Origin of the sequence: Alysiella crassa DSM 2578 (genome assembly GCF_000745955.1) — a bacterium.
In the GTDB taxonomy this organism is placed as follows: Bacteria; Pseudomonadota; Gammaproteobacteria; order Burkholderiales; family Neisseriaceae; genus Simonsiella; species Simonsiella crassa.
The window spans coordinates 1-57,671 of record NZ_JQKH01000004.1 but is presented as its reverse complement, the minus strand read 5'-3'; the positions used below and the strand labels follow the sequence as shown (position 1 = coordinate 57,671).

Annotated in this window: 55 protein-coding genes and 1 pseudogene (1 of these 56 running past the window's edge); 23 read left to right on the top strand and 33 right to left on the bottom strand. The window is 45.9% G+C overall.

The annotated features are described in order from the left end of the window. A protein-coding gene (potE, locus tag Q338_RS00815) for a putrescine-ornithine antiporter (protein ID WP_034291036.1) crosses the window boundary here: on the top strand, positions 1-223 show its end. The gene continues 1,094 nt to the left of window position 1, outside the view; the window shows 223 of its 1,317 coding nt (coding positions 1,095-1,317); its start codon lies beyond the left edge, outside the window; it ends in the stop codon at positions 221-223. A 132-nt stretch (positions 224-355) separates the two neighbouring features. Here the strand turns inward: potE and Q338_RS00810 are convergent, their stop codons facing one another. Genes Q338_RS00810 through Q338_RS00800 form a run of 3 tightly spaced genes read right to left on the bottom strand, consistent with a single transcriptional unit; the run spans position 356 to position 3,102 of the window. Beyond that, entirely contained in the window at positions 356-1,393 is a 1,038-nt protein-coding gene (locus Q338_RS00810; RefSeq protein WP_034291033.1) for a glycosyltransferase family 4 protein, read from the bottom strand. Further along, positions 1,393-2,175 carry a glycosyltransferase family 2 protein gene (locus Q338_RS00805; protein WP_034291031.1) on the bottom strand — a complete coding sequence of 261 codons (783 nt, stop codon included), beginning with the start codon at positions 2,173-2,175 and terminating at the stop codon, positions 1,393-1,395. Before Q338_RS00805 ends, Q338_RS00810 begins: the two co-directional genes overlap by 1 nt. Before the next feature lie 45 nt (positions 2,176-2,220). Then, entirely contained in the window at positions 2,221-3,102 is an 882-nt protein-coding gene (locus Q338_RS00800; RefSeq protein WP_034291029.1) for a DUF808 domain-containing protein, read from the bottom strand. Positions 3,103-3,380: 278 nt separating this feature from the next. Here Q338_RS00800 and gtfA point away from each other — a divergent pair, with 278 nt between their 5' ends. Continuing rightward, positions 3,381-4,835, top strand: coding sequence for a sucrose phosphorylase (gene gtfA / locus Q338_RS00795; RefSeq protein ID WP_034291027.1), 1,455 nt, complete (start codon positions 3,381-3,383; stop codon positions 4,833-4,835). A gap of 57 nt (positions 4,836-4,892) precedes the next feature. On the opposite strand, the gene Q338_RS00790 is transcribed toward gtfA, so the two are convergent. The 4 genes from Q338_RS00790 to Q338_RS00775 all read right to left on the bottom strand — a co-directional run bounded on the left by Q338_RS00790 (position 4,893) and on the right by Q338_RS00775 (position 9,326). Beyond that, positions 4,893-5,477 carry a dual specificity protein phosphatase family protein gene (locus tag Q338_RS00790; protein ID WP_034291025.1) on the bottom strand — a complete coding sequence of 195 codons (585 nt, stop codon included), beginning with the start codon at positions 5,475-5,477 and terminating at the stop codon, positions 4,893-4,895. 2 nt (positions 5,478-5,479) lie between these two features. Continuing rightward, complete coding sequence (gene panC, locus Q338_RS00785; RefSeq protein ID WP_034291091.1) at positions 5,480-6,316, bottom strand: pantoate--beta-alanine ligase; 837 nt, start codon at positions 6,314-6,316, stop codon at positions 5,480-5,482. A gap of 101 nt (positions 6,317-6,417) precedes the next feature. Continuing rightward, positions 6,418-7,143: an SDR family oxidoreductase gene (locus Q338_RS00780; protein WP_034291023.1), complete on the bottom strand. Its 726-nt coding sequence runs from the start codon at positions 7,141-7,143 to the stop codon at positions 6,418-6,420. 272 nt (positions 7,144-7,415) lie between these two features. After that, entirely contained in the window at positions 7,416-9,326 is a 1,911-nt protein-coding gene (locus tag Q338_RS00775) for an ATP-binding cassette domain-containing protein (protein ID WP_034291021.1), read from the bottom strand. A 116-nt stretch (positions 9,327-9,442) separates the two neighbouring features. Between Q338_RS00775 and mutY the strand changes: the two genes are divergently transcribed. The 10 genes from mutY to Q338_RS00725 all read left to right on the top strand — a co-directional run bounded on the left by mutY (position 9,443) and on the right by Q338_RS00725 (position 20,552). Then, positions 9,443-10,471, top strand: a complete 1,029-nt coding sequence (gene mutY, locus Q338_RS00770; protein ID WP_034291019.1) for an A/G-specific adenine glycosylase — start codon at positions 9,443-9,445, stop codon at positions 10,469-10,471. A 142-nt stretch (positions 10,472-10,613) separates the two neighbouring features. After that, positions 10,614-11,342, top strand: coding sequence for a pyridoxine 5'-phosphate synthase (gene pdxJ / locus Q338_RS00765; protein WP_034291017.1), 729 nt, complete (start codon positions 10,614-10,616; stop codon positions 11,340-11,342). A gap of 28 nt (positions 11,343-11,370) precedes the next feature. Further along, entirely contained in the window at positions 11,371-11,769 is a 399-nt protein-coding gene (gene acpS, locus Q338_RS00760) for a holo-ACP synthase (RefSeq protein ID WP_034291015.1), read from the top strand. Positions 11,770-11,878: 109 nt separating this feature from the next. Beyond that, a complete protein-coding gene (locus Q338_RS00755) occupies positions 11,879-13,138 on the top strand; it encodes an RsmB/NOP family class I SAM-dependent RNA methyltransferase (protein WP_034291012.1) in 1,260 nt (419 codons plus the stop codon). A 125-nt stretch (positions 13,139-13,263) separates the two neighbouring features. Next, on the top strand, positions 13,264-14,295 hold the full coding sequence (locus tag Q338_RS00750; protein WP_034291010.1) for a DUF695 domain-containing protein: 1,032 nt from the start codon (positions 13,264-13,266) through the stop codon (positions 14,293-14,295). 192 nt (positions 14,296-14,487) lie between these two features. Then, a complete protein-coding gene (dapC, locus tag Q338_RS00745) occupies positions 14,488-15,708 on the top strand; it encodes a succinyldiaminopimelate transaminase (RefSeq protein ID WP_051968375.1) in 1,221 nt (406 codons plus the stop codon). Positions 15,709-15,887: 179 nt separating this feature from the next. Then, entirely contained in the window at positions 15,888-16,373 is a 486-nt protein-coding gene (locus tag Q338_RS00740; protein WP_377896447.1) for a L,D-transpeptidase family protein, read from the top strand. A gap of 107 nt (positions 16,374-16,480) precedes the next feature. Continuing rightward, positions 16,481-17,170 carry a hypothetical protein gene (locus Q338_RS00735; protein ID WP_051968374.1) on the top strand — a complete coding sequence of 230 codons (690 nt, stop codon included), beginning with the start codon at positions 16,481-16,483 and terminating at the stop codon, positions 17,168-17,170. A 102-nt stretch (positions 17,171-17,272) separates the two neighbouring features. Then, on the top strand, positions 17,273-19,237 hold the full coding sequence (locus Q338_RS00730; protein WP_034291007.1) for a hypothetical protein: 1,965 nt from the start codon (positions 17,273-17,275) through the stop codon (positions 19,235-19,237). Between the two features lie 133 nt (positions 19,238-19,370). Further along, entirely contained in the window at positions 19,371-20,552 is a 1,182-nt protein-coding gene (locus Q338_RS00725; protein WP_034291005.1) for an acetylornithine/succinyldiaminopimelate transaminase, read from the top strand. A gap of 38 nt (positions 20,553-20,590) precedes the next feature. On the opposite strand, the gene Q338_RS00720 is transcribed toward Q338_RS00725, so the two are convergent. Next, positions 20,591-20,779 carry a hypothetical protein gene (locus tag Q338_RS00720; protein ID WP_034291002.1) on the bottom strand — a complete coding sequence of 63 codons (189 nt, stop codon included), beginning with the start codon at positions 20,777-20,779 and terminating at the stop codon, positions 20,591-20,593. Between Q338_RS00720 and Q338_RS00715 the strand changes: the two genes are divergently transcribed. Further along, positions 20,778-21,803, top strand: coding sequence for a hypothetical protein (locus Q338_RS00715; RefSeq protein WP_034291000.1), 1,026 nt, complete (start codon positions 20,778-20,780; stop codon positions 21,801-21,803). The genes Q338_RS00720 and Q338_RS00715 overlap by 2 nt on opposite strands. Before the next feature lie 163 nt (positions 21,804-21,966). Here the strand turns inward: Q338_RS00715 and Q338_RS00710 are convergent, their stop codons facing one another. The 11 genes from Q338_RS00710 to Q338_RS00665 all read right to left on the bottom strand — a co-directional run bounded on the left by Q338_RS00710 (position 21,967) and on the right by Q338_RS00665 (position 30,697). Further along, complete coding sequence (locus Q338_RS00710; RefSeq protein WP_034290998.1) at positions 21,967-23,370, bottom strand: amino acid permease; 1,404 nt, start codon at positions 23,368-23,370, stop codon at positions 21,967-21,969. 175 nt (positions 23,371-23,545) lie between these two features. Beyond that, a complete protein-coding gene (locus tag Q338_RS14245) occupies positions 23,546-23,710 on the bottom strand; it encodes a hypothetical protein (RefSeq protein ID WP_156961011.1) in 165 nt (54 codons plus the stop codon). 23 nt (positions 23,711-23,733) lie between these two features. Then, positions 23,734-24,156, bottom strand: a complete 423-nt coding sequence (locus Q338_RS00705) for a F0F1 ATP synthase subunit epsilon (protein WP_034290996.1) — start codon at positions 24,154-24,156, stop codon at positions 23,734-23,736. A 10-nt stretch (positions 24,157-24,166) separates the two neighbouring features. Further along, positions 24,167-25,564, bottom strand: coding sequence for a F0F1 ATP synthase subunit beta (gene atpD, locus Q338_RS00700; protein ID WP_034290994.1), 1,398 nt, complete (start codon positions 25,562-25,564; stop codon positions 24,167-24,169). Positions 25,565-25,601: 37 nt separating this feature from the next. Continuing rightward, positions 25,602-26,483, bottom strand: a complete 882-nt coding sequence (gene atpG / locus Q338_RS00695; RefSeq protein WP_034290993.1) for a F0F1 ATP synthase subunit gamma — start codon at positions 26,481-26,483, stop codon at positions 25,602-25,604. 29 nt (positions 26,484-26,512) lie between these two features. Beyond that, positions 26,513-28,060 (bottom strand): F0F1 ATP synthase subunit alpha, encoded by a 1,548-nt coding sequence (atpA, locus tag Q338_RS00690; RefSeq protein WP_034290991.1) that lies wholly within the window; start codon positions 28,058-28,060, stop codon positions 26,513-26,515. Between the two features lie 10 nt (positions 28,061-28,070). Then, positions 28,071-28,619 (bottom strand): F0F1 ATP synthase subunit delta, encoded by a 549-nt coding sequence (locus Q338_RS00685; RefSeq protein WP_034290989.1) that lies wholly within the window; start codon positions 28,617-28,619, stop codon positions 28,071-28,073. Positions 28,620-28,623: 4 nt separating this feature from the next. After that, on the bottom strand, positions 28,624-29,094 hold the full coding sequence (locus Q338_RS00680; RefSeq protein ID WP_034290987.1) for a F0F1 ATP synthase subunit B: 471 nt from the start codon (positions 29,092-29,094) through the stop codon (positions 28,624-28,626). A 51-nt stretch (positions 29,095-29,145) separates the two neighbouring features. Next, a complete protein-coding gene (gene atpE / locus Q338_RS00675) occupies positions 29,146-29,379 on the bottom strand; it encodes a F0F1 ATP synthase subunit C (RefSeq protein ID WP_004284425.1) in 234 nt (77 codons plus the stop codon). A 108-nt stretch (positions 29,380-29,487) separates the two neighbouring features. Next, positions 29,488-30,357: a F0F1 ATP synthase subunit A gene (gene atpB, locus Q338_RS00670; RefSeq protein WP_377896418.1), complete on the bottom strand. Its 870-nt coding sequence runs from the start codon at positions 30,355-30,357 to the stop codon at positions 29,488-29,490. After that, a complete protein-coding gene (locus Q338_RS00665) occupies positions 30,344-30,697 on the bottom strand; it encodes an ATP synthase subunit I (RefSeq protein WP_034290985.1) in 354 nt (117 codons plus the stop codon). The genes atpB and Q338_RS00665 overlap by 14 nt, the downstream gene beginning before the upstream one ends. Before the next feature lie 382 nt (positions 30,698-31,079). Here Q338_RS00665 and Q338_RS00660 point away from each other — a divergent pair, with 382 nt between their 5' ends. Beyond that, the gene (locus Q338_RS00660; protein WP_034290983.1) at positions 31,080-31,808 is read left to right on the top strand and encodes a YebC/PmpR family DNA-binding transcriptional regulator; all 729 of its coding nucleotides are present in this window, start codon (positions 31,080-31,082) and stop codon (positions 31,806-31,808) included. A 71-nt stretch (positions 31,809-31,879) separates the two neighbouring features. On the opposite strand, the gene Q338_RS00655 is transcribed toward Q338_RS00660, so the two are convergent. Beyond that, a complete protein-coding gene (locus Q338_RS00655) occupies positions 31,880-33,154 on the bottom strand; it encodes a malic enzyme-like NAD(P)-binding protein (protein WP_034290981.1) in 1,275 nt (424 codons plus the stop codon). A gap of 317 nt (positions 33,155-33,471) precedes the next feature. Between Q338_RS00655 and Q338_RS00650 the strand changes: the two genes are divergently transcribed. Continuing rightward, positions 33,472-34,575: a cytochrome-c peroxidase gene (locus Q338_RS00650; protein ID WP_034290979.1), complete on the top strand. Its 1,104-nt coding sequence runs from the start codon at positions 33,472-33,474 to the stop codon at positions 34,573-34,575. A gap of 78 nt (positions 34,576-34,653) precedes the next feature. Here Q338_RS00650 and hemN read toward each other — a convergent pair whose 3' ends face one another. Further along, positions 34,654-36,054: an oxygen-independent coproporphyrinogen III oxidase gene (hemN, locus tag Q338_RS00645; protein WP_034290976.1), complete on the bottom strand. Its 1,401-nt coding sequence runs from the start codon at positions 36,052-36,054 to the stop codon at positions 34,654-34,656. A gap of 162 nt (positions 36,055-36,216) precedes the next feature. Between hemN and fnr the strand changes: the two genes are divergently transcribed. Both fnr and Q338_RS00635 read left to right on the top strand, forming a co-directional pair. Further along, entirely contained in the window at positions 36,217-36,951 is a 735-nt protein-coding gene (gene fnr, locus Q338_RS00640) for a fumarate/nitrate reduction transcriptional regulator Fnr (RefSeq protein WP_034290974.1), read from the top strand. Positions 36,952-37,075: 124 nt separating this feature from the next. Then, the gene (locus Q338_RS00635) at positions 37,076-37,906 is read left to right on the top strand and encodes a basic amino acid ABC transporter substrate-binding protein (RefSeq protein ID WP_084693436.1); all 831 of its coding nucleotides are present in this window, start codon (positions 37,076-37,078) and stop codon (positions 37,904-37,906) included. Positions 37,907-37,981: 75 nt separating this feature from the next. On the opposite strand, the gene surE is transcribed toward Q338_RS00635, so the two are convergent. Next, positions 37,982-38,737 carry a 5'/3'-nucleotidase SurE gene (gene surE / locus Q338_RS00630; RefSeq protein WP_034290970.1) on the bottom strand — a complete coding sequence of 252 codons (756 nt, stop codon included), beginning with the start codon at positions 38,735-38,737 and terminating at the stop codon, positions 37,982-37,984. Positions 38,738-39,088: 351 nt separating this feature from the next. Between surE and Q338_RS00625 the strand changes: the two genes are divergently transcribed. Beyond that, the gene (locus Q338_RS00625; RefSeq protein ID WP_034290968.1) at positions 39,089-40,648 is read left to right on the top strand and encodes a TerC family protein; all 1,560 of its coding nucleotides are present in this window, start codon (positions 39,089-39,091) and stop codon (positions 40,646-40,648) included. A gap of 226 nt (positions 40,649-40,874) precedes the next feature. Here the strand turns inward: Q338_RS00625 and Q338_RS00620 are convergent, their stop codons facing one another. The 4 genes from Q338_RS00620 to recR form a co-directional block, all read right to left on the bottom strand. Continuing rightward, positions 40,875-41,912 carry a histone deacetylase family protein gene (locus tag Q338_RS00620; RefSeq protein WP_051968373.1) on the bottom strand — a complete coding sequence of 346 codons (1,038 nt, stop codon included), beginning with the start codon at positions 41,910-41,912 and terminating at the stop codon, positions 40,875-40,877. Positions 41,913-42,271: 359 nt separating this feature from the next. After that, positions 42,272-43,018 carry an amino acid ABC transporter ATP-binding protein gene (locus tag Q338_RS00610; protein ID WP_034290963.1) on the bottom strand — a complete coding sequence of 249 codons (747 nt, stop codon included), beginning with the start codon at positions 43,016-43,018 and terminating at the stop codon, positions 42,272-42,274. 13 nt (positions 43,019-43,031) lie between these two features. Next, on the bottom strand, positions 43,032-43,715 hold the full coding sequence (locus Q338_RS00605) for an amino acid ABC transporter permease (RefSeq protein WP_034290960.1): 684 nt from the start codon (positions 43,713-43,715) through the stop codon (positions 43,032-43,034). Positions 43,716-43,970: 255 nt separating this feature from the next. After that, positions 43,971-44,576, bottom strand: coding sequence for a recombination mediator RecR (gene recR / locus Q338_RS00600; protein ID WP_034290957.1), 606 nt, complete (start codon positions 44,574-44,576; stop codon positions 43,971-43,973). 157 nt (positions 44,577-44,733) lie between these two features. Between recR and Q338_RS00595 the strand changes: the two genes are divergently transcribed. Both Q338_RS00595 and recD read left to right on the top strand, forming a co-directional pair. Continuing rightward, positions 44,734-45,297 carry a YceI family protein gene (locus Q338_RS00595; protein ID WP_034290954.1) on the top strand — a complete coding sequence of 188 codons (564 nt, stop codon included), beginning with the start codon at positions 44,734-44,736 and terminating at the stop codon, positions 45,295-45,297. Between the two features lie 270 nt (positions 45,298-45,567). Then, complete coding sequence (gene recD, locus Q338_RS00590) at positions 45,568-47,253, top strand: exodeoxyribonuclease V subunit alpha (RefSeq protein ID WP_034290951.1); 1,686 nt, start codon at positions 45,568-45,570, stop codon at positions 47,251-47,253. A 58-nt stretch (positions 47,254-47,311) separates the two neighbouring features. On the opposite strand, the gene ispG is transcribed toward recD, so the two are convergent. From ispG to ndk, 6 genes are all read right to left on the bottom strand, one after another. Beyond that, entirely contained in the window at positions 47,312-48,577 is a 1,266-nt protein-coding gene (gene ispG / locus Q338_RS00585; protein ID WP_034290948.1) for a flavodoxin-dependent (E)-4-hydroxy-3-methylbut-2-enyl-diphosphate synthase, read from the bottom strand. A gap of 126 nt (positions 48,578-48,703) precedes the next feature. Next, positions 48,704-49,609, bottom strand: coding sequence for a helix-turn-helix domain-containing protein (locus Q338_RS00580; protein WP_084693432.1), 906 nt, complete (start codon positions 49,607-49,609; stop codon positions 48,704-48,706). Positions 49,610-49,629: 20 nt separating this feature from the next. Next, positions 49,630-50,478, bottom strand: coding sequence for a type IV pilus biogenesis/stability protein PilW (gene pilW / locus Q338_RS00575; protein WP_034290945.1), 849 nt, complete (start codon positions 50,476-50,478; stop codon positions 49,630-49,632). Then, complete coding sequence (gene rlmN / locus Q338_RS00570) at positions 50,478-51,569, bottom strand: 23S rRNA (adenine(2503)-C(2))-methyltransferase RlmN (protein ID WP_034290942.1); 1,092 nt, start codon at positions 51,567-51,569, stop codon at positions 50,478-50,480. Before rlmN ends, pilW begins: the two co-directional genes overlap by 1 nt. A 93-nt stretch (positions 51,570-51,662) precedes the next feature. Further along, positions 51,663-52,460 (bottom strand): transporter substrate-binding domain-containing protein, encoded by a 798-nt coding sequence (locus tag Q338_RS00565; RefSeq protein WP_034290940.1) that lies wholly within the window; start codon positions 52,458-52,460, stop codon positions 51,663-51,665. Position 52,461: 1 nt separating this feature from the next. Continuing rightward, positions 52,462-52,896 carry a nucleoside-diphosphate kinase gene (ndk, locus tag Q338_RS00560; RefSeq protein WP_034290937.1) on the bottom strand — a complete coding sequence of 145 codons (435 nt, stop codon included), beginning with the start codon at positions 52,894-52,896 and terminating at the stop codon, positions 52,462-52,464. 357 nt (positions 52,897-53,253) lie between these two features. Here ndk and ccoG point away from each other — a divergent pair, with 357 nt between their 5' ends. From ccoG to Q338_RS00545, 3 genes are all read left to right on the top strand, one after another. Then, entirely contained in the window at positions 53,254-54,678 is a 1,425-nt protein-coding gene (ccoG, locus tag Q338_RS00555; RefSeq protein WP_034290934.1) for a cytochrome c oxidase accessory protein CcoG, read from the top strand. Positions 54,679-54,864: 186 nt separating this feature from the next. Beyond that, positions 54,865-56,334, top strand: a complete 1,470-nt coding sequence (gene der, locus Q338_RS00550; protein ID WP_034290932.1) for a ribosome biogenesis GTPase Der — start codon at positions 54,865-54,867, stop codon at positions 56,332-56,334. A gap of 79 nt (positions 56,335-56,413) precedes the next feature. Then, complete coding sequence (locus Q338_RS00545) at positions 56,414-57,352, top strand: SecDF P1 head subdomain-containing protein (protein ID WP_034290931.1); 939 nt, start codon at positions 56,414-56,416, stop codon at positions 57,350-57,352. A gap of 14 nt (positions 57,353-57,366) precedes the next feature. Here the strand turns inward: Q338_RS00545 and Q338_RS14715 are convergent. Further along, a pseudogene (locus Q338_RS14715) lies at positions 57,367-57,671 on the bottom strand (hypothetical protein); the annotation flags it as partial.

Here is a 57,671-nt window from a genome sequence, read left to right as displayed (position 1 = left end):
GTCTATGTCGGCGATTATTGTCTTGCAAAAAGCGGCAAATGTGCCACGCAAGGAAATGGTGTTTACCAGCATCATTGCCTTCATTGGTAATTTGTACAGTTTTTACGCGCTGTATGGTTCGGGGCAAGAAGCGATGTTCTGGGGCGGTATGGCGGTGTTTGCGGGTTGGGTGTTGTACGGCAAAGTGGTTTCTACCAAATATGATTTGAAACAGCCGTTTTGATTGAGTTAAATAATATTCAGGCAGCCTGAAAGCGCAAAATGTGGTTTTCAGACTGCCTTATTTTATATCAAATCAAATAGTTATGTAGCAAACCTCAGAATCAAACTACGCTTGCGTGGCTTTTATGATTTTTTAGGTAGCCCGAACCGCATTCTGATAATGCACCATATATTTTGCTGCCATATTTTCAGGCGAAAAATTTGCCAATTGTTGTTTCGCCGCTGCCGCGCAACGCAGCCTGAACACAGAATTGTGATACATTTTTTCAATTTGCTCGGCTAATTGCACAGTTTGCCCAGTTTCAAATAATAAACCATTGTTTTCATGTTGAATAATATCAGGAATGCCGCCTACTCGGCTGGCAATAATCGGCACATTATACACCATCGCATCCAATAAAGCCGACCCCAAACCCTCTGTCCGCGATGGAAACACAAACAAATCCATCACCGCCAAATAACTGCCCACATCAGTTTGAAAACCCAGCCAATGCACATTGTCCAAATCCGCCGATTGTGCTTTCAACATCGCCTCGTCCGCGCCTTGCCCCAAAAATAGGAACACACAATCGGGATATTGTTGGCGAAATTGTCGCGCCACTTGCAGCAAATCCAATTGCCCCTTATGGCTGTCCACCAACGCACCAATATGCCCAATCACAAAACGATTAGCAAATTGTTTTTGTAATTTTTCAATGGTTGGTGGATTTTCAGGCAGCCTTGAATAAGCATCGGTAATCACATCTACATTCTGCGAAAATGACTGTAATCGTGTTTGAATGGCTTGTGAGATGGCAATAATAGCGTGTGCATTACCAAAAGTCTGCTTACCCAGAAAATTGTTTTTCAAAGGAAAATCTACACGGCGCGTGATGAGATACGGCGTTTTCCAAACCAAATGGTGCAACCACGCCCAATGCACAGCTTTAGCTTCGTGCGCATGAATCACATCGGCTTGCCCAATAGCAAAATGCCCTTGCCATTGTTTATTTGCATCAACAAATTGAATATGCTCACGATTTTTCAACATTTCACGCATGGGCGAATCGGCTCGGCAGAGCAAAACTTGTTGAATATCAGGATATTGTTGAGATAAGGCTTGTATGAGGGTAACTGTCTGCCGTTCCCCTCCACGAAAACCACGCGCCAAATTCGCATGAACAATTTTCATCACATACGCTCACTTTTTTGGTTTAATAACCATAATTGTGTATATTTAACAAAAGTATAAATTGCACCCATCACCGCGATAATCAAACCTGCTTTGCCATCTAAAACTCCTTTTTTCAACACATAAATTCGCAAAAATGAAAAACAGGCTTTCCAACATGCACTAATGGGCGAGGCTTGGCGTTTGCCTTGATACTGCTGCGCCCACGCACTAGTGTAATGCATCAATTTATTAAGGTGTTGATTTAAATCAGTATATGTTTCATGATAAACATGGTCGGCTAATGGGATAATCTTCGTTTCAGGCTGAGTTTGTACAGATTCATGAACCAAATCAAAATTGTAAGCACAATGTGCCACAGGATACAAACGCACTACGCGGTCTGGATACCAACCACAATGCCGAATAGCATGTCCATAAGCAATGGTTAAACGGTTGATAGAAAATACAGTTCTTCCATCTGCGGGCGTTTCAGGCAGCCTGAATAAAATATCTTGGCAAGTTTGCTCACTCAAACGTTCGTCTGCATCCAGCCACAACACCCAAGGCGTGTGGATAAATTCATGAGCGCGATTGCGCTGTACACCAAAGCCCTGCCAATCACTAAAAATATGGCAATTTGCGCCATATTGTTGCGCGATTTTTAATGTATTATCCGTGCTACCCGAATCAATCACAATAATTTCACAATGAAGTGGTGCAATACTGTCCAGACACGCCGCCAATTGGTGTGCCTCATTTTTGGTAATTAGGGCAACTGTGAGCAAAGGATTTGTATTCATGGTTTTGCTTATCCGACAAAGGTTTTCAGGCAGCCTGAATATTGATTACGCCGCTTTTTTACGTTTTTCCCACCAACTCAAAATCGGCAACACCACCGCGCACACAATCGCCCCCACAACCACGCCCACGCTCAAATCTGCCAACATCGCCATTATGCCCGTATCCCAATGTTTCTCATGCAAAAAGTGATGAATCGCTGGCGTATTGTGCGTGAAAATGCTGCCACCCACCAAAAACATCGCCAATGTACCAACCACACTCAATGCCCGCATAAACCATGGCATAAACCACAAAATCGCTTGCCCCATCGTTTTTGCCACGCCTTGCCCTTTGGTGATCAGATACGCGCCAAAATCGTCCGCTTTCACAATAAACGCCACCAAACCATACACCGCCACCGTAATCCCAACACCAACCGCCGACAATGCCATGATTTTAATCATCAAAGAGCTGTCTTTCACCACACCTAGCGCGATAATAATAATTTCAGCCGACAAAATAAAATCGGTGCGAATCGCGCCTTTGATTTTATCGGCTTCGTCTTCGCCATTGCTTTCCTTGTGGCTGGTGTCGTGCGTATCATCATGTTTATGCAGGAATTTGTGTAATAATTTTTCCACGCCTTCAAAACACAAAAACGCGCCACCTATCATCAACAAGGGAATAATCAAAGCAGGTGCAAACACCGCCAACACCAAAGCAATCGGAATCAAAATAACCTTATTAATCAAAGAACCTTTTGCCACAGCCCACACAATTGGCAATTCGCGTTCCGCACGCACGCCTGTAACCTGATTGGCATTCAACGCCAAATCATCGCCCACCACGCCTGCGGTTTTTTTCGCCGCCATTTTGGTCATCACAGCCACATCGTCCATCACGCTGGCGATGTCGTCTAAAAGGGTAAAAAGTGAGGCAAAAGCCATTTGATGATTTCCTTGAAAATAAAATAAACTCTCTATTCTACGCTATTTTGACTGATTTTAGGGGAGTAGATGTGCAGGCAGCCTGAAAGATTGGGTAAATTTACATTCAGACTATGACCGCCATAAATTGACATCGGTGTCATATAAAAATAATTTCATAATCAATTATTTAACACAAAGTATCCAATGCTTGTATTACTGTGTTTTTAAATTGTGTTAATATTTTGTAGAAATGACACAGTTATCTTCACAAACTTTCTTGTTTAAGGAAAACCACCATGCAAGTCAAAAATCAAGCCATGCTCATTACCTATTCCGACAGCTTGGGCAACAATTTAAAAGATTTAAAACACGTTTTGGAAAAACATTTACAAGGCGTGATTGGCGGCGTACACATTTTGCCGTTTTTCCCATCATCGGGCGACCGTGGCTTTGCACCCATGGACTACACCAAAGTGGACCCAGCCTTTGGCGATTGGAACGACATTCAGGCTTTGGCAAAAGATTATTACCTGATGTTTGATTTTATGGTGAACCACATTTCCGCCCAATCGCCTTATTTTAAAGACTTTTTGGCAAAAAAAGACGCATCCGAATACCGCGATTTGTTCATTCGCTACAAAGATTTCTGGAAAGATTTTGGCGGCGAACCCACCGAAGAACAAGTGGATTTAATCTACAAACGCAAACCCCGCGCCCCCTATCGCATGGCAGAATTTGCCGATGGCACATCAGAAAAAGTATGGTGTACCTTTGACGAGCAACAAGTGGATTTGGACGTAACCACCGCCACCACCAAAAAATTCATCAAAGACAATCTGGAATTTTTGAGCAAACAAGGCGCAGCCATTATCCGTTTGGACGCATTTGCCTATGCCAACAAACGCATTGGCACAAATTGTTTCTTTGTTGAACCCGATATTTGGGAAACGCTGAAAGAATGCACCGATGTGTTGGACGCGCACAATGTTACCGTGCTGCCTGAAATCCACGAACACTACACAATCCAGTTGAAAATTGCCGAACACGATTATTATGTTTACGATTTTGCCTTGCCCATGCTGGTGTTGCACACCCTGTTTAGCGGCAATGTAGACCGTTTGGTAAATTGGATGGCAATCTGCCCACGCAAACAATTCACCACTTTGGACACCCATGACGGCATTGGCGTGGTGGACGTGAAAGATTTGATGACAGACGAAGAATGCGAAGCCACACGCGAAGCCCTGTACGCACAAGGCGCAAACGTGAAGAAAAAATACAGCTCCGCCGAATACAACAATTTGGACATTTACCAAATCAACTGCACCTATTATTCCGCTTTGGGCAACAACGACCAAGCCTATATTTTGGCGCGTGTGTTGCAATGTTTCGCCCCTGGTATTCCGCAAATTTACTATGTGGGCTTGCTGGCTGGCGAAAACGACATTGAATTGCTGGAACGCACCAAAGAAGGTCGCAACATCAACCGCCATTATTATTCTTTGGCAGAAATTGATGAAACGGTACAACGCCCAGTGGTGCAACAACTGTTCAATTTGCTGAAATTCCGCAACACTTCTGCCGCGTTTGATGGCGCATTCAGCGTGAAAGCCTTGGGCGCGAAAGAATTGGAAATCGTGTGGGACAATCAAGCCGCAGGCGTATCCGCCAAATTGGTGGCAAACACCGAAAACCGCACCTTCCAAATTACCGAAACGGCAAATGGTGTAACGCGCGAAATCACGTTGTAATGTGATTTGATTCAATTCAGGCAGCCTGAAAAGTTTTCAGGCTGCCTATTAGTTTAATTAACGCATTTGGCGCAATTGGTTCAACTCGGCTTTTACATCGGCAAGATTTTGTTCTGTAAACAAATTTTCCAAATTTTTCCACACGCTATGATAACCAAAACCGCCGCCCATCATCTCCGCTTTCGCTGCGTCCAACGACCAATTTTGGTACACCATGCGGTAAAACGCCACCACAATCCCCGTTCTGTCTGCACCATGATAGCAATGCACCAATACCGCGCCATCTTTTTGATTTTGCTCAATTTGATACAAAACGGCGGCAATGTGTTTCGGTTTGACACGCCATGTTAAAAGTGGCTGATTAATCAGTTTTACACCAGCGTGGGACGAAAATATTTGTTGGTCTTTCTTGCGATTAAAATAGCGTAAATTGATGATACTGTTGATTTTATTTTGCAACAAAATTGCCACATCATCGCCAATTGGCTGTTCGCTGCGGTACAATTTATCGTCCACGCGATACAAATTCGCCGCGCTGTGAACGCTTTGCGCCCATGTTTCGGGGCGAGTTGGCGCAATCTCTGGATGAGCATAAGCCGCCAAATTAAGCGATAAAAGCAACAGAAAAATCCACGATTTCATTTTCAGGCAGCCTGAAATTCCAAATTATCAATCAAACGCGTTGTACCCAATCGCGCCGCCGCCAACACCACCAAATTTTTATCGCCCAAACGCGCCACATTCAGGCTGCCTGCTTCACGAATTTCCACATAATCCACCTGCCAACCGTGCGCCGTCAATTCTGCCGCCGCCGCTTGCTCCAAAGCAACATAATCGTGATTGCCGCCGCGCACTTGTTCAGCAAGCCATTGTAATTGCTGGAACATTCTGGGGGCTTCGGCGCGTTCCGTTGCGCTCAAATATTGGTTGCGGCTGGACAAAGCCAAGCCATCGTCCGCGCGTCCCGTGTCCACAGGCACAATTTTGATGGGCATATTCAAATCGTCCACCATGCCGCGAATAATGGCAAGCTGCTGATAATCTTTTTTGCCAAAACACGCCGTATCTGCTTGAACAATATTGAATAATTTACACACCACAGTCGCCACGCCACGAAAATGATTCGGGCGAAACGCGCCACACAATTCATTTTGCAAATGCGGCGGTTCCACCTGATAATTTTGCGCCACATTCGGGTACAACTCGCGCTCATCGGGCGCAAACAGCACCGCCACGCCCACATCGCGTAATTTCGCCGCATCCTGTTCCAGCGTGCGCGGATAACGGTCAAAATCTTCCCCTTGCCCAAATTGCAGGCGATTGACAAAAATGCTCACCACCACATGTTCCGCTTCACTTTGGGCGCGTTGCACCAAAGCCAAATGTCCCGCGTGCAAATTGCCCATCGTCGGCACAAATGCCACGCTTTGCACACTTTGTCGCCATTGGCGTAATTCTTTGATGGTATGGATAATTTTCATAATTTGAATATTTTTCAACAGTAAAAAATGAAATTGTACCGCGAAAAACATTTTCAGGCAGCCTGAAAGCGTTTCAGGCTGCCTGAATTGATGGTCATGATTTACAGATAAACAATTTCGCCCGTGCGCCCTTTGCTGGCTTCACTCAACCACCACACAAAAGCAGGCGTGATATCGGTCATGTTTTTGCGCTCGCTGGCGGTTTCCCCTGGGTGGGTTTTCACGCGTTGCGGCGAATTAATCGCCCCAGGTACAAGCACATTGGCGCGTAAATGCGTAAAGCGTTCCCACTCGTCCGCCGACACTTTGCACAAATAATTCACCCCCGCTTTGGACGCGCCAAACCCCCCCCAATACGCTTTGGGCAACTCGCCATGCGTTTCGCCGACAAACACCACAGACGCGTCAGGCGATTCCTTCAACATCGGGAACAAGGCACGATTCAAGCCCATAGGCGCAACCGTATTAATGCGATACTGATTTATCCACTCGTCCACCGTCTGAAAATCCAAAGGCGACACGGCATAAAAATAGCTGGCGCAATGCACCACGCCATCTAGTTTACCGCCTGTGGCTTGCGCGATGGTGGCAGCCAATTGGGCAAACTCATCTTCTTTTGCCGTCATTAAATCAAATACTATCGCAAACGGCTCTTGACCGCCCAACGCGACAATATCGTCATACACCTTTTCCAAACGCTTTTGGCTACGCGCCACCAAAATCACCGTTGCACCAGCCGCCGCCACCGCTTTGGCAACTTGCTCACCCAAGCCTTGTGATGCGCCTGTTACCAAAATATGCTTATTTTGCAAAGCCAAATCTGACATTACTTATCCTAACTCATTCAAAAAATTAAACAAATACATTATGCCACACTCTTCAGGCAGCCTGAAAATAAATAACAGGAAAATAAAAATCGGTGGCGTATTATTGCCACACTTTTTTGTTAATTCAACTGTTTAACGTAATTTCGGCAGCCTTTCGGTACACAACAAAAATAATCGTAGGGTGCGCCGTGCGCACCAAATACACTACCCTATTTTAATCATTCAAATCGTTTGGTGCGCACGGCGCACCCTACTAAAAGGCAGCCTGAAAATCACACCACCCCATTTTGTTTCTGTTCCAACACTTCCCAACGTTCCAATTTTTCCAATAAAATCAATTCAATTTCTTCGGCACGACTTTGCAGGCTGCCTGCTTTTTCATAATCTTTAAACACATCGGGATTGGACAACTGTTCGGCTAACTCCGCTTGCTCCGCCTCCAAAGCCGCAATTTCATCGGGCAGCGCATCCAATTCGCGTTGCTCTTTGTACGACAATTTGACCGTGCGATTGGCTTTGGGTTTTTCCTTAATTTCTTGATTTTCAGTTTGATTTTTGGGCAACACGGCTGCCTGAATTTTGTCTTCGCGCTGTTTGGCGTCCACATAATCCTGATAGCCGCCCACATATTCTTTCAGGCTGCCTGAACCGTCAAACACAATGCTTTGCGTAATCACATTGTCCAAAAATTCGCGGTCGTGCGACACCAAAAACACCGTGCCAGCGTAATCGCGCAACAATTCTTCCAACAATTCTTGCGTGTCAATGTCCAAATCATTGGTTGGCTCGTCCAGCACCAAAATATTGGCAGGGCGCGTGAACAATTTTGCCAGCAACAAACGATTGCGCTCGCCACCCGACAACGATGAAACAGGCGATTGCGCCCGCGCTGGGTGGAACAAAAAATCCTCCAAATAACTCATGACGTGTTTTTTCTTGCCGCCCACTTCCACAAAATCGTTGCCCTGCCCCAAGGTGTAAAACACCGTGTCGTTTTCGTTCAACGCGCTGCGGAATTGGTCAAAATACGCCACTTCCTGCTTGCTGCCCAAGCGGATTTTGCCGAAAGTCGGCTGCAATTCGCCCAAAATCAGCTTTAAAAACGTGGTTTTGCCCACGCCATTTGCACCGATTAAGCCGATTTTGTCGCCACGCTGAATCACGGTCGTGAAACGTTCCATGATCTTTTTGTTGGGATAATGGAAACTCGCGTCTTCCAATTCGGCAATGATTTTGCCGCTTTTTTCGCCTGCATCCAGTTTGAAATTGACTTGCCCCACGCGCTCGCGCCGCGCGGCACGTTGTTTACGCAATTCTTCCAAACGGCGAACGCGCCCTTCATTGCGGGTGCGCCGCGCTTCAATGCCTTTGCGTATCCACACTTCTTCTTGGGCGTGGAATTTGTCAAACAGGCGATTGTGTTCGGCTTCCACCGCCAATTCTTGTGCTTTTTTTTCCGAATATTGGCGGAAACTGCCTTCGTATGAACGCAAAATGCCCCTGTCCAATTCCACAATGCGCTTGGCAATGTTGTCCAAAAAACGGCGGTCGTGGGTAATCACCACCATGCTGCCTGAAAAGCCTTGCAACAGGTTTTCCAGCCAAATAATCGCGTTAATGTCCAAATGGTTGGTCGGTTCGTCCAGCAGCAAAATATCGGGTTTTTGCACCCACGCTTGCGCCAAAGCCACGCGCTTTTTTTGTCCGCCCGACAAATTGCCGATTAACTCATTTTCAGGCAGCCCAAGTTCGCCGATTGTTTGCTTGATTGCCGCGTCAAATTGCCAACCGTTTTGCGCTTCAATTTGGTTTTGCAAATCGTTGAGTTGGCTGATTAAATTTTCATCGTGGTTTTGTTCCAAAGCCAAACTCACGCGATGATATTCGCGCAACACATCGCGCAACTCGCCCAATCCCGCCGACACCACATCAAACACAGTATCTTGATTTTCAAAGAAACTTTCTTGCGGCACATAAACGATTTTCAACCCATTTTGCACAATGATTTGCCCATCGTCCAATTTTTGCACGCCTGCCAAAATTTTCAGCAGCGATGATTTGCCCGCGCCATTGCGCCCAATCAAGCCGACTTTTTCGCCCTGATTGAGTTGAAACGAGGTTTTGTCCAAAAGCGGAACGTGTCCGACCGCGAAACTGGCGTTTTCCAATGCCAAAATGCTCATGTTTTTCTCTTTATCAATATATTAAATTTAAGTTGTCCATATTTTAGCGGAAAAACGGTTTTCAGGCTGCCTGAATATGTGTTTAAATGCGATTTTTTCAGACAGCCTGAACCCTCATGAAAACACAATTCGCAGACAAATTAATCACTTGGCAACGCCAACACGGTCGCCACCACCTACCATGGCAAACGCAAGACCCGTATGGCGTGTGGCTATCGGAAATCATGTTACAGCAAACGCAAGTAGCAACCGTATTAGACTATTATCCCAAATTTATCAATCACTTCCCCACCGTACATGATTTAGCGGCGGCGGAACAAGACAGCGTGTTGCAACTGTGGGCGGGGCTGGGCTATTACAGTCGCGCACGCAATTTGCACAAAGCGGCGCAGCAAATTGTCAATGAGTTTGACGGGAAATTTCCCCATTCGCGCAATGAGTTAGAAAAATTATGCGGCGTGGGGCGCAGCACGGCGGCGGCGATTGCGGCGTTTGCCTTTCAGCAGCGCGAAACGATTTTGGACGGCAATGTGAAACGCGTATTGTGCCGCGTTTTCGGTTTGGACGGCGACCCCAGCGACAAAAAATTTGAAACGCAATTGTGGGCGCACGCAGAAGAATTGTTACCGAAAAATCAATCTGATATGCCCAGTTATACGCAAGGTTTGATGGATTTGGGCGCGACCGTGTGTAAACGCAGCAAGCCCGATTGCCCATCGTGTCCCATGAGCGCGGATTGTGTGGCGTATGCAGAAAATCGCATTGCCGAATTGCCGCGCAAAAAATCGGCGGTGGCGGTGAAGCAAAAATCCTTGTTTTGGCTGATTTTGCGGCGCGATGATGGCGCGATTTGGGTGCAAAAACGTCCGCAAAAAGGGATTTGGGCAGGATTGTATTGTGTGCCGTGTTTTGACAGTTTGGCGGAGATGATGGATTTTGCCGCACAATGTGGCGTGTTACCCGAAGATTTGCAGGAAGAAGCGGCGATTACTCATCGTTTAACCCATCGTTTGTTGGAAATTATGCCGTTTAGCGCAAAAGGTGGGCAGCCTGTGGGTGCAGGGATTTGGTTGCAAAATAGCGAAGATTTGGGTTTGCCGAAGCCACTTTCGGTTTTTTTCAGGCAGTCTATGTTATTATTCTAATTCAGTTAGGTGTTTACTGATTTTCAGGCTGCCTTTTGGTACACGGCAAAACTTATGTAGGGTGTGTATACGCACCAATAAGCAGTTATTTGAACAATTTGGTGCGTGGTACGCACCCTACATTCAATTTTTAGGAGAAAATATGTTATTAGGTGTCAATATTGACCATGTTGCCACGCTGCGCAATGCGCGTGGCGTAGGCTACCCCAGCCCGATGGAAGCGGCATTAATCGCCGAAACGCACGGCGCAGATTTGATTACGCTGCATTTGCGCGAAGACCGCCGCCACATTAAAGACGCCGATGTGTTTGCCATCAAACAGGCAATCAAAACACGCATGAATTTGGAAATGGCAATGACAGCAGAAATGCTGGAAAATGCAATCACGGTCGCCCCCGAAGACGTTTGCCTTGTGCCTGAAAAACGCGAAGAGGTTACCACCGAAGGCGGTTTGGACGTGTTGGGGCAACAAGAAAAAGTGGCGGATTATGTGCAAACTTTGCACGATAATGATATTCGCGTTTCGCTGTTTATTGGTGCGGATTTGGCGCAAATTCAGGCTGCTTTTGATGTGGGGGCGCGTGTGATTGAAATTCACACGGGGGCGTATGCGGACGCGCCCGCGCATGGTCGGGCGGCGGAATTGGCGCGCATTGTGCAGGCTGCCGAATTTGCGGCAAATTTAGGCATGACGGTGAATGCAGGACATGGTTTGACCATTCAAAATGTTGCGCCGATTGCGCGAATTCCGCAAATTGTGGAATTAAATATCGGGCATTCTTTGATTGCCCAAGCGGTGTTTTTGGGTTTACCCAAAGCGATTGAACAGATGAAAGAAGCCATGTTCCGCGCTCGAGTGGCTCAAGCATAATAAACTGATAATTCTGGAGATTTTACTCATGATTTATGGTATCGGCACAGATATTTTAGCCATCAAACGCATTGAACAATTATACAAAAAATACGGTGAAGCCCTGCCGCGCCGCATTTTAACACGCATTGAAGAATTGGAATTTACCAACCGTTTCGCGCAACAAAATAGCGCGGACGCGGTGCGTTTTTTGGCGAAGCGTTTTGCAGCAAAAGAAGCGTTTGCCAAAGCAGTTGGCATGGGGGTGCGCGAACCTGTGAGTCTGCACAACATCAACATCACACACACAGATTTGGGCAAACCCGAATTTGTGTTTGAAGCCGAATTAAAACAATGGCTTGAAGCCAAAGGCATTGGCAAAGTGCATTTGAGTTTGAGCGATGAAGAGCGTTATGTTGTCGCTTATGTGGTAGCAGAATTACTTTAATTTCAATTATTTAATTTTAAATAAGGCAGCCTGAAGATGGATTTTTCCGTTTCAGGCTGCCTTTTTTCGGGTAGAATCTGCTTTATTTGTTAAATTTGAAATCGCTATCATGAATGCACATCAATTGAATCATACCGCCCAAGTTTTAGAAAATATGCTCACTTTTCAACAACCTGCTGACGCGGTCATTTCCGCATATTTCCGCAATCATCACAAACTAGGGCGCACTGACCGCCATGAAATCGCGGAAACGGCATTTGCGGCGTTGCGCCATTATCAAAAAATTGCGGCGATTTTGCGCCGTCCGCACGCTCAAGCGCGAAAAGCAGCGTTAGCGGCTTTGGTGTTGGGGCGCGGTTTCAATATTTCGCAATTGTCTGATTTTTTGGAAGAAGATGAACAGGAATTTCTTGCTAACGTCAAAGCGCGTAAAACCGAGTTTTCAGGCAGCCTGAACACGATTGCCGAATTGCCTGAATGGTTGATTACGCGTTTACAAGTTCATTGGGAAGACGAGCAAATTCAAACCTTTGGGCGCAGCGTGGCGCAAACCGCGCCGCTTGATGTGCGCGTAAACACGCTCAAGGGCAAACGCAACAACATTTTGGCGCAACTGCAAAACGAGTTCCCCAAAGCCATCGCCACGCCCTACGCGCCACACGGCATTCGCTTCCCCGACAAACCTGCGCTGAACAAACACGAATTGTTTTTGGACGGCACGTTGGAAGTGCAGGACGAAGGCAGTCAATTATTGGCGCAATTGGTGGGCGCGAAACGGGGCGAGATGGTGGTGGATTTTTGCGCGGGCGCAGGCGGCAAAACTTTGGCAATCGGCGCACAAATGGCAAACAAGGGGCGGATTTATGCCTTTGATGTATCAGAAAAAAGATTGGCAAATTTGAAACCGCGCATGACCCGCGCAGGTTTAACCAATATCACGCCAGAGCGCATTGAAAGTGAACACGACCCACGCATTGCGCGATTGCACGGCAAAGCCGACCGTGTGTTGGTGGACGCGCCGTGTTCGGGCTTGGGGACGTTGCGCCGCAATCCTGATTTGAAATACCGTCAATCGCCTGAAACTTTGGCTAAATTATTGAAAGAACAGCAAAGTATTTTGCAGGCTGCCAGTCAATTGGTGCGCGGCGGTGGGCGTTTGGTGTATGCCACTTGCAGCGTGTTACCCGAAGAAAATGAACATCAAATTATTGATTTTTTAGAAAATAATCCTGAATTTGAATGGTTGGATTGTGGCGATATTTTGGCGGCGCAAAAAGTGGATTTAAATACGGGCAAATTTTTGGAGCTGAACACGGCAGAGCATGGCACGGACGGTTTTTTTGCGGCGGTTTTGCAGCGTAAGGCTTGATGATTTTCAGGCTGCCTTTGGTATGAAAACAAAATAACAAGGCAGAAAATGTAGGGTGCACCCTACTGTTGTTTTTATCGTGTACTGAAAGGCAGCCTGAAATTTTAAACAATAAGGAAATCAAAATGTTAAACCAATTAATTGACTACAAGCAACGCGCCCAAGATTTTTGGCAAACATGGTTGGCGGCGTATCCGAATTTTCAACATTTGTCCGCACCCGAAGTGATGGAACAAAGCAATGAGATTTTGCAACAGTATCTGCCTGATATTTCATTGGAATTGGAAAATGCAAATTTGTCTGCCAGCGACAATGTATTTACTCACAGCACCATCGTGTTTACCGCGCATGGGGTAATAGGCAGGTTTATTCAAGTGCAAGCGGTGTGCACGCAAGCCCCGAAAAATTTACCCTGCCCCGTGCGTGGTTTCCGTCAAGCCATGCCCGATATTGGCAATTTTATGATGGGTATGAACGGCTTTGAATTGGCAGTAAACGATATTGTGGTGAAATTAGACGTTTGGCGCGAAATGCCCGCGCTGGAAATCGCGTTTACCAAAACAATTGACGATGAATTTGTGCCACACGCGCAAAATATGACGTTTATTATGCTTGACCATATTTTGGGCGAATGGAACAGCGCGGTGAAAATTGGCGCGGTGGATTTTATACCACAAGCCAATGATGAATTTGAACCATTGGACACGCTGCCTGAAAAATTGCGCCAAACATGGTTGGCACTCGGTCGCAACGGCGCGTATCCCGAACCCGAATGGCAATACGCGGTCGCCCAAGTGGAAGAAGATGGGGAACAAGATGCGCTGGTGTTGACACGCAATCAGTCAGCGAACAGCTTGCTGGGGCGTGCCGATATGGCGTGGACACTTGCCATCACTTGCGAAATCGGTAGCGAAGACGATGTGCAGGCTGCCTACGATTTACAAGATGAATTTGACAGCTACGCTCAACAAAATCAGCAAGGCATTCCCACTTTAAGCGTGATGAATTTGTCGCAAGGTATGCGCACGGTGTTTGCGGTAACGTCTGAACCTGAAATTTTGTTGGCGCAAGCGGAGAAATTGTGCGCGAAATTTTCGCATTTAAACACGCAGATTAATTGTGAATATGACCCGAATTGGGTACATTATCGTCAATGAGTTTCAGGCTGCCTGAAAATACACGACCCTTTTCCAATCACGAAAATGTAGGGTGCGCCGTGCGCACCAAATAACTGAATTATTTAAATATTGTGGCAAATTTGGTGCGCACGGCGCACCCTACGATTTTTTTCGTGAACTGTAAGGCAGCCTGAAAAATCATTCAACACAATCATCAAAGGATTAAAAAAAATGAACCCCCATTTGCAACAACTTAAACCCTACCCCTTCGCCCGCTTGCGTGAAGCCATGCAAGGCATTACCCCGCCCGCGCATTTATCCGAAATTCCGCTCTACATCGGCGAACCTAAACACCCCACACCCCAAGTGGTGAAAGACGCGCTCATCAATTCATTGGACGAATTGTCCAAATATCCGCTCACGCTCGGGCTGCCTGAATTGCGCGAGGCGTGTGCAGGCTGGCTCAAACGCCGCTACGATGGTTTAACGCTCAACCCCGAAACCGAAATTTTGCCCGTTTTGGGCAGCCGCGAAGCCCTGTTTTCATTCGTGCAAGTGGTGCTGAATGAGCAGGAAAACCCCGTTATCGTCAGCCCCAATCCGTTTTACCAAATTTATGAAGGCGCAACATTTTTGGGCGGTGGCGAAATCGTGTTCGCCAACACCACCGCGCCACGCTTTTTGCCCGACTGGTCGCAAGTGAGCGATGAACATTGGGCGCGTTGTAAATTGGTGTTTGTCTGCTCGCCCGATAATCCAACTGGCAGCGTGTTGCAAAAACAAGATTGGCAAGAATTGTTTGATTTGCAAGACAAATACGGTTTCATCATTGCGTCAGACGAATGCTATTCGGAAATTTATTTTGACGGCAAAAAACCGCTCGGCTGCCTGCAAGCGGCGGCGGAATTGGGACGCGGTTTTGACAAAATGGTCATGTTTACCAGCTTATCCAAACGCTCCAATGTACCAGGTTTGCGTTCGGGCTTTGTGGCTGGGGACGCAAAATTGTTGAAAGATTTTCTGCTCTATCGCACCTATCACGGCAGCGCGATGAGTTTGCCCGTGCAACGCGCCAGCATTGCCGCGTGGAACGATGAAGCCCATGTGATTGAAAACCGCGCCCAATATCAAGCCAAATTTGACCGCGTATTGCCCATTTTGCGCCAAAAATTTGAGGTGCGTTTGCCAGACGCGTCTTTTTACATTTGGCTGCACATTCCCGATGGCGATGATTTGAAATTCACGCAAGAATTGTATCGCGCCACAGGTGTGCAAGTTTTGGCAGGGCGATTTTTTGCGCGGGATACGCCACATGGCAATTCGGGCGTGGGTTTTGTCCGCATTGCGCTGGTGGACGAGTTGGAAAAATGCGTGGAAGCGGCAGAGCGGATTATCGCTTGGTACGACACGTATTTTCAGGCTGCCTTACAGTACACGACAAAATTCATGTAGGGTGCGTATTACGCACCGAAATTTCAATTATTTGAATGATTTGGTGCGTGGTACGCACCCTACATTTTGGGCGTTTGTAAAAATTGTCGTGTACTGAAAGGCTGCCTGAAAGTGATTAAATGAAAAAATTGATTTTAATCAGCCTATTGGTATTGATGGTATTGGTCGGTGGCGTGTTGATGTTTACGCGCCCCGTGCCGCCTGTGTCGCCCGAAAACGCGTTCAGGCTGCCTGAAAACGCGCAAATCACGCGTTTGGTGGTGCATAAAAGTGAGCGCAAAATGTTTGCCTACGATGGCGATAATTTATTGAAAAGCTACGATATTTCGCTGGGCTTTTCGCCCATCGGACACAAGCAATTTGAAGGCGATGGCAAAACCCCCGAAGGCGTGTACCGCATTAATGAGCGCAACGCCCAAAGCGGCTACCATAAAAATTTGGGCATTTCCTATCCAAATCAACAAGATACCGCATTTGCCCAATCGCAAGGCAAAAGCGCGGGGGGGCTGATTAAAATTCACGGTTTGCCCAATGGTTCGGGGGCGTTGGGACGGCAACATTTGCGCCACGATTGGACAAATGGCTGCATTGCCGTTACCGATGAAGAAGTGGACGAGCTGTTTCGCAGCGTGGTGCATAATGCGCCGATTGAAATTAAACCATAATAGTCATTTCAAATTAAAATAATACGGCGTTGCCAGCTCCCTTATGTACTAGGTGTACACGGCGGTCGCTGTCGCCTTGTCTTCTTTTAATTTGAAACGACTATGATATGATTTTATTATCAAACCTATTGAGCGAATGCAATCGCCTATTTCCCGCGCTCAATGCGTCCACCCAAACCGTTTCAGGCTGCCTGAAAACACAAGAATTTGAATTACACAAATTATTTGCCAATCTACACGCCGCCCACCCGCAAGCCGATGACGTGTATTGGGCGGCGCGAACATGGCAATTGTGGTTGTGGCAGCCTGCGTATGTGGCGGTGTGGGTGGCGGCGCGTGGGTTTGCGGTGGATTTGCGTGGTGGCGCACACGAAACGGCGGCAGCGTTCACCGATTCTTTCAGGCTGCCTGAACAAATTTTGCACCACCACACACCCAAACAAGCCATTGAATTAGCGTGGCAAAATTTGCAAATTTGGACGGCAGAACAATTCGCCTTGTGCGCCCCCCATTGGCAAATCAGCGAAAAATTGGCGCATTATTTTGTCTACGATGGCATATTGAAAGCATTGGCGGCGGCACATCGTTTTGGCTGGCAAACTCGGGCGGAAGTGGAATATGGGGAACGCGTTTGGCGGGAAACCATTGCGGCGCGGTGTTTTGGCGAATTGCTTTGGGTGGGCGATACGTTTCAGGTAAACATGTTGGCTTGTTGCCAACATTATCGGCGCGATTCAGACACGATGATGTGCGATACTTGCCCGAAAAACAGACGATTGGACTGTGGGTGTGGTTGATTGGGTGCGTTTCAGTTAAAATTAGGCGGATTTTCAGGCTGCCTGAATGTTTTTTCTTTTATAATATTATTTCGTTGATAATTAATAAAAACAGGAATCCCCATGCCCATCGCCGACCAAATGCAAGAATTACTCGATTGTCTGCACCACAATCAGCAGCCCATGGGTGGCTTGGCATTTCCTGCCGTGTGGCAGCCACTCAAACTGGATTACACACCCGATAGTATCAAAAGAATCAATCGCTTACTTACACAAATTCGCACCACCACCGAATACACCAGCCGCAGCATTAAGCAAAAACCATCGGGCGCGAATTTCATCAACACACTCGCCGCCTATTTGGCAAATTATTTAGCTAATCAAAGTGGCGTACCAACCGAATGGTATGAAGATGGCACCATTGGCACAGGCATGACCATTTTCCCAGTCGTGCAAGCCGTTTGCCACGCCATAGACCGCCCCGACCACGAAATCAAACTAGACCGTCCCCTGTGGCAACTGCTTTGCTTTGGGCTGAACGCCGATAAATTGCAATTGCGCCACCTGATTTTAGGGCGATTTTTGCAGAAAAAAGCCTTGCCCGAAGGTTTGGCGAACCAATCCGCGCTCACCAGCATTAGCTTTGATTTTAGCGAAACCAGTTTGCAGCAAATTGACAAACTCATTACCCTGCTCGCCAAACACCATCAATTGCGCCCCGACACCGTGCGCCGTTGGGCGGTGCAAACGCCAGCTTATCGCAACCTATTCTTATTGCTCGGATTTTATATTGGCGAAACCGTTGCCAAACAATTGGGGCAAACGATTATGTGGAACAATGCCAACAGGCTGGCTGAAATCACCAAACAGCCTGTTTCGGCAGACTTTTTTGACAGCATCGTTGCCGATTTGGGCAATGGCGTGGTAACGCCCGTTTTGGGGATTGTGGAGCAAATGTTTACCAATCCAGCCGTCAGCAGCACAGGTTGGCTGGACTATTTGCGCCACGAAGAAACCCAAGTCGCCGAACACCAGCCCGACCACACCGACATCAACCAAGTGGCACGCCGCGCCGTTGATGGATTTGTGCGTGGCGCGTCGCCCGATGGCTGCCCCACGCCCTATGTTGCCTACGCCGATGATTTACGCGATATTGGCTTGGATTACAATCAGCATTCCCTTGAAAAATTAGACAAATTATTGAACATTATCCGCACCAGCCAACCCGAATTTACCCGATTTGCTGCTGCGCCGCACACGCAAAATTTCCTGCATTTGTGCGCCTTTTATTGGGCGAGAACGGCGGCGCATTTGTCTAATAATTCATTGAAATTTTTGAATTATCAGGAAGCAAAACAATTTCAGCCAGCCTTGCCCAATGAATTTTTCCATCGCTATGGCGCGTTGATTGGCGGCAAACTGTTTTTCCCCTTGCAACTGATTACCGCGCAAATTTGGCAACACCCCAAACCGCAAACTTGCACCGAATTAGCCCTTGAAATTCAACAAAAATATCGCGGTTCGCTGCTGCAAATTGCGCCGAAAACCGAATTTACGCGCAGTAAGTTGCCGTTTGAATGGCAGCTTGCGCTCAAGGCGGCGGGTTTTGGTGCGGCGTGGGCGTTGTGGGAAAAGCGGCAGCAGGCGGATTTGTTTACCCCCACTTTGGTGCAACCCAATGGCGCGGGCATTAATTTATTAAAATTAAACACCGACAGCATTGCCGAAGCCATGCAAAGTGGGCGCGAAATGTTGAAAAAAAATCCAGAACGTGTGCAACATCAAGCATTTATCTACGAAAGTTTTGCCAATTTACCACAAGGGCGTTTTGACGCGATGGCTTTGGAAATGTGCGTTTATCAGGGCAAGAAGCCTTTGTATTTATTCGCCCTTTTCCCCTTTATGCACGCAGGCGATGAAACGCAATTCATCAACGGCAGCATTGCCATCAACGCCGACACCTTGCCCGATACGGCGGTGGCGGAAACCGTGATTCAATCTCTGTATTTGGGCATGGACGACTTTTTCGCGCCACAGCAAAATACGCCACGTTTGTGGTGGCGCAAAAGTTGGCGTGATGTGTTGTGAGATTTTCAGGCAGCCTGAAAAGTACGCGATAATTTTACCAACACCCTACGATTATTTTTTGTCGTGTACTGAAAGGCAGCCTGAAAACGCGTTCACAAACAAATTAACAAAAAAATCAAAAGGCTAAAAAAATATGCAAAACTATTTAACCCCCAATTTCGCTTTCGCCCCCATGCTGCCAGAACGTGCTTCAGGCAGCCACGTTTGGGACGAAAATGGCAAAGAATACATTGATTTATCAGGTGGCATTGCCGTAAACGCTTTGGGGCATTGCCACCCTACTCTGATTACCGCCTTGACCGAACAAGCGCAAAAATATTGGCACGTTTCCAATTTATACACCACGCGCCCAGCACAAGAATTGGCGCAAAAATTGGTGGAACACAGTTTTGCCGACAAAGTATTTTTTGCCAACTCGGGCGCGGAAGCCAATGAAGCCGCACTCAAATTAGCCCGCAAACACGCCCGCGACCACTTTGGCGCGGAAAAATCGGAAATTGTGGCGTGTGTGAATGCGTTTCATGGGCGCACCTTGTTTACTGTTTCGGTGGGCGGTCAGCCGAAATACAGTCAGGATTTTGCACCGCTTCCTGCTGGGATTACGCATATTCCGTTTAATGATGTGGCGGCGTTGCAGGCTGCCGTGTCGGACAAAACCTGTGCCGTCATCATTGAGCCGATTCAGGGCGAAAGTGGCGTTTTGCCCGCCACACGCGAATTTTTGCAAGCGGCGCGTGAAGTATGCGACCGTTTTCAGGCTGCCTTGATTTTGGACGAAGTGCAAACGGGCATGGGGCGCACAGGCACATTGTTTGCCTATGAACAATACGGCGTGTCGCCCGATATTGTCAGCGCAGCAAAGGCTTTGGGTGGCGGTTTCCCGATTGGCGCGATGCTGACGACTGATAAATTTGCCCCGAGTTTGTCTTTGGGTTCGCACGGCAGCACGTTTGGCGGCAATCCTTTGGCGTGCGCGGTGGCAAATGCCGCGTTTGATGTGATTAACGCGCCCGAAACGCTGCAAAATGTGCAACAGCAATCGGCGAATTTGCAGGCTGCCTTAAATCAAATCGGCGCGGAATACGGCGTATTTGCGGAAGTTCGCGGCATGGGTTTGCTGGTCGGTGCGGTATTGGCGGCGGATTATGCAAACCGTGCGGGCGATTTGGTGAAATTGGCTTTGCAGCATGGTTTGATGATTTTGCAAGCGGGCAATCATGTGGTGCGCTTTGCCCCATCACTTTTGCTCAATGACACAGATTTGCACGAAGGCATGACACGTTTGCGTGAAGCAGTACGCGAATTTGTGGGATAATCACGTTTTCAGGCTGCCTTTTGGTACAACAAAAACTATCAGGCAGCCTTACAGTACACGACAATTTTTACCAACCCAAATGTAGGGTGCGTATCACGCACCAAATCATGCAAATAATCTGGAATTTTGGTGCGTAATACGCACCCTACATAAGTTTTGTCGTGTACTGTCAGGCAAGCTGAAATACCATTATTTATTTTTAATTCTGATAATAAAGACACCATCATGTCCAAATTTTCCCCCGAAGCACTTGACGATTTAGACGACCACCAAGCCCGCCAACGCGCCACCATTGACCAATTCAACGCCGCAATGGAAGCCGAAGACAGCGAAACCGCTCACGCCATCGCCGATTACGTTATCAATGCCGATGATGTGAGCAATAAAATGTTTTCACGCGGCTGGCAAATGCACTGCTTGAATTGGCTGACAGCACACCATTTTTCACGTTGGCGCAATTCCCCCGATGACAGCGAAGAAGAAGACGAAAGTTTATCGGGTTTACTGGATTGCTTGTGGAAATTCAAATGGTTGGTGGGCGTATTGCCCAGCGATTTGCACGAATCGCGTGAAGACATTGCCGAAGCGGTGCAGCATATGGCAGATTTGTATGAAGAATTTAATTTCAGCCGCCGCATGGTAGATAAGGCTTTGATGGAACAAGCCATTTTAATGGGCGACACGCAAGCCGCACAAGAACATTTCGCCAAATGGCAAGCCGCCGACAAAGACGATATGAACGATTGCGAAGCCTGTGAAACCAATGCTTTGGTGGATTATTACCATTTTATTGGCGATTATCAGCAAGCGGTGAAATTGGCGAAACCGATTTTATTGGGCGAATTGAGCTGTGGCGAAGTGCCGCATTTGACCTATTATCCCGCCATTGACAGCCTGATTCAGCTTGGCGAAGTGGAAGACGCAACCGATTCTTTGACCGAAGCCATACAATATATTGATGAGGCTGGAGATAACTTTATGTTTATCATGCCCAAATTGATTCAACTGGCGTACAAATTAAACGACAAAGATTGGGCAGAATCACTGCTGGACGATTATAACGACACCATTATCCAAGTGATTCAAAACAGCCGCTATGATTATTTGCAGTATTTGATTGCGGTTGCGCCGTTTAATGAAGAAGCTTTGTTGGCGGCGCGTGGTTTGGCGCGTGAATTTGATGAACGCAATGGCAACCGTTATTATCAAAATCAATTGGCGTTGATGTTTACGCCGCCGATTGTTCATTAAAGTGTCCATTCAAAACAAAGGCAGCCTGAAAAGTTTTCAGGCTACCTTGAGTGTATAGTCGTAGAAATGAAAATGCAGTTCAAGGCGACAGCGACCGCAGTGTACACCTAGTACATAAGGGAGCTGGCAACGCCGTACTGCTTTTTCAGTTCTGCGACTATATTTATTTCTTTCTGGAATTGGCATAAGCGGCAATTCGTTTACGATTGATGGCGTAACCAATTGCCAAAATCCCAAACCAAATCGGCGTGTACAACATGCCTTCCAAAGTGTCTTTATCGCGCGTAAACAAAAACAGTGAAAACACCAAAAACGCGATACACAGATAACACATCAGCACACCACCTGGCATTTTGTAAACCGATTGCGCGTGTTTTTCAGGCTGCATTTTGCGGTATTTGATGTAGGCAAACAAAATCATCATCCACACAAAAATAAAACCAATGCTGGAAATAGTCGTAACGATGGTAAACATATTCATAATATCGCCATCTTGATACAACAACACAATCCCCAACAACAAAAACATGCACGAAAACAACAAGGCAGGCGCAGGTACACCATTTTTATTCAACACACTAAACATGCGTGGCGCAGAATCCGTTTGCGCCAAACCAAACAACATCCGCCCCGTAGAAAACATACCGCCATTTGCCGATGACAATGCCGATGACAGCACCACCAAATTAATCAAAGTCGCCGCAATCGGAATGCCAATCAGGGTAAACATATTCACAAATGGGCTTTTTTTCGGGTCCACAGCGTCCCAAGGCGTAACCGTCATAATCACGCCCAATGCCAAAACATAAAACACAATCACGCGAATGGGAATGCGGTTAATTGCAAGCGGCAGGGTTTTGTAGGGGTCTTTGGCTTCAGCCGCCGCCGTGCCAACCAGCTCAATGCCCACAAAAGCAAACACCGCAATTTGGAATGCCGAGAAAAAACCACCAATACCATGTGGGAATACACCGCCTTCACGCGCCCATAGATGGGTCAATGATGAAGGAATGCCCGTATTCGGATTCACAAATCCTGTTACCAGTAAATAAATCCCCACACCCACCAAGCCTATGATGGCAATCACTTTAATCAGCGCAAACCAAAATTCCATTTCGCCGAATAATTTCACGGTTAATAAATTCATGCCCGCCATAATGGCGATACAAATTAAACCTGGTAGCCATAGCGGGACATTAGGTTCCCAAAACTGCACATAGCCCGTGATGGCGATGATGTCTGCCATACCAATCACGACCCAGCAAAACCAATACGTCCAGCCCACAAAAAAACCCGCGCATGGACCTAAAAGGTCATAAGAAAAATCGGTAAACGATTTATACTCCAAATTGGACAACAGCAGTTCGCCCATTGCCCGCATAATAAAAAACAAGAAAAAGCCAATCAGCATATACGCAAACACCACCGAAGGTCCCGCCAAACTAATGGTTTTCCCCGAACCCATAAACAAACCTGTACCAATCGCACCACCGATGGCAATCAGTTGCAAATGCCGATTTTGCAGATTGCGCTGCAAATGTTCTTGCGGTTGTTTTACCTGTTCCATATATATCTCTCTTTCTACTTTATAAAAAATGCAACAAGAATTATAAATTAGATTTTTTTAGATTAGAACAATGTTGGCTGACTTTGTTCCAATCAGAATGGAATCCACTATAACTTTTCTGGTTTAAATTTTCTATGCTTTATATCAAAACAAATTAAAGAATTTTCAGGCTGCCTTACAGTACACGACACCTACATGTAGGGTGCGTGGTACGCACCGAAATTTCAATTATTTGAATGATTTGGTGCGTGGTACGCACCCTACATTTTGGGTGTTTGTAAAAATTGTCGTGTACTGTAAGGCTGCCTGAAAAAGAAAAACCGCCCTTGAGTAAACTCAAAAACGGTTTTTCTGTTTCATCACTTAACGCTTGTGCGTGCGGATGTAATCTAAAGTTTTCAGTTGTGCGATTGCAGCTTCCAAAGCAGCTTGGGCTTTGGCACGCGATTGTGAATCTTGTGCTTTTGCCAAATTTTCTTCTGCTGCTTTTTTTGCTTCGGCGGCGCGTGCTTCGTCCATTTCTGAACTACGCACGGCAACGTCTGCCAACACAGTAATTTTGTGTGGACGAACTTCCAACACACCGCCAGCAACGGCAACCAAAACTTCTTCTTTTTCATTTGGCACAGTCAGACGTAACACACCTGGACGCACCAAACTCATCACGGGCTCGTGTCGTGGGTAAATACCGAGTTCACCATTTACAGTCGGGATAACCGCAAAACTGGCTTCCCCTTCATAAATGCTTTGCTCATTACTCACCACCTCAACTTGCATGATGCTCATGCCAGCCTCCTTAGCTTAAAGTTTTGGCTTTTTCAACTGCTTCCTCAATGCCACCTACCATGTAGAAGGCTTGTTCAGGCAAGTGGTCGTATTCGCCAGAGAGAATCGCTTTGAAGCCTGCAATGGTATCGCGCAATGCAACGTATTTACCAGGTGAACCTGTAAACACTTCCGCCACATGGAATGGTTGAGACAGGAAGCGTTGGATTTTACGCGCACGCATTACGGTCAATTTGTCTTCATCAGACAATTCATCCATACCCAAAATGGCAATAATATCGCGCAACTCTTTGTATTTTTGCAAAGTAGATTGAACGCCACGTGCTACATCGTAATGCTCTTGACCCAAAACCATCGGGTCTAATTGGCGAGAAGTGGAATCCAATGGGTCTACCGCAGGATAAATACCCAAAGAAGCAATATCACGGCTCAACACGACAGTCGCATCCAAGTGCGCAAATGTGGTTGCTGGAGATGGGTCAGTTAAGTCATCCGCAGGTACATATACCGCTTGAATAGAGGTAATAGAACCTGTTTGTGTAGATGTAATGCGCTCTTGCAAGCGACCCATTTCTTCAGCCAGCGTAGGTTGGTAACCCACCGCAGATGGCATACGACCCAACAATGCAGATACTTCTGTACCAGCCAATGTGTAGCGGTAAATATTGTCCACGAAGAACAATACATCGCGACCTTTGCCATTTTCGTCTTTTTCATCGCGGAAATGTTCCGCCATAGACAAACCTGTCAAAGCCACACGCAAGCGGTTGCCTGGTGGTTCGTTCATTTGACCGTATACCATTGCCACTTTGTCTAATACATTGGAATCTTTCATCTCGTGATAGAAGTCATTACCTTCACGAGTACGCTCGCCCACGCCTGCAAATACAGACAAACCACTATGGGCTTTAGCGATGTTATTAATCAATTCCATCATGTTTACGGTTTTACCTACACCCGCACCACCAAACAAACCTACTTTACCACCTTTTGCAAATGGGCAAAGTAAATCAATCACTTTAATGCCTGTTTCCAGCAATTCAGTTGCGCTAGACAGTTCATCAAATTTGGGGGCTGGTTGGTGAATGGCGCGACTTTGGTCTGCGCCAATTGGACCTGCTTCATCAACAGGATTACCCAACACGTCCATAATGCGACCCAGCGTAGCTTTACCTACAGGCACGGTAATTGGCGCACCTGTATTGTTTACTGCTAGACCACGTTTCAAACCATCAGTACTGCCCATCGCAATGGTACGAACTACGCCATCACCCAACTGTTGTTGCACTTCCAGTGTCAAATCAACATCAGCCAGTTTTAACGCATCGTAAACGCGTGGGATAGCATCGCGTGGAAATTCCACGTCTACTACCGCGCCGATGATTTGTACGATTTTGCCTTGGCTCATTATCGTATCCTAATCTTCTTGACAGTTTCAGGCTGCCTTAAACGGCTGCTGCACCTGCCACAATTTCTGACAATTCTGTGGTAATTGCTGCTTGGCGAGACTTGTTGTAAATCAAGCGTAATTCCTTAATAGCATTACCCGCATTATCGGTTGCCGCTTTCATGGCTACCATACGCGCTGCTTGTTCAGAAGCCATATTATCGCAAACTGCTTGATACACCACAGATTCTAAATAACGGCGAACCAAATATTCCAATACCGTCAATGGGTCGGGTTCATAGCGATAATCCCAATTAAATCTCTCTTTTTCTTGGGATTGTTTTTCTGCTAACACGCCAGAACCAATTGGTAACAACACTTCTGAACGCGGCTCTTGTTTCATCGTATTGATAAAACCAGAATAAACCAAATGAATAATATCCAACTCACCATTTACATAGCGTTTGAAAAATTCAGATAGTGGACCTAACAAAATTTCCATTTTCGGCGTATCGCCTAAATTGGTTACGCTGGCGACCACGTTTAAACCGATACGTTGGCAAGCCATCAAACCTTTGCTACCAAAACAAACCACATCAACTTCAATGCCTTGACTTTGATATTCTTGAACCTTGGCGAAAAATCTCTTCAACAAATTGGCATTTAAACCACCACACAAACCTTTATCGGTGGTAATCAGAATAAAGCCAGCGCGTTGTACCTGCTCGCGTTGTTCCAAGATTTTTACGCCATGATATTCATTCGTTTGCGCCAGCTGTTGCATCACCAAACGCACTTTATCTGCATAAGGGCGAGCTAAACGCATACGTTCTTGAGTCTTGCGCATTTTAGAGGTTGATACCATTTGCATCGCTTTGGTAATTTTTTGCGTGTTTTGCACACTGCGAATTTTGGTAAGAATCTCTTTACCGACTGCCATTTCAGACTCCTTCTATCTATGCCTAATGGTTAAGCAGTGTAGTTATTGGAAGTCTTAAACACTTTCATAGCTTCGGTCAGTGTTTTCTCATGCTCATCAGACAATGCACCTGACGCATTCACCGCATTCAACAAATCGCTGTGTTGCGCACGAACAAACGACAAGAAATCTGCTTCAAAAGCCAATGCTTTTGATACTGGCACATCGCTATAAGAGCCATTGTTAATTGCCCATAAAGTCAATGCCATTTCTGCCGTGTTTAAAGTGTTGAATTGTTTTTGTTTCATCAATTCAGTAACCACTTCACCATGCTGCAATTGCTTGCGTGTTGCTTCATCCAAATCAGACGCAAATTGTGAGAACGCTGCCAACTCACGGTATTGAGCCAAAGCCAAACGAATACCGCCACCCAATTTCTTAATGACTTTCGTTTGCGCTGCACCACCCACGCGAGATACGGAAATACCTGCATTGATGGCTGGACGGATACCAGAGTTAAACAAATCTGTTTCCAAGAAAATTTGACCGTCTGTAATGGAAATCACGTTGGTTGGTACGAATGCAGATACGTCACCAGCTTGTGTTTCAATAATTGGCAAGGCAGTCAATGAACCTGTTTTGCCTTTTACTGCACCATTGGTCAATTTTTCTACTTCATCAGGGTTAATACGCGCAGCGCGTTCCAACAAGCGAGAGTGTAAGTAGAATACATCGCCTGGATACGCTTCACGACCTGGTGGACGGCGCAACAACAATGAAATTTGACGGTAAGCCACCGCTTGTTTAGACAAGTCATCGTAAACAATCAATGCATCTTCGCCAATATCACGGAAGTATTCGCCCATTGTGCAACCTGAATAAGGCGCAATAAATTGCAATGCCGCCGCTTCAGAAGCAGTTGCAACCACCACAATGGTATGTTCCATTGCACCGTGCTCTTCCAATTTACGAACCACATTGGCAATAGAAGATGCTTTTTGACCAACTGCCACATAGATACACACAACACCTGTACCTTTTTGGTTAACAATCGCATCCAATGCAACAGCTGTTTTACCTGTTTGACGGTCGCCAATAATCAACTCACGCTGACCACGACCAACGGGTACCATAGAATCAATGGCTTTGATACCTGTTTGCATAGGTTGGTCAACAGATTGACGAGCAATCACGCCTGGGGCAATTTTTTCAATCGGCGCAGTTTGGCTGGTATTGATTGGACCTTTACCATCAATAGGCTGACCCAAAGCATTGACCACACGACCCACTAATTCGCGACCAACTGGCACTTCCAAAATGCGACCTGTGCATTTCACTTCGTCGCCTTCTTTAATGTGTTCGTATTCACCCAGCACAACCGCGCCAACTGAATCACGTTCCAAGTTCATCGCCAAGCCGAACGTGTTGCCAGGAAATTCCAGCATTTCGCCTTGCATTACATCTGATAAGCCATGTACGCGAACGATACCATCTGTTACAGAAATCACCGTACCACGAGTACGAACTTCTTGTTTGGTATTCAAGTTCTCAATTTTGGCTTTCAGCAAATCACTGATTTCAGCAGGATTAAGCTGCATGAAAACTCTCCTAATTTGTCATAGTCGCATACAGTGCTTTTAATTTACCCTGCACCGACAAATCCAATACTTGGTCACCCACTTCCACTTTTACACCACCAATTAAATCAGGCTGTGTTTTAAAAGTTGCTTGCAACCGAGTATTAAAATGTTGCTCCAAATCACTGATAATCTTCGCTCGTTGTCCTTCGCCTGCAATATCAAAAGCAGTATAGATTACGGCTTGCTTGGTATTGTTGCGCGACAGAACCAATGTTTTGTATTGAGCATAGATTTCAGGTAAAGCAACCAGTCTTTTTTCTTGAGCGACCACATGCAGGAAATTTTTAAATTCAACATCTTGCATGGCTTTTGAGTCTGCCATCAATTGAATCAAATCATCTGCTTTTTGGGTCGCGCTCAAATCGGCTTGCTCCAGCAATGTAACCACTTTGGGCTGTTGCATCAACCAAGCCAATTCCGCAAGTCCATTCAGCCATGTTTCAATTTGCTTTTTTTGTTCAGCCAATTCAAACAATGCTTTTGCATAGGGACGGGCAACAGTTGCGAACTCAATCATAAGATTACAGCTCCTGTTTCAAGGTGCTCAAAATTTTCGCGTGTTGTGTTTCGTCCACTTCACGGCGTAAAATTGATTCAGCCCCTTTAACCGCTAAAACTGCAACTTGTTCGCGCAATGCTTCACGCGCACGGTTGATTTCAGTTTCCACATCAGCTTTAGCTTGTGCTGTAATGCGTGCAGCTTCTTGAGTAGCTTGCGCTTTGGCTTCTTCCACAATTTGCGCTGCACGTTTTTCCGCATTGGCTACCATTTCGGTAACTTGTGTGCGTCCTTCGGATAAGAGTTCTGCAACTTTCTTTTCTGCTTGTTCAAAATCGCTTTTTCCGCGTTCAGCCGCAGCCAAACCTTCCGCGATTTTGTTAGCACGTTCATCAAGTGCTTTTGCAATAGGTGGCCACACATACTTGATGGTAAATTGCACCAAAATTGCAAACACAATTAATTGAACGATTAAGGTTGCATTTAAATTCACTTTACTTAACCTTTTTCGTTAGGGTTAATCAAATCCGAGATGGTAGATAAATTAGCCTGCAAACGGATTCACAAATGCAAACAACAATGCAATCGCCACACCAATCAAGAATGCCGCATCAATCAAACCAGCAATCAAGAACAATTTAGTTTGCAAAGGACCAATCAGTTCAGGTTGGCGCGCAGAAGATTCCAAGTATTTAGAACCAACCATTGCGATGCCAATAGAAGCACCTAATGCACCCAATGCAACGATTAAGCCACATGCAATAGCAATTAAACCCATTGAAGAACCCATGTTTAAACTCCTTAAAGAGATAGTAGTGGTGGAAAAAAATGATTTATATCCGTTTTCAGGTGTTTTCAGGCAGCCTGAAAACGGACAATTAATAAATTAGTGATGGTCGTGTGCTTGACCCAAATATACAAATGTCAATGCCATGAAAATAAAGGCTTGCAATGTAATAATCAAAATATGGAAGATTGCCCATGCTGAACCTGCAATTACATGGAAAATAATCAAGAATGGATCAATCAAACCAATGCTGCCTGAAACAGCCACACCACCACCCAACAAGGCAATCAGCAAGAATACCAATTCACCTGCGTACATATTACCAAACAACCGCATACCGTGTGAAACTGTTTTGGACAAAAATTCCAAAATATTCAATGCAAAATTAACAGGGAACAACCATGGTCCAAATGGTGCGGTCAGCAATTCTTTCACAAAACCAAAGCCGCCTTTGATTTTCACACTATAGTATAAGCAGAAACCCAATACACCAATCGCCAAAGCCAATGAGGTATTCAAATCAGCAGTTGGTACAACGCGCATCAATGCGTGGTGTTCACCCGTCATGCCCTGAAAAATCATCGGCAATAAGTCCACAGGCAATAAGTCCATCGCATTCATCAAGAAAATCCAAACAAACAATGCCAAACCCAAAGGTGCAATAACTTTGCGAGATTCTTCGTGATGGATAATGCTTTTGCACATATCGTCCACAAACTCAAACAGTATTTCCACAGCAGCCTGAAAACGATTTGGCACACCAGCCGTTGCCATTTTCGCGCCGCGATATAGGAAATAGCTGCCCAATACCGCTAATACGATACCCAAAAAAATGGCATCAAGATTAACATAAGAAAAATCTGCGATGTTTTTCAAGTCTTGACCTTCTGTAACATCGGTTACACTGGTTAAACTTTGCAAATGGTGCTTGATATATTCTGCTGGATTCATTGCTTCACTTGCTGCCATAACGATAAACCTTCAAAAAAAACAAAAAAACCAAATGACTCACCACTAATAATCCCACAAAAAAGGACAAAAAGTGGACATTCGGATAAACAAAGAAAGAGCCAACCAATAAGATTAGCGACAATAGTATTTTTAAACTTTCTGAACCAATAAATGCGGCACCAGCCAAAGCTGGGTAGGGCTTCAAAAATTTTAAAAATAATACAGATAACAGAGTTGGCACGGCATAACACGCACCGCCCAAAATCAACGAAATCGCATAACGCGAACCACCCAATACATACGCAATTACTGATAAAACAGCAATCAATATCCATTGTGTCATTGCTAATTTTGCCATTTGTTCTGCCTATGTGTAATTGCGTGAAATGATAATGAAGCTGCCTGAATTAGTCAAGGTTTTTGTTAAAATCTGTGAAAAAAGACGGCGTTATTCTTGCGCTTTTTTACGGATTTTGTGTCTACATTATCCATTTTTTATTCTACCTGACTAAAATGGGCATTTCTAGCCCTTTTTGGGTCTTTTTTGTTTTACAAAATCTGTTGATTAGTCAAAGAATATGGCTTGCAGGCTGCCTGAATGGGCTTGAAATTTAAATATGCTGAAAAATCAATTTGTTTTCAATAAATATATTTTTTCAGGCAGCCTGAAAAAGGGTTTAAGGTTTTTTTTGACAATTTATTTATGCTAAAATTTTTCCTTTTTCTTTAAGGATAATCCGATGGCTGGTCATAGTAAATGGGCGAATATTCAACACAAAAAAGCGCGTGTGGACGCTCAACGCGGTAAAATTTTCACTAAATTAATCAAAGAGATTACAGTTGCCGCCAAACAAGGTGGTGGCGACCCTGCTTCTAATCCGCGTTTGCGTTTGGCGATGGACAAGGCTTGGGACGCGAATATGCCAAAAGACAATGTGCAACGCGCCATAGACAAAGGCACGGGTAATTTGGAAGGTGTTGATTATATTGAACTTCGCTACGAAGGCTATGGCATTGGTGGCGCGGCATTGATGGTGGATTGCATGACCGATAATAAAACGCGTACTGTTGCAGATGTGCGACATGCGTTTACCAAACACGGTGGCAATTTGGGTACAGACGGTTGCGTGGCGTTTAATTTCGTTCATCAGGGCTATTTGGTGTTTACAAACGCGGACGAAGATAAATTGATGGAAGCCGCTTTGGAAGCTGGGGCGCAAGACGTGATTAGCGATGAAGATGGTGTGATTGAAGTGATTACCGAACCTGCGGATTGGGCGCAAGTGAAAGCAGCTTTGGCGCAAGCAGGTTTTGAATCGGTGGACGGCGATGTTACCATGCGCGCGCAAAACGAGACGGTGTTGTCGGGCGATGACGCGGTGAAAATGCAGAAATTGTTGGACGCGCTGGAAAGTTTGGACGATGTGCAAAATGTGTACACATCAGCAGTTTTGCATTTTGATGAATAATCCATAAATAAATTTCAGGCAGCCTGAAAATATATTTTCAGGCTGCCTGAATATTTTTTATATTAATTCAATTATTTCTCTGCCAATTTCGCCGCATACGCCGCCAAATCTGCAATCGGACGCGTTGCCACACCACTCTCTGCCGCCGCCTTCGCCACCGCAGGGGCAATGCGCGAAATCAAGCGTGGGTCAAACGGCGTAGGAATCAGATAATCCGCACCAAATTGCAAATCCGCATTGCCATACGCCGCACGCACTTCATCGGTAACCGCTTCAGTCGCCAAATCCGCAATCGCATGAACAGTTGCCAATTTCATCGCTTCATTAATGGTGGTTGCGCCGCAATCCAACGCCCCACGGAAAATAAATGGGAAGCACAATACATTATTGATTTGATTTGGATAATCTGAACGACCTGTGCCAATAATCACGTCATCACGCGCCGCTTTTGCCACAGGTGGCGTGATTTCAGGATTTGGGTTTGCCATCGCAAACACCAAAGGTTTGTCCGCCATGGTTTTCAGCATTTTAGGTGTCAATACATTTGCGCTGGACAAGCCCAAGAAAATATCTTTGCCCACCACCGCGTCCGCCAACACGCGCTGACCGTTGTCGGGAATGGCATACGCCACTTTGCTCTCGTCCATGCGGTCGCGGTCTTCACGCGTTTGGTAAATCACGCCTTTGGAATCGCACATGGTTACATTTTCGCGTTTCAAGCCCAATTCCACCAACAAATTCACACAGGCAATCGCCGCCGCGCCCGCGCCTGAACACACCAGCGTAACATCGGCAATATTCTTGCCCACCAAACGCAAACCGTTTAATGCGGCGGCGGCGGTTATGATGGCGGTGCCGTGTTGGTCGTCATGGAACACGGGGATTTTGCAACGCTCGCGCAATTTTTGTTCAATGTAAAAACATTCTGGGGCTTTGATGTCTTCCAAATTAATGCCGCCGAATGTGGGTTCTAGTGCTGCGATAATGTCCACCAATTTATCGGGGTCAGTTTCATTGATTTCAATGTCAAACACGTCAATGCCCGCAAATTTGTTGAACAATACGCCTTTGCCTTCCATCACAGGTTTGCTGGCGAGTGCGCCAATATTGCCCAAACCCAACACCGCCGTGCCATTGGAAATCACGGCAACCAAATTGCCTTTGGCGGTATAGCGATACGCGTCTTGCGGATTTTTTTCAATTGCTAAACAAGGTTCTGCCACACCAGGGGAATACGCCAATGCCAAATCTTGCTGCGTTGCCAATGATTTGGTTGGTACAACAGAAATTTTGCCCGCTACGGGAAATTCATGAAAATCAAGTGCTTGCTGTTTCAAATCGCTCATTTTTTAATTCTCTAAAATAAAATGAAATAAAAACTTGGGCATTCGCCCCAGTATGGAAAATTTTAAAGAACAGTATTGTACGCCTGTTTCAGGCTGCCTGAAAGTGGGTGTAATCAGAAAAACAAAAGCAAAACTGCCATCAAATAGTCTGATGAGATAGATTCATTAAACAAATTAATCAATAAATGACTCTTGATTTAACGCAAATTATTTCAACTGAATTGTCCCTATACTTACCTTGCTTGACACAATTGTGTGTTTTTCAGGCTGCCTGAAAAACACACGCATAAATTCACAAAACAATAGGAACACAAACCATGAAAACCCAATTAACCATGATTGCTGCCCTACTCGCTCTGGCAGCCTGCAAACCCAATCCACCTGCTGACGCGCCGCCACCTGCCGCCGCTTCCGAAGCCAGCACATCTGCACCAGCCAGCGCAAATACTGATGACGCGGCTTTGTTGCAACAAGCGCAAGGCATTTTCAAACCCTTGCCCAGTTTAGAAGAAAGCAAACAATCCTACACTTACACCGATGAACAAGTGAAATTGGGGCAACAATTGTGGTATGACAACCGCTTGTCCGTAAACGATTCGCAAAGCTGCAACACTTGCCACAGCTTAACCAATCACGGCGCAGACGACCGCATGACCCCCACCAGCGAAGGCGCACACGCAGGTAAATTTGGGGCACGTAACTCGCCCACAGCTTTAAATGCGTTCTTGCTGGGTTCACAATTCTGGGACGGTCGTGCCAAAACGGTGGAAGAACAAGCCAAAGGTCCATTAGTAAATCCTGTGGAAATGGCTATGCCTGATTGGGCAGCAGTTGAGAAAAAAGTAGAAAGTATTCAAGGTTATGCAGACACGTTCAAAACTGTTTACGCAGATAAAGGTGGCAAACCAAGCATTGACAATATTGTCCACGCCATTGGCGCATTTGAACGCACCTTGCTCACGCCAAGCAAATGGGACGATTATTTAAAAGGCGATGTAAACGCATTGAATGAACAAGAAAAACGCGGCTTGAAAGCCTTTATTGGCAATGGCTGTATCGCGTGTCATACTGGCGTGAATTTGACCAATGATACCTTCCAAAAATTTGGCTTGGTAAAAGGTCCTTATTGGGATTTCATTGAAAGTAAAGCACCACATGACGAAGGCTTGTTTGAAGTAACGAAAAAAGAAGAAGACAAATACTTCTTCCGCGTTTCACCCTTGCGCAATATCGCCAAAACCGCCCCCTATTTCCACAACGGCAGCGTGAAAGATTTGGCAACTGCGGTCAAAGTGATGGGCGAAACACAATTGGGCAAAACCTTGTCTAAACAAGATGTAGATGACATCGTGGCATTCTTGGGCGCGACCACAGGCGAAGTGTCTGCGGAAGCATTGAAAGTGCCTGAATTGCCTAAATAATAGCGCAGTAAAATAAACAGGCAGCCTGAAAAATTTTTCAGGCTGCCTGTTTGATTTTTTTTAATTTAATTCAAATAATTAAACTGTTTGCGAATATTTCGCGTGGGTTTCTTTATGGCGCAGATAATAATCAAAAATCATGGCAATATTGCGAATCACAAATCTGCCTTTGGGCGTAACTTTCAGGCTGCCTGAAAGCGCGTTCCACTCAATCAAACCGAGTTTTGCCATATTGTCCAATTCGGGCAATTCTTCGGCGAAATACGTTTTGAAATCCACACCATAATCCGCCAATTCCAGCGCAAAACGACACATCAAATCCTGAATCATTTGGCGGCGCAACACATCATCATCGTTCAATTGAAAGCCGCGCATAATCGGCAAGGTGTCCGCGTCCAAATCCGCATAATAATCGTCCAAATTGCGCTGATTTTGGCTGTAAGTGTCGCCCACTTTGCCAATGCTGGACACTCCAATCGCCACCAAATCACAATCCGCATGCGTGGAATAGCCCTGAAAATTGCGCTGCAAACGCCCTTCTTTTAGCGCAATCGCCAACTCATCTTCGGGTTTAGCAAAATGGTCCATGCCGATGAATACATAGCCTTTTTCGTTCAACAAATGCACCGCGTATTGCAAAATATCCAATTTTTCTTCGCTAGAGGGCACGGCGTTGGTGTCAATGCGGCGTTGCGGCTTGAAAATATGCGGCAAATGCGCGTAATGATACAACGCCAAACGGTCGGGATTTAACTCGTTCAACACCGTGTCCAAAGTTGGCTGAATACTCGTAACCGATTGATGGGGCAAGCCATAAATCAAATCCACGCTGATGGATTTAAACCCTGCTTCACGCGCTGCCTCAATCACCGTTTTGGTTTCTTCCACCGTTTGAATGCGGTTCACGGCAGCCTGCACTTTCGGGTCAAAATCCTGAATGCCCACGCTCATGCGATTAAAACCCAGTTGCCCCAATTTAAACACACTTTCGCGGCTCACTTTGCGCGGGTCAATTTCAATGGAATACTCGCCATCGGGCAACAATTCAAAATGTTCGCGTATCATTTTGAACACACGTTCCAATTGTTCATCGTTCAAAAACGTGGGCGTGCCGCCACCAAAATGCAATTGCGCCAATTTATGTTTGCCATGCAAATGCGGTTTGAGCAAAGCCATTTCTTTTTCCAAATAAGTCAAATACTCATCGGCTTTACTCGTGTCTTTTGTGATGACTTTATTGCAGCCGCAGTAATAGCAAATCACATTACAAAATGGAATATGCACATAGAGTGAAACAGGTTTATCATTGTTTTTTAACGTATTTTCCAATGTTTGCACATATTCAGGCAGCCTGAAACCATCGTGAAAACGGTCGGCGGTGGGATAAGACGTGTAGCGCGGGCCACTTGCTGGCAGGCTGCTAATCAGTTCGCGGTCAAAAACAAATTCGGGTGTGTTGGCAATGGTAATGGTTTTCATATAATTACTTAATTATGTTTGATAAAATAATATTATAGACAACTTGTCGCCACGTTTCAGGCAAAATTTGTTAGAATATACTTAATTTTTATAGGGTTGCTTTGATTTATATCAAATTTATCTAATTATTCAATTATTTATTAAAACAAATAAGGTGGTCTCATGCAGAAATCGTTTGTGCTTAACAAAAATCAATGCTCCAGTTGCTCTCTGCATGATGTGTGCTTGCCCAGTGGTTTGCAAACCGAAGATTTTTCACGATTAGACCATGTGATAAAAGTCAGTCGCCGTTTGAAAAAAGGCGAATATTTGTTTCATGTGGGCGAGCCGTTTTCATCGCTTTACGCCATTCGCACGGGTTTTTTCAAAACTTCGGTTAATACGCACGATGGGCGCGACCAAGTTACGGGTTTTTTCATGTCGGGCGAACTGATGGGCATGAACGGCATCAGTAGCGGCATTTACACCAATGACGCAGTGGCTCTGGAAGACAGCGAAGTGTGCGAATTACCCTTTGATAACTTAGAACAAATTAATCAAAGCATTCCCGAATTAAGCACGCATTTTTTCCGCCTATTGAGCCGCGAAATTGTCCGCAATCAAAATGTGATGTTGCTATTGGGCAATATGCGTGCGGAAGAACGCTTGGCTTCCTTTTTGCTGAATTTGTCGCAACGCTTAGCGGCGCGTGGTTTTGCAGCAAACGATTTTATTTTGCGTATGTCGCGTGAAGAAATTGGCAGTTATTTGGGTTTGAAATTGGAAACGGTCAGCCGCACCCTATCGCGCTTTAATCATGATGGCTTGATTGATGTGGAACACAAGCACATTCGCATTTTAAAACCCGATTTATTGAGAGAATTGGTGTCGGGTTGTTCACATAAAATGATTTTGTAAATTGGATTGTGCTCAAAAGTCGGTATTTTACACCGACTTTTTTGTTTTCAGGCAGCCTGAATTTATCGGGTCAATTTATGATAAAATCCACGCTTTATTTCCCCCTTCTTACAAAGGAACGATGATGAAATTAAATCAATTGGTTACTACATTAAGCGCGGCATTGGTTTTGGCAGCCTGCGGCGGCGGTTCGTCTTCAGGCAACAGCAATAATAATGCTGCCGCTTCAGCCACTCCTGCCAGCGCACCTGCCACCGCTTCGGCTACCGCAAGCGGCAAAGTATTGCGCATTGGCACAAACGCCGAATTTGCGCCCTTTGAGTCTTTGAATGAAAAACAAGAAATTCAAGGCTTTGACATTGATTTATTAAAAGCGATGGCGGCAGAAGGCGGCTTCCAAGTAGAATTTAAACACACACCTTGGGACGGCATTTTCGCAGCTTTAAATAATAAAGATGTGGACGTGGTGGCTTCGGCAGTAACGATTACCGATGACCGCAAAAAAACCATGGATTTTACCGATTCATATTACAAAATTACGCAAGTGGTACTCGTGCCACCCAGCAAAACGGTAAAATCGGTGGAAGATGTGAAACAATTATCTAAAGTCGGCGTGGTGTCTGGGCAAACGGGCGACTTTGCCACCCAGAAAATTTTTGGCGCAACCAGCAACAATATCGCACGTTTTGACACCATCACTTTGCTGATTAAAGAAGTGGAAAATGGTGGCGTGGACGCAGCCGTGAGCGACAGCGCAGTGATTCAGCACTACATCAAAAACAACACAGGCAAAGGTTTCTCTATGATTCAAGTACCTGACTTTACGGAAGAAAACTATGGCTTCGCCGTACGAAAAGGCGACACCGAAACGCTGAATATGCTGAATTCTGCTTTGAAAAAAATTCAAGAAAATGGCAAATACAAAGAAATTGAAAGCAAATATTTTGCACATTAATTTCAATTCAATCCAATAATAAATAGGGTTATTTCATAGAAATAACCCTATTTTGATTTTCAGGCAGCCTGAAAATCAAACCGACATACCGCGCCAAAATTCGCGCAAATCGTCCATTTGCCTATAAGCCGTCAAATCCACTTGCAAAGGCGTAATGCTGATAAACCCTGATTCACAGGCGGCAAAATCGGTGCCATCTTCACTATCACACACATCGCCCGCCGCGCCTATCCAATAAATCGGCGCACCGCGTGGGTCGGTGGATGGAATCACGTTTTGCACATGATGTCGCCGCCCCAAACGGGTAATTTTGTAACCTTGCAATTCATCGGGTGCAACGGCTGGAATGTTCACATTCCACAACACCGGCGCAAGTGGCGGATTTTTCAGCAAATGCGATAAAATAATCCACGCAGCCTGTTCCGCCGTGTCCGCATAATGCGCGAAATCGTGCGTATTGAGCGAAAACGCCACCGCAGGAATACCCATCAAATACGCTTCCATCGCCGCCGCCACCGTGCCTGAATAGAGCGTGTCATCGCCCATATTCGCGCCGTGATTAATCCCCGAAATCACCAAATCGGGTTTAAAATCAGGCAGCGCATGTAAACCCAAATGAATACAATCGGTTGGCGTACCCGTTACATAATAAAAGCCGTTTTCCGCCGTACGAAAACTCAAGGGGCGGTCTAGCGTGAGCGAATTACTTGCGCCGCTGCGATTGCGTTCTGGTGCAACCACGCGCACATTGGCAAATTCGCCCGCCACACGCGCTAAAATGGCAATACCTTGTGCTAAATAGCTGTCATCATTGGAAATTAGGATATTCATGGGCAACTCGTTTCCGCAAAAAATGAATTCAGTAGCGATTTTACATTTATCTTGTAAACTGTTAAACTTAAATCATCTTTTAAACACATTTTTCACGCAATGAATGACCCCAAACCATTGGGTTTTACAACACATTAAAATCTTCAGGCTGCCTGAAACGCTGTGGCGTGTTGTTCAGGCAGCCTTTTGTTGCGTTTTGAATAATGGGTTTTCAGGCTGCCTTTTAGAATGATTAAGTGATTTGAATGATTTGGTGCGTGGTATGCACCCTACATTTTTGGGCTTGAGATAAATTAAGGCAGCCTGAAAATCAAATCAACCCTTTTTATTTTGAAATAAGGAATACACATAATGGACTTAAGCTGGCTTGCCGAGCCGCAAACATGGATAGGTTTTGCAACTTTGCTGATTTTGGAAGTGGTGCTGGGCATTGATAATTTGGTTTTTGTGGCGATTTTAGCCAACAAAGTCAAACCGTCTTTGCGCGACAAGGCTCGGCTCACGGGCTTGGTATTGGCGGTAACGATTCGGGTGATTATGCTGGCGTTTATGGCAAAAATCATGACGCTGACCGAACCACTTTTCCAATTGTTTCAAAAAGATGTCTCTGGAAAAGATTTGATTATGTTCTGCGGCGGCATATTTTTGCTCTACAAAGCCACCACCGAATTACATGAACGCTTGGAAGGCTCTAACCATTTCCAAGTGGCAGATAATCACAAAAAACACGCGCCCTTTTGGGCTGTCGTGGCGCAAATTTTGGTGTTGGACGCGGTATTTTCCATAGACAGCGTGATTACGGCGGTAGCAATGGTGGAGCATATTGTCGTGGCGATGGCGGCGGTAGTGGTTGCCATGACAGTGATGATTTTGGCGAGCAAACCGCTCACGGCATTTGTGGACAAACACCCTACGGTTGTGATGTTGTGTTTGGGCTTTTTGTTAATGATTGGGTTCAGCTTGATTGCGGAAGCCTTCCATTTTCATATTCCGAAAGGTTATTTGTACGCGGCAATTGGTTTTTCTATTTTAATTGAAATTTTCAATCAAGTTTCGCAAAAAAATACCAAGAAAAACGAATACATCAGCAGCTCATGGCGGCAACGTACCGCCGAAAATGTGTTGGGCATGATGGGTATGCGCGAAACTTTGTTGGCAAACAATGGCAATAAATCCAATGATAACAAGCATTTTGAAGAAAACGAAAAATCCATGATACGCAGCGTGCTGACTTTGGCAGAACGCCCTATTTTCGGCGTGATGATTCCACGCAGCGATATTGAGCGTTTGGATATTTCGCAAAGCCGCGAAGAACAAAAAACCAAATTAATGAGCAGCCCCTATGCGCGAATGTTGGTGGTGGGCAAAGCGGGGGTGGACGAGCCTTTGGGTTACATCAATAAAAAAGATTTGCTGAATCAACTGCTGCAAACGGGCGAGTGGCATATTCAGGCTGCCTTAAAACAACCGCTTATGCTGCCTGAAAGTGCCACCGCACTCATGGCAATTGAATTATTCCGCAAACACAGCGCAGATTATGCTTTGGTGGTGGACGAATTTGGCGCAGTGCTGGGCATGGTTACCATGAAAGATTTACTGGAAACCATCGCAGGCGAATTCCCCGAAGAATTTGAACGCCAAGATGAACCCGCCGTGCAAACCAATGGCGATGAAAGTTTAACGGTAGATGGGGCATTGGAATATGTGGAACTCGCGCCGCAACTGGGTTTGCCGCCGCAATCTGATGACGCGGATTTTCACACGGTCGCTGGTTTGATTTTGGAAGAATTGGGCGATTTGCCCAATGTGGGCGATACGGTGAAATTTAGCGGCTGGCAGTTTGAAGTGATTGAAAAAGATGGGCATAAAATTGAACGCGTGAAAATCACACGTTTAACAGAAGAAGAATAAGAACCTGTGTTCATAATCTTAATATCTTGCTTTTATCGCCACTTCATGCGCCTACTGCGTTGGCTTTCCACGCCAATATTTCAATATTGGCATGAAAAGCCGCCTTGTATTCGCAAGAATTGTCAATAAAATCAAGCCATCAATCTTACGAACACAGGTTCTAATTCAGGCAGCCTGAAAATAAAAAACACGCGAAACTTCATGATTTCGCGTGTTTTTTTATTCATCAATCCCTATTCCGACTGAAGCGACTCGCATTCACCAAACACGACAAATGTGCTTTCACACTCAACGCCAAACTATCGGGGTTGTAGCCCCCTTCCAGCAGCGACACAATGCGCCCATCGGCGTGGCGGTCGGCGACCAGCATGATTTTATGTGTCAGCCAACCAAAATCGTCTTCCGTCAAATTCAAATGCCCCAATTTATCATCACGGTGCGCGTCAAAACCCGCGCTGATAACAATCAACTGTGGGCGAAAAGACGCCAATTTAGGCAACCATTTGGCACGAATGCGTTCACGGAACACTTCGCTGCTATCGCCAGCTTGGAAAATGGTGTTTACCACATTCGGCGGCGTTTCGCCTGTGCCTGTGAATGGGTAAAGCGGTGATTCAAAAGACGATAAAAACAACACACGCTCATCGTTTTCAAAAATAGACTGCGTACCATCGCCGTGATGTAAGTCAAAATCAATGACCGCAATCCGCTCCAAACGAAATTCGGCAATCGCGTGCATGACCGCCACCGCCGCATTATTGATAAAACAAAAACCGCTTGCGTGGTCGGCATGAGCGTGATGCCCAGGAGGGCGGACGGCGCAAAACGCATTTTTAGCATGGCGTTGCATCACCATATTCACGGCGGCAACGGCAGCCCCCGCGCCATATTTGGCGGCGGTAAAGGTGTCTTTGCCCAAATAAGTGTCTTCATTGACCTTGTGTAAACCTTGACTGGGCGTATGATGTTCCAAATTATTAATATAATTTAGCGTATGCACCCGTGCCAATTGAATTTCGCTCACTTCCACCGCTTCTACTTTTTGCATACGCGCCCAAATGTGGCTTCGGCGCAACACTTGTTCAATGGCTTGCAAGCGTTTGGGGCTTTCGGGGTGTTCCCTGCCTGCAAAATGCGCGTGGCAAGCTGACGCACTTATCCACGCCGTGCGTCCTTTCAGCCCAATCAGGCGTAGGAAGCGGCGTTTCAGATAACGCGCATAGCTTATAAAGGTGGGAATGGTTAAAGGTCTGGGCAATTTCATGGCTAATCTGTGAACAATTTGGCTGGCAACACGTTTTGCGGCGGGCAGTATTGTACTGCTTTTATGTAAAGATGGGGAATTTGATTTTTCAGGCTGCCTGAAAAGTAAATTTGATGAATATTATTTGCATGATTTTATCTGAACTTGATTTGTATCAATATCTGTTTTTTTAATTTATTTATAATCCGATTTAACAAATTTACAGCAAGCAAATTTCTGTAATTTTCCTTTTCCTCTTGATGTGTGTGTGTTTGGGGTGTGGTTTTCCACACCTTTTTTTTGCGCGTTGGATTTGTGGCAGCCTGAAAAGATGAAAACGAGTCTTCAGGCTGCCTGAACACTCGTTTCATCTTCTATTCTTATTCTGCGGCAATGCGACTTAAAAAACTGCGCGTGCGCTCGTGTTGCGGATTGGCAAACAAATCATCGGGGAAACCTTGTTCCACAATCACACCGCCATCCATCACTACCACCACATCTGCCACGTCCAGCGCAAATTTGATTTCGTGGGTAACGACCACCATCGTCCAGCCTTCTTGCGCCAATTCTTTCATGGTTTGCAACACATCTTGCACCAATTCAGGGTCAAGCGCGGAAGTCGGCTCGTCAAACAACATCAATTCAGGCTGCAACGCCAACGCTCGCGCAATCCCCACACGCTGCTGTTGCCCACCCGAAAGCTGGTGTGGATACAAATCCGCCTTGTCCGCCAAACCCACTTTTTCCAATAATTTCAAGGCTTCCACTTCGGCTTGCGATTTGCTTTTGCCCTGCACTTGCACGGGAGCTTCCATCACATTTTGCAAAGCGGTTTTGTGCGGAAACAAATTGTATTGCTGAAACACCATACCTGAACGGCGGCGCAATGCCAAAATGTCTTTTTTATTTGGTTTTTTGGTAAAATCAATATTTAAGGGATTGTTTTCAAACTCAATCGTGCCAGCTTCGGGCAATTCCAATGCGTTCAGGCAGCGTAAAAACGTGGTTTTTCCCGAACCCGAAGGTCCTAAAATCACCACCACTTGCCCTTTGACAATATCCAAATCAATGCCACGCAAAATGGTGTTATTGCCAAATGTTTTTTGTATATTTTTGATTTTAATCATTTTATTAACTCACTTATTTGACAATATGGCGATTGAAGCGTTTTTCAATACGCGATTGAATCATAAACAAAATCATGCAGAAGCACCAATAAATCACACCAGCTTCAATGTAAATCGGCAGGAAATCGTAGGACAAATTGGCATATTGTTGCGCCACGCGAAACATCTCAGTAACGGTAACCACCGAAGCCAGCGAGGTATTTTTAAATAAACCAATAAAATCATTACTCAACGGCGGCACAGCCACACGGAACGCTTGCGGCGCAATAATGCGGCGAAAGGTTTGCATATAGGTCATGCCAATGGAAAAACCTGCTTCCCATTGCCCTTTGGGTACGGACAAAATGGCGGCGCGTATGGTTTCCGAAGCGTATGCACCCGTATTCAGCGAGAAACCAATAATGGCGGCGGGAATCGGGTCAATATAAATCCCCAGCGCAGGTAAACCATAGAATACAATGGAAATTTGCACCAACAAAGGCGTGCCGCGTATCATGCCAACATAAGCTTTGGCGATGTACAACAGGATTTTGTGAACAATATTTTCAGACGGCGAAATCCGTATCAATGCCACCAACACAGCAATCATAATGCCGCAAATAAATGACGCTATCGCCAATGGGAATGACACGAGAAAACCTGCTTTCACCATAGGCAAAAACGCATTCATCACCAATTCGGCGCGTGTGTCAGTCATAAAGGGAAGTGAAGAGAGAAATTGTTGTAACACGAGATGTTCTTTCGTGGAAAAAAATGGGCTTAATTATACGTCAATTTGATGACATCATGCTGAAGTTCTGTGTTTCAGGCTGCCTTACAGTACACAATAATTTTTACAAACGCCTAAAATGTGGGGCGTACCACGCACCAAATCATTCAAATTACTGGATAATTCGGTGCATAATACGCACCCTACATGAGTTTTGTCGTGTACTGAAAGGCAGCCTGAAACTCATTCTCCAGTTGTTTCTTTTAATAAATTGCGTTCATAAACGGCTTGGGCGAGTGTACCAGCGTCCACATATTCTAATTCGCTGCCCAATGGTATGCCACGCGCCAAACGGCTGATTTTATAGGGCTGTTCTTTGAATAATTCGGCGAGAATATAGGCGGTTGCGTCCCCTTCGGCGGTGTGGGCGGTGGCGATGATGATTTCATTAACAGGGCTGCCTGAAAGCCGCGCCACCAATTGTTGTAAGGCAATGCTGCTCAAATCCATTTCTTGCGCGGGATTGACTTGCCCCATCAGCACAAAATACAGCCCATCATGACACCGCGCCGCTTCCATTGCCGCCACATCGGCGGGCATTTGGACTATCATCAGGCGGCTGGGGTCGCGTTGCGGATTGGCACAAATGGCGCACAATTCGCTTTCGCAAAAATCGTGGCACATTTGGCAATTGTGTATGTTTTTCAGGGCATTATCTAGGGCTTGCACCAATTGGGCTGCGCCTGCGCGGTTTTGGTGCAACAGGGTGTGCGCCATACGTTGTGCGGTTTTCACACCAACATTGGGCAACAGGCGTAAAGCGGTAATGAGTTGAGAATAAGCGTTCATAAAATGAAATGGCGTTCCAAATTTTAAAAAATAATCTGTTCAGGCAGCCTGAATATTAACTCATGATAAAAACCATGTTAAATAAAAATGACTTTTATCTCACATTAAATTCTGCTAACATTGGTTTTTTAATTTTAATTAAATTTAAGGATTTGTGATGAAACGCATTTTATTGGCAAGCATTATCGCCCTTTCTGCCGCCACCGCCAGCGCAGCCAGCTACAAAATTGACAGCGCACACACCAATGCCCGTTTTGAAATTGACCACTTCGGCACCAGCTCAAACGTGGGCGGCATTTACGGCTTGGAAGGCAAATTAGATTTTGACCTTGCCAAACGCACAGGCAGCATTGATGTGAAATTGCCTTTGGCGAATTTGCAAACGGGTTCACAACATTTTACCGACCATTTGAAATCAGCCGATTTGTTCAACGCCGAAAAATTCCCTGAAATGCGTTTCCAATCCACTAAATTTGTGTTTTCAGGCAAAAAAGTGAAAGCAGTTCAAGGCAAATTGACTTTGTTGGGCAAAACCCACCCCGTTACTTTGACCGCTACCAAATTCAACTGCTACCAAAGCCCCATGTTGAAAACCCAAGTATGTGGCGGCGATTTCACCACCACCATTGACCGCAGCAAATGGGGCATGAATTATTTGGTTGATGTGGGCATGACCAAAAAAGTGAAATTGAATATCCAAATTGAAGCAGGTAAAGAGTAACAACCTGTTTAACTGAATACAGGCAGCCTGAAAATAAATTTTCAGGCTGCCTAAATTTTAGAACCTGTGTTCATAATCTGAATAGCTTGCTTTTATCGCTACTTCATGCGTCTACTGCGTTGGCTTTCCACGCCAATATTTCAATATTGGCATGAAAAGCCGCCTTGTATTCGCAAGAATTATCAATAAAATCAAGCTATCAATCTTACGAACACAGGTTCTTATTTTACGGTAAAATTCGCCCTACTTCCATTTTTCAGGCTGCCTGAAATGACTGAATTACCCTATTCTCCTGCTGAACAGGTGTTGGCATTATTTGCCGAATACGCGCCCGATTCTGTGGACACGCTTGCGCCGATTATTCACCGTTTATTCAATGCGTTGGCAGATGGGCATACGTTTATTTATGTGAACAAAGATGACGCCGCCCAACTGTCCGCCCTAAACCCCATAGTTGGCAAAGAAAACACGCCTTTGGTTTTACAAGGGCAACGCTTATTTTTGGGCAGAATGTTTCAATTGGAATACGATTTAGCTCAAGAAATCAAACGATTATCTACACCCATCCACGCATTGCCCGATGTCGCACACACGCGTTCACAATTGCAAAATCTGTTCCCCGACACCAGCAGCCGCGACCAACAAGCCGCCGCCGCGTTGGCTTTGTGGCAAAATTTTACCGTCATTAGCGGCGGGCCGGGAACGGGCAAAACCACGACTGTGGCGAAATTGCTGGTGTTGTTGAGTGGCGACCGTCAGCCGCGCATTGCGCTTGCCGCACCTACAGGTAAGGCGGCGGCGCGGATGTCGGAAGCACTCAAAAACGCGTTGGCACGGATTAACACGCAGCCTGAACACGCCTTTTTGGCACAATTAGATGGGCAAACCGTACACCGCTTGCTGGGGCTAAAACCACCACAAATGCAGCCTGAATACCACGCACAACACCGTTTGCCTTTGGATATTGTCGTGATTGACGAAGCGTCTATGTTGGACGCGTATTTATTGCTGCAATTATTGCAAGCCCTGCCCGACCATTGCCGCGTGATTTTGTTGGGCGATGAACATCAATTGCCATCGGTGAATGCGGGGGCGGTGTTGGCGGCATTGGTTCACAGCGCGTTCAGGCTGCCTGAAGATTCGCCGATTCATGAAATTTTATCGTCTCATCAATTGGATAACTTAATTCCGCCCGTTGCCCGATTGAGCATTAGCCATCGTTTTGGGGCGGACAGCGGCATTGGTTGCTTGGCGCGTAGCGTGGTGCAGGGAGACGCGTTGGCGGCGTGGGCGCAATTTAGCCAATTTCCCAACGAATTGATTGCCAAACAAAAATCTACCGAACAACAAGCCAAAGAATTGTACGCCCAACACACCAACTATTGGCAAGCGGTGGACAATCAAGATGTTGCCGCCGCTTTTCGCCACCAAAGCGATGTGGTGGTGTTGGCGGCGCGGCGAGCGGACGCGGCTTTATTCAATGAACACTACCGAAAAGTTTTGCAAAAACATGGGCGTATCATCAGCAGCGACACGCTGTGGTATGCGGGGCAAATGCTGATGATGACGCGTAACGACCCTGCCACGCGCTTGTTTAATGGCGATATTGGCATAGTTTTGGCGCACGGCAATGGTTTAGCGGCGTGGTTTCCCGATACGGGCAACACGTTTCGCGCCGTGCCATTGAGCCGTTTGCCTGCCCACGAGCCAGCGTTTGCGATGACCGTACATAAAAGCCAGGGTTCGGAATACGGCGAAGTGTGGTTACTGCCGCCCACATCTCACGATGATAATGAAGCAGAACAAGGATTTAGCCGCGCCCTACTCTATACCGCGATTACACGCGCCAAGCAGAAATTTGTTTATTGGGGCGATGTGGCAAGTTTTCAGGCTGCCTGCGAAAATCGGGAAATGCGGCGCACGGCATTAAGTGAATTTTTATTAAAAAATCATTAAGTTAAAATATTTCAGGCTGTCTTAATTAAAGGCAGCCTGAAAAATAGTTCACGCAAAATTAAACCGATTGAATGGGAATGATTTTGTTGGTAGCACGTTTTTTGCCACCTTCGCCGTAGTTTTGTTCAACGTATTCTTGCACAATCGCCAAAAATTCTTGCGCCATATTGTCGCCTTTTAGGGTAACTTTGCGCTCGCCGTCCACATACACAGGCGCAACAGGCGTTTCGCCCGTACCAGGGAGTGAAATGCCGATGTCCGCCAATTTGCTTTCGCCCGGCCCATTGACCACACAGCCCATCACTGCCACATTCAAACTTTCCACCCCAGGGTATTGCCAACGCCACACCGACATTTGTTCACGCAAATAATGCTGAATATCACGCGCCAATTCTTGAAAAACCGTACTCGTGGTGCGCCCACAACCAGGGCAAGCCGTAACCATGGGCGTGAACGAACGCAAACCCATGGTTTGCAAAATTTCTTGTGCCACAATCACTTCTTGCGTGCGTGAAGAATTGGGTTCGGGCGTGAGCGAAATGCGGATTGTGTCGCCAATGCCCTCTTGCAACAAAACCGACAAAGCGGCGGTGGACGCGACTATCCCCTTGCTGCCCATGCCCGCTTCGGTCAAACCCAAATGCAAAGGATAGGCGCAACGCGAACCCAAATCGCGGTAAACCTGAATCAAATCTTGCACATTGGATACTTTGCACGACAAAATGATTTTGTTTTCAGGCAGCCCCAAATCCACCGCCTTTTGTGCCGATTCCAAAGCCGACACAATTAAGGCTTCTTTCATTACCTCATCGGGCGATTTGGGGTTGGCGGACGCCAAATTTGCGTCCATCATTTTTTTGGCAAGGCTTTGGTCTAAACTGCCCCAGTTTACGCCAATGCGGACGGCTTTATCGTGTTCGGCGGCGGTGCGTATCATGTAAGCAAATTTTTCATCGCCTTTCGCGCCTTTGCCCACATTACCCGGGTTAATGCGGTATTTGGACAAGGCTTTGGCGCAATCGGGAAATTCCGCCAATAATCTTTCGCCATTGAAATGGAAATCGCCAACCAATGGCGTACTGCAACCCATATCGTCCAAACGGCTGCGGATTTCTGCCACTTTGGACGCGGCTTCGGGCGAATTAACCGTAATGCGCACCATTTCCGAGCCAGCGTCAGACAATTCTTTGACTTGTTGGGCGGTGCCTGCTGCGTCTGCGGTGTCGGTGTTGGTCATGGATTGCACGACAACGGGGAAATCTGAACCCACCGTCAAATGGTCAATCGGCACTTGATGGGTTTTGCGGCGTGTGATGTTTGGCATGATGATGTTCCTAATCTTCAGGCAGCCTGAAAAATACGGCAGCCATTTCATTTCATAAAATTAAAAATAATAAAATATTTCAGGCAGCCTGAAAACAATAAGGCTGCCTGAAAACACGCTTCACAATTAAGGTTTCGGCGCAGCCCCTGCGGTAAACGCCACAGATTGCCCCTCTTTTTGCTGCGCGTTCAAATCAATCGGCTGACCTGCAAACGTAGCCGTTGCCCCTTCCGCATAGCCCATGCGTACTTCAAACGGCGCACCTTCTTTGAAACGGTGTTCGCTCGCCGCAGGCACAATTTTGTTCAACAACACTTTGCCATGCACATCAGTAACCGTCAGCATGGTGCGGTGTTTATTGCTAATCACCAATTCGCCCGCCACCGCCGTTACAGGCGCGACAGGAGTAGACGGAGTTTGCGTCAGCGTTTGATTGTTTTGCTGCATAACCGTGCTGGCAACGGCGGTTTCGGTAGCCGTGTCGCTTGGATTCATGGGACGCACAATCATATTGTCTGCATTCAAATTCGGCGGTGCCACTTCCTGATTATCAACGGGAATGGTGGACACATTTTCCTGTGCTTCATTTTCCGCATTGGATTTAGCTTGCCAGAAATACACGCCCACACCAATAATCGCCACCGCCACCACACCCCAAATCCATTTGGGGGCTGATTTTTTCACGGCAGAATTGGCAAAATTCAAATCATGCTGCGTTTCGCTGCTGCGTGGCTTGGTGCTTGGTGGCGCAATGCGGTCAAGATAGCCCGACAAACGCGTTTCGTCCATGTCCAAAAATCGCCCATAGCTGCGCAAAAAGCCGCGAATAAACACAGGTTCAGGCAGCCCATCATACAAACCATTTTCCAAAGCTTCAATTTGGCGCGTGGGCAATTTCAAACGGTCAGCCACTTCCTTAATCGTCAAACCTTTTTGTTCACGCAAATGGCGTAATTCCGCGCCCAATTCATTGCTGTTGCCAGACAAATCATTGAGTGGTGTGTCATTGGTTTCCAGTAAATTATTTATCATATTGATTTTCCTGTAAAATATTATTCTGTTTCATCGGTAGGCGCATTGCCAAATTCGCCATCAAAATCGCCCGATTTAATCGCTTTCAATTCATCAGAATAGGGATAATGCGTTAATAATTGCGCCTGATATTCCGAGGCAGCCTGCGTTAAACCTTGATGTTTGGCGATTTTCCAACCCAATAGCAAATCATCGGCATTGAGTCTGTCCACCATACTTTGATATTGGCGGAACAAGCGGTCGGCTTCCTTAATATTGTCTGCCAACAAAAATGCCCGCGCCCTCTCTTTAAACACAGGTATAAATTGCTCATTCATACGCAAAGCTCGTTCAAAATACTCATCTGCCAAATTAAATTGCTGCATTTTCGCGTGGCAAATGCCCTTGTTCAAATACGCCACCTCGGGGGTGGGATAAGTCGGGTCGGCAATCGCTTTATTAAAATAGGCAATCGCGTCATTGGGGCGATTCATCACGCCGCACAAAAACCAGCCGTAATTATTGTTGATTTCCGCACCTGCTGGGTTTAATTTCAAAGCGCGTTGAAAACTTTCTTCTGCTTTATCATACACTTTCAAATGTTGATAAATTTGCGCGCGCACCAGCCATGCCAAATCGTATTTATCGTTTTCTTTCAGCGTTTCGTCTATGGTTTTGGTGGCAAGACGGTAATTACCGCTGGTCATATACGCCACCGCCAATTCTGTTTTAATGCGCGTGGCTTCTTCGCGCTGCTCTTTTTTGGTTTGACCGCGCAATTTGGCTGGCTCGTATGTGGAAGACGAACTGTTTTTCTTGTCCGCCACGCACCCACCCAACATCAGGCAGCCTGAAAGCGTAAACAATATTAACCATTTATTATTCAGCATTATTTTGTCTCCAAATAAATTTGTTGCCATTTTGCCTGACGTTTGGTTTTGTCCTGAACTTGTCCCGCCAATTGACCGCAGGCTGCGTCAATATCATCGCCGCGCGTTTTGCGTACTGTGGTAACCAAATCCGCTTCCATCAAAATTTCTTTGAAAATATTGATGTTTTTATTCGTAGAACGCTCATAACCCGAATTAGGGAATGGATTAAACGGAATCAAATTGAATTTGCACGGCGTGTCTTTCACCAAATCAATCAATTCACGCGCGTGTTCGGGTTTGTCGTTCACGCCGTCCAACATCACATATTCAAAGGTAACAAAATCGCGTGGGGCTTTTGCCAAATAGCGGTTGCAGGCTGCCATCAATTCTTTGAGCGGATATTTTTTGTTTAAGGGAATGATTTCATTGCGCACTTTATCGTTGCTCGCATGCAAAGACACGGCGAGCGCAACGGGCATGTCTTCTTTCAATCTGTCCATTTGTGGCACCATGCCCGATGTGGAAACGGTAACGCGGCGGCGCGACAAGCCGTAACCGTGGTCGTCCAGCATAATGGAAAGGGCGGTAACGACATTGTCGTAATTGGCAAGCGGTTCGCCCATGCCCATCATCACCACATTGGAAATCACGCGCTCATTTTTGGGGGTAACGCCCAAAGCCTTGTTTGCCCACCACAGTTGCCCAATGATTTCTGCTGCCGATAAATTGCGATTGAAACCTTGTCGCCCCGTGCTGCAAAAGGTGCATTCCAAGGCGCAGCCCACTTGTGATGAAATGCACAAAGTGCCGCGTTCGGTTTCGGGAATGAACACGGTTTCCACGCCATTGCCTGTGCCAACGTCCAACAGCCATTTGCGTGTGCCGTCTTTGGATTCTTGCGCCGCCATCAAATCGGGAATGCCAACAACGGCTTGTTGCTCCAATTTGGCGCGAAGTGATTTTGCCAAATCGGTCATTTGTTCAAAATTTTCTGCTCCACTTTGGTGTATCCAGCGCATGACTTGCTTGGCGCGAAAGGGTTTTTCGCCCATTTGCGCGAAATGGTCGGTTAATTGGGCGAGGTCGTAGTTGAGCAGATTGGTTTTCATTGTGTGAATGTGTTTTCAGATAATTTAAAGATAATATTTTATAACAATTATTTTTTCAGGCTGCCTAAATTTAAAAATAAGGCAGCCTGAAACTTATTTTTTATGCCAATAAGTTTGGTAAATTTTACCATAAGTGCCATCGGCTTTAATTGCCGCCAAGCCATCATTGAGTTGTTTTTGCAACTCGGTGTCGCCTTTTTTCACGGCAAAACCATAATTGTCTTGGGGGAAAGTCATGCCTTGCACAAATGCCACATTGTCTTTACCGTGTTGCTGAACATAATATTCCAGAATATGGCTGTCGCCCAATACGATTTCCTCCATGCCATTTAATACACTTTTAACTTGCAGCCAAGCGGTATCGTAGTAACGGATATTATCGCCTTTTTCGTCTGCCAATTCATTCAATGCCATTTGCTCATAAATTGTGCCCTTGCGTGAAGCCACTCGTTTACCACGTAATTCTGCAAAACTTTTTGCTCCTGCTAAGTCTTTTGTTACCAATACGGCGGTGGTGTAATTCAAGATGGGGTCTGAAAAATCCACTTGTTGCTTACGATCATCGGTAATGGTAATCGCACCGATTGCCACGTCTGCTTTACCCTGCTGAATGGTGGCTAACAAATGCTCGCGCATGGGAACGGTTTGGTATTCAAACACAATGCCTTGTTTCGCCGCAATCGCTTGCAAAACATCGTATTCAAAACCAGTTGGCTTGCCTTCCACATAAGTTATCAAAGGTGGTTTCACGCTTTCGCTCACCACTTTATACACTTTTCCTGCGGCAGGGGCGGGGGCGGTAGCGGCATTTGGGGCGGTTTGGGCATTGTCGCCACACGCGCTCAACGCCACCGCGCAAGCCAAAGCCATCATCTGAAATAGTGGTTTCATATTACCCCCTAGTGCGTGGGCAAATTTCCGTAGCTGCAAAGAAATAAGCAATTTCAATCGCCGCGTTTTCCGCGCTGTCAGAGCCGTGAACGGCATTTTCGCCTACGCTGTCGGCAAAATCTTTGCGAATGGTGCCTACGTCTGCGTTGGCTGGATTGGTTGCGCCCATGATTTCGCGGTTTTTGGCAACGGCGTTTTCGCCTTCCAACACTTGAATCATCACAGGACCACTGGTCATGAATTCTACCAATTCACCGAAAAATGGGCGTTCTTTGTGAACGGCGTAGAAACCTTCGGCTTCGGCGCGAGACAAGTGTTTCATTTTCGCGGCAACAATTTTCAAGCCATTGCTTTCAAAGCGGTCGTAGATTTTGCCAATCACGTTTTTGCCTACAGCGTCAGGTTTTACAATAGAAATGGTGCGTTCAATCGCCATGATTTTTCCTTTAATAATGAAAGAGATTAAAAAATTGCAGGCTGCCTGCAACAAATAGACAGATTTTGCAGGGATAAAAATAAAGCTTATTTTAACAAAGTTTACATCATTCTCAACTTTTTTTATGGCGTGTTGTTGTTTGCATTGAATGATGGCAAACGAATTAAAATATAAAATATTGTTAATTATAGATAATTTTATTATCTCATTAACAAAACTTTCAGACTGCCTGAAAAATCAAAACACCAATTATTGAGCGTTTTGACGGATATTTTGTATTAAAATTTGCTATAATTAGCCCAAAATGCTTTTCAGGCAGCCTGCAAAGCCATAATCAATAATTAAGGAACACAAACCATGTCCGAAACCAATAAACCGCAATCTAAAGAACAAGTTGTCCATCTATACAAAAAAGCCGAGCGCATTCACCCCAAAAAAGCCGATGGCAAATACGCCAATATTCGGATTTTCATGATTATCGCCACGCAATTGTTTTTCTATGGCATGCCGTGGCTGATGTGGGACGACCGTCAGGCGGTGTGGTTTGATTTGATGGGGCGGCATTTTTATATTTTTGGGCTGGTGTTGATGGCGAATGATTTGCTGTTGCTAACGGGCTTGATGATGATTTCGGCGTTTGGTTTGTTTTGGTGGACGACGATTGCGGGGCGTTTGTGGTGTGGCTATTCTTGTCCGCAAACGGTTTACACGGAAATCATGCTTTGGATAGACCATTTGGTGGAAGGCGACCGCAATAAGCGTTTGAAATTAGACAAAGAACCTTGGAATGCACGCAAAATTCGCATTAAATTAACCAAATATTTGCTGATTTTTGTGGTGGCAGCGTGGACGGGGATTACGTTTGCGGGCTGGTTTACGCCGATTCGTCAATTTGTGCCTGATATTTTTCAAGGCACGGCGGGCAATGTGGCGTTGGGAACGGCGTTTGTGTATGGTTTGGTAACGTGGTTGTTTGGGCATATTATGCGTGAACAAGTGTGTTTGCATATGTGTCCGTATGCGCGTTTCCAAAGTGCGATGTTTGACCATGACACTTTGATTATTTCGTATGACGCGGCGCGTGGCGAACCGCGTGGGGCGCGTAAGAAAAACGCAAAACCCGAAGACAAACCTTTGGGCGATTGCATTAATTGTATGGCGTGTGTGCAGGTTTGCCCGACTGGGATTGATATTCGTGATGGCTTGCAATATCAATGTATTGGCTGCGCGGCGTGTATTGACGCGTGTAATGAGATTATGGATAAGATGAATTATCCGCGTGGCTTGATTCGTTACACCACCGAAGGCGTGTTAAACAAAGATTACACAGACACGGACATCAAAAAACGCTTGGCACGCCCGAAAGTGATGATTTACACAACAGCTTTGGTGTTGGCGGCGGTCGGTTTGTTCGCATTTGCGTTTACGCGCGATACGCTGAATGTGGACGTGATGAAAGACCGCGCGGTAATGGCGCGTACCAATAAGCAAGGTTTGCTGGAAAACACTTACCGCCTGCGCTTTACCAATGCCAGTGAACACCCACAACGTGTAAAAGTCAGCGTTTCTGGTTTAAAAGACATTCGTTTAACAGGGCAGCCTGAAAACGGTACTCTGGTACAAGGTGGTGGCAGCGAGATGATTACGGTGCAAGTCGCCACGCAACCCGAATATGCGCGTAAAGGCAGCCACCCGATTGAATTTACATTCACTTATTTCCCTGATAAAGCACCCAATGAAACGCGTGAATTAAAAGAAAAAGCAAGTTTTATTGGCGAATAATAGAAATAGGCAGTCTGAAATGGTTTTCAGGCTGCCTTTGCTTTTACGCCGATTTCAGGCAGCCTGAAATGTGAAAGTGTGCGATAATAATACTTTAGCTCAATTGATTAACCCTGTGTATTGAAAAATACACCTGCTTGCTGCCAAAAATATTTTCAGGCAGCCTGAAACAGAGAAAGCAAAAACATGAAACCAACCATCGCCCTAGTTGGCAGACCCAATGTCGGCAAATCCACCTTATTCAACCGCTTAACGCGCACCAAAGACGCCCTCGTGCACGACTTACCCGGTTTGACGCGCGACCGCCATTATGGACACGGACGTGTCGGCAGCAAACCCTATCTGGTGGTGGACACAGGCGGTTTTGAGCCTGTGGTGGATAGCGGCATTTTGCACGAAATGGCAAAACAAACTCTGCAAGCCATTGACGAAGCCGATGCCGTGATTTTTCTGGTGGACGCGCGCACTGGCTTGACCCCACAAGACAAAATCATCGCCGACCGCTTGCGCCAAAGTCCGCGCCCCGTGTTTTTGGCGGTCAATAAAGGCGAAGGCGGCAACCGCCCCGTTTTGGCAGCTGAATTTTACGAATTGGCTTTGGGCGAACCCCATGTGATTTCAGGGGCGCATGGCGATGGCGTTTACCATTTGATTGAAGATGTGTTGGAAAAATTCCCCGAAGCGGAAGACGAGCAGCCTGAAAACCACCACCCCACTTTCGCCATTATCGGTCGCCCCAATGTGGGCAAATCCACCTTGGTAAACGCAATTTTGGGCGAAGAGCGCGTGATTGCCTTTGACATGGCAGGCACGACCCGCGACAGCATACACATTGATTTTGAACGCGAAAACAAGCCGTTCACGATTATTGACACGGCTGGCGTACGCAGACGCGGCAAAGTAGATGAAGCGGTGGAAAAATTCTCCGTGATTAAAGCCATGCAAGCGATTGAAGCCGCCAATGTTGCCGTGCTGGTGCTGGACGCGCAACAGGACATTGCCGACCAAGACGCAACCATCGCAGGTTTCGCGCTGGAAGCAGGACGCGCCTTGGTGGTTGCCGTGAACAAGTGGGACGGCATTTCCGAAGAACGCCGCAACGACATCAAACGCGACATCGCGCGTAAACTGTATTTCCTTGATTTTGCAAAATTTCATTACATTTCCGCGCTCAAAGAAAAAGGCATTGACGGCTTGTTTGAAAGCATTCAGGCTGCCTACGATGCCGCGTTCATCAAAATGCCCACGCCCAAAATCACGCGCGTTTTGCAAACGGCTGTGGAACGCCAACAACCGCCACGCGCAGGTTTGGTGCGCCCGAAAATGCGCTATGCCCACCAAGGCGGCAGCAATCCGCCTGTGATTGTGATACACGGCAATTCTTTGCACGCGATTGGCGACAGCTACACGCGCTACCTGACGCAGACTTTCCGTAAGGCATTCAATTTACAGGGAACGCCGTTGCGGATTCAGTATAATGTGAGCGAAAATCCGTATGAAGAAACGGCAAAAGAAACGAAAAACAAACCGTTGAGACGTGTGAGTTTGAGTAACCGCATTGCCAAACGCGAAGGTCGCAAAGACGAAAAAGCGCGCAATAGCGGTGGCAAAACGAAGAAACGGCAAGTTTCCAGTAAGAAATCACATCAGAAATAAGTGAAAATAACAATTCAGGCAGCCTGAAAAGATTTTTTCGTTTTCAGGCTGCCTGAAACAGATAAAACGGCAAAATATCATGTTAAATTTATTGAAAAAATCCCTATTTCTGTTTTTCTTTGGTGCAACCACACTCGTGCATGCCCAAACCGCCCAAGTAAATGAAAATGTGAGAATCGGCATCGTGGCGACCAATCCCGATATTGTACCGAAAAAACAACGTGTTCATTATCAGTCATACACTTTTACCAATCATCAAACACACGAACAAAATATTCCCCATATTATTAAGAAAAAACCGTTGATGAATCAACTTCATATTAAAAAAATATACGCAGGTTTTGATTCGGATATCAATATCCCCACCATTAATATTCACTTGAACCCAAACGGTCGCGCTTTGTTTCATCGCATAACCCAACAGCACAAAGGGAAAATGCTGGCATTGGTAGATACATTGGGACAGAATATTATTTCTGCGCCACGCATCAACGAACCCATTGCAGGTGGAAAAATTCAAATGACAGGCGTTATGTATTCTGAACTCAATGACTTGGTTTCGCGTTTGCAGAAAAAAGTGACAATTCATGAAGTGGTTGAAAAGCCATTTGGGGCAAAATTGGCACATGATGAAATGGTGATGTACCAAAAAAGTGCGCCCACGCCACCGTCTGTCAATTTGTTTATCCATGATAATTTCATATTAAAAAACAATGATTTTTCAAAAATTGAATGGCAACAGGAAACCGCAAAAACCGTTTTTGGTAGCGCAGCCAAAGACATGGAAGAGATGCCCGTTCACATCATCATTTTGCATCTCACGCCATCAGCCAAGCAGCAATTGGAAAAATGGAGGGCGCAGAAAAATAACCGTTCACTTGGCGAATGGCTTTTATGGAAACAAGACAATCCATCTATCAATCATTTAAAACATATTGAAATACATGAAGATTATTTCTATTTTTACACTTTATCCGATGATACCGCCCAAGAAATTTGGCAATCATTGACAAAATAATTTCAGGCAGCCTTTCAGTACACGACAAAAAATCGGACGACCTGTTTTGGGTTTGAAAAATAGTCCAAAGTTGCCATCATCAACATGGCAGCTTTGGCAAGCTGCTCTAAACCAACACGAAAAATACCTTGCGATAAACGTTCATGAGATTTAGGCTTAATTGGATTAAGCGCATGTTGCCAACGCCCAATGACATAAGCCCAAGCCAATGTAACTGCCAGAATCGCAAACAACTTTTCCATTTTAACAGGGTCAGTCATGTGCGTGGCTTCCAAGTCAAAACCGCGTTTTTTCAGGCAGCTAAACAGCATTTCAATTT

Bases quoted from the DNA above. Each gene is read 5' to 3' on its own strand.
- Q338_RS00810 (WP_034291033.1), bottom strand. From the start codon at position 1,393: ATGAAAATTGTTCATGCGAATTTGGCGCGTGGTTTTCGTGGAGGGGAA.
- Q338_RS00805 (WP_034291031.1), bottom strand. From the start codon at position 2,175: ATGAATACAAATCCTTTGCTCACAGTTGCCCTAATTACCAAAAATGAG.
- Q338_RS00800 (WP_034291029.1), bottom strand. From the start codon at position 3,102: ATGGCTTTTGCCTCACTTTTTACCCTTTTAGACGACATCGCCAGCGTG.
- gtfA (WP_034291027.1), top strand. From the start codon at position 3,381: ATGCAAGTCAAAAATCAAGCCATGCTCATTACCTATTCCGACAGCTTG.
- Q338_RS00790 (WP_034291025.1), bottom strand. From the start codon at position 5,477: ATGAAATCGTGGATTTTTCTGTTGCTTTTATCGCTTAATTTGGCGGCT.
- panC (WP_034291091.1), bottom strand. From the start codon at position 6,316: ATGAAAATTATCCATACCATCAAAGAATTACGCCAATGGCGACAAAGT.
- Q338_RS00780 (WP_034291023.1), bottom strand. From the start codon at position 7,143: ATGTCAGATTTGGCTTTGCAAAATAAGCATATTTTGGTAACAGGCGCA.
- Q338_RS00775 (WP_034291021.1), bottom strand. From the start codon at position 9,326: ATGAGCATTTTGGCATTGGAAAACGCCAGTTTCGCGGTCGGACACGTT.
- mutY (WP_034291019.1), top strand. From the start codon at position 9,443: ATGAAAACACAATTCGCAGACAAATTAATCACTTGGCAACGCCAACAC.
- pdxJ (WP_034291017.1), top strand. From the start codon at position 10,614: ATGTTATTAGGTGTCAATATTGACCATGTTGCCACGCTGCGCAATGCG.
- acpS (WP_034291015.1), top strand. From the start codon at position 11,371: ATGATTTATGGTATCGGCACAGATATTTTAGCCATCAAACGCATTGAA.
- Q338_RS00755 (WP_034291012.1), top strand. From the start codon at position 11,879: ATGAATGCACATCAATTGAATCATACCGCCCAAGTTTTAGAAAATATG.
- Q338_RS00750 (WP_034291010.1), top strand. From the start codon at position 13,264: ATGTTAAACCAATTAATTGACTACAAGCAACGCGCCCAAGATTTTTGG.
- dapC (WP_051968375.1), top strand. From the start codon at position 14,488: ATGAACCCCCATTTGCAACAACTTAAACCCTACCCCTTCGCCCGCTTG.
- Q338_RS00740 (WP_377896447.1), top strand. From the start codon at position 15,888: ATGTTTACGCGCCCCGTGCCGCCTGTGTCGCCCGAAAACGCGTTCAGG.
- Q338_RS00735 (WP_051968374.1), top strand. From the start codon at position 16,481: ATGATTTTATTATCAAACCTATTGAGCGAATGCAATCGCCTATTTCCC.
- Q338_RS00730 (WP_034291007.1), top strand. From the start codon at position 17,273: ATGCCCATCGCCGACCAAATGCAAGAATTACTCGATTGTCTGCACCAC.
- Q338_RS00725 (WP_034291005.1), top strand. From the start codon at position 19,371: ATGCAAAACTATTTAACCCCCAATTTCGCTTTCGCCCCCATGCTGCCA.
- Q338_RS00715 (WP_034291000.1), top strand. From the start codon at position 20,778: ATGTCCAAATTTTCCCCCGAAGCACTTGACGATTTAGACGACCACCAA.
- Q338_RS00720 (WP_034291002.1), bottom strand. From the start codon at position 20,779: ATGATGGTGTCTTTATTATCAGAATTAAAAATAAATAATGGTATTTCA.
- Q338_RS00710 (WP_034290998.1), bottom strand. From the start codon at position 23,370: ATGGAACAGGTAAAACAACCGCAAGAACATTTGCAGCGCAATCTGCAA.
- Q338_RS00705 (WP_034290996.1), bottom strand. From the start codon at position 24,156: ATGAGCATCATGCAAGTTGAGGTGGTGAGTAATGAGCAAAGCATTTAT.
- atpD (WP_034290994.1), bottom strand. From the start codon at position 25,564: ATGAGCCAAGGCAAAATCGTACAAATCATCGGCGCGGTAGTAGACGTG.
- atpG (WP_034290993.1), bottom strand. From the start codon at position 26,483: ATGGCAGTCGGTAAAGAGATTCTTACCAAAATTCGCAGTGTGCAAAAC.
- atpA (WP_034290991.1), bottom strand. From the start codon at position 28,060: ATGCAGCTTAATCCTGCTGAAATCAGTGATTTGCTGAAAGCCAAAATT.
- Q338_RS00685 (WP_034290989.1), bottom strand. From the start codon at position 28,619: ATGATTGAGTTCGCAACTGTTGCCCGTCCCTATGCAAAAGCATTGTTT.
- atpE (WP_004284425.1), bottom strand. From the start codon at position 29,379: ATGGGTTTAATTGCTATTGCATGTGGCTTAATCGTTGCATTGGGTGCA.
- atpB (WP_377896418.1), bottom strand. From the start codon at position 30,357: ATGGCAGCAAGTGAAGCAATGAATCCAGCAGAATATATCAAGCACCAT.
- Q338_RS00665 (WP_034290985.1), bottom strand. From the start codon at position 30,697: ATGGCAAAATTAGCAATGACACAATGGATATTGATTGCTGTTTTATCA.
- Q338_RS00660 (WP_034290983.1), top strand. From the start codon at position 31,080: ATGGCTGGTCATAGTAAATGGGCGAATATTCAACACAAAAAAGCGCGT.
- Q338_RS00655 (WP_034290981.1), bottom strand. From the start codon at position 33,154: ATGAGCGATTTGAAACAGCAAGCACTTGATTTTCATGAATTTCCCGTA.
- Q338_RS00650 (WP_034290979.1), top strand. From the start codon at position 33,472: ATGAAAACCCAATTAACCATGATTGCTGCCCTACTCGCTCTGGCAGCC.
- hemN (WP_034290976.1), bottom strand. From the start codon at position 36,054: ATGAAAACCATTACCATTGCCAACACACCCGAATTTGTTTTTGACCGC.
- fnr (WP_034290974.1), top strand. From the start codon at position 36,217: ATGCAGAAATCGTTTGTGCTTAACAAAAATCAATGCTCCAGTTGCTCT.
- Q338_RS00635 (WP_084693436.1), top strand. From the start codon at position 37,076: ATGAAATTAAATCAATTGGTTACTACATTAAGCGCGGCATTGGTTTTG.
- surE (WP_034290970.1), bottom strand. From the start codon at position 38,737: ATGAATATCCTAATTTCCAATGATGACAGCTATTTAGCACAAGGTATT.
- Q338_RS00625 (WP_034290968.1), top strand. From the start codon at position 39,089: ATGGACTTAAGCTGGCTTGCCGAGCCGCAAACATGGATAGGTTTTGCA.
- Q338_RS00620 (WP_051968373.1), bottom strand. From the start codon at position 41,912: ATGAAATTGCCCAGACCTTTAACCATTCCCACCTTTATAAGCTATGCG.
- Q338_RS00610 (WP_034290963.1), bottom strand. From the start codon at position 43,018: ATGATTAAAATCAAAAATATACAAAAAACATTTGGCAATAACACCATT.
- Q338_RS00605 (WP_034290960.1), bottom strand. From the start codon at position 43,715: ATGACTGACACACGCGCCGAATTGGTGATGAATGCGTTTTTGCCTATG.
- recR (WP_034290957.1), bottom strand. From the start codon at position 44,576: ATGAACGCTTATTCTCAACTCATTACCGCTTTACGCCTGTTGCCCAAT.
- Q338_RS00595 (WP_034290954.1), top strand. From the start codon at position 44,734: ATGAAACGCATTTTATTGGCAAGCATTATCGCCCTTTCTGCCGCCACC.
- recD (WP_034290951.1), top strand. From the start codon at position 45,568: ATGACTGAATTACCCTATTCTCCTGCTGAACAGGTGTTGGCATTATTT.
- ispG (WP_034290948.1), bottom strand. From the start codon at position 48,577: ATGCCAAACATCACACGCCGCAAAACCCATCAAGTGCCGATTGACCAT.
- Q338_RS00580 (WP_084693432.1), bottom strand. From the start codon at position 49,609: ATGATAAATAATTTACTGGAAACCAATGACACACCACTCAATGATTTG.
- pilW (WP_034290945.1), bottom strand. From the start codon at position 50,478: ATGCTGAATAATAAATGGTTAATATTGTTTACGCTTTCAGGCTGCCTG.
- rlmN (WP_034290942.1), bottom strand. From the start codon at position 51,569: ATGAAAACCAATCTGCTCAACTACGACCTCGCCCAATTAACCGACCAT.
- Q338_RS00565 (WP_034290940.1), bottom strand. From the start codon at position 52,460: ATGAAACCACTATTTCAGATGATGGCTTTGGCTTGCGCGGTGGCGTTG.
- ndk (WP_034290937.1), bottom strand. From the start codon at position 52,896: ATGGCGATTGAACGCACCATTTCTATTGTAAAACCTGACGCTGTAGGC.
- ccoG (WP_034290934.1), top strand. From the start codon at position 53,254: ATGTCCGAAACCAATAAACCGCAATCTAAAGAACAAGTTGTCCATCTA.
- der (WP_034290932.1), top strand. From the start codon at position 54,865: ATGAAACCAACCATCGCCCTAGTTGGCAGACCCAATGTCGGCAAATCC.
- Q338_RS00545 (WP_034290931.1), top strand. From the start codon at position 56,414: ATGTTAAATTTATTGAAAAAATCCCTATTTCTGTTTTTCTTTGGTGCA.